The sequence below is a fragment of the Nocardioidaceae bacterium genome (assembly GCA_018672315.1).
In the GTDB taxonomy this organism is placed as follows: domain Bacteria; phylum Actinomycetota; class Actinomycetes; order Propionibacteriales; family Nocardioidaceae; genus TYQ2.
This window is the reverse complement of record CP076053.1, coordinates 1207282-1264636: the sequence shown is the minus strand read 5'-3', so window position 1 is coordinate 1264636 and position 57355 is coordinate 1207282. Positions and strand designations below refer to the sequence as shown.

Sequence of the window (57355 nt, the reverse complement as noted above, 5' to 3'; positions counted from 1 at the left end):
GGGCTCCCAGGCGAAGCGGTGCGCGGCGTCCTCGCGGCGGTCGGGGCCGAAGCGGTCGGGGTCGAAGCGCTCGGGGTCGGTCCACAGCTCGGGCATGAGGTGGGTGAAGAGCGTCGAGACCGTGACGTTCGCGCCGGCGGGGATCCGTACGCCCAGGATGCGCGTCTCCTTCATGGCCCGCCGCACCACGACGGGCACCGGTGGCCGCAGCCGCAGGGTCTCCTTCATCACCAGGTCGATCGCGCTGAGCGAGTCCAGGTCGTCAGCCCCGGGTCGCTCCGGCAGGGACAGCACCTCCTCGCGGCACCGCTCCTGCCACTCGGGGTGCTGACCGAGGAACTGCAGCATCGCCGACAGCGTGCTCGTGGAGGTGTCGTGGGCGGCCATCATGAGGAAGACCATGTGGTCGACGACCTGCTCGTCGGTGAACGCGAGCCCGTCCTCGTCGCGCGCCTGGCACAGGGCGGAGAACAGGTCGTCGCCCGGGGCGTCGCGGTGCTCGGCGAGGTAGCCGCGCAGGAAGGTCTCGAGCCGACGCCGGGCGCGTACGCCGCGTCCCCACCGCCCCACCGGCAGCGGACGACGCACCAGCGCGGTGGCGGCCTGCACGCAGGCGATGAAGTCGGCGTTGACCTGGTCCATCGCGTCGCCGCTGTGACGGTCGGCGCCGCCCATGAAGGTGCGGGCCGCGATGTCGAGGGTGAGCTCCTTGAGCGCCGGGTGGGCCAGGAACCCTTCGCCGGTCTGCCACCGGTCGAGCGCCGCGTCGACGATCGGGTGCATGGCGGCGGTGTAGCCCTCGAGCCGGTCACGGGTGAAGGCCGCCTGCATGAGGCGCCGCTGCGTCAGGTGCTCGGCGCCGTCGAGCAGCATCAGCCCGCCGGCGAAGAACGGTCCGACCAGGAACCCCCAGGCCGGTTCGTTGGCCAGGGCCTTGTCGCGGTTGGTGAGGGCGGCCTGCGAGGCGTCGGGACCGAGCAGGAAGACCCAGTCGCCGCCGATCATCGGTCGCACCGAGACGGGTCCGTGGCGGTCGTACTGGCGGCGCAGGAAGCCCTCGGGGTCGCGCAGGTAGGCCGGGAACGCCCCCACGACGGGCCACCCGCGCTCCTCGCGCCTCGACGGTGGCAGCTCACGGGGCGGGTGGTCTTGGAGCCTGTGAGCCGTGGACGCGGAGGCGCGTGAGCTGGGCGTCATGGGCCCCACCGTCGACGATGACAGTGACACTGTCAAGGTTGCGCGGGCCCCGGGTGCTGTCAGGATGACCGGATGGCCCGCCGACTGCCCGACCTGCGTGACCACCCGGTGCTCGCGATCATGGCCGGCTTCCTCGTGCTCGCCCTGATCGCCGTCCCGACGCTCCTGGTGTTGACGGAGTCCAGCCAGGGCCCCGCGGGCGCCGACCGTCCCGCCGGTTCCCCCGCGACCCGCAATCCGGACGGCCCCGAGGCCTCGGGTCCACCGCCCACCGACCTCGACGTCAGCACGGCACAACCGGTGACCGAGGCAGCGGCCGACGTGATCTCCCAGGACATGGCGTTCCCGGGCTGGCGTGCGCAGCTGTTGACGATGTCGCCGCAGGTCGACGAGTCCGCGCCCACGACCGACGGCGACCTGGAGGAGACGACCGAGGCCGAGGCCGCCGCCGCGGGCTGGGTCGAGGTGTACGCCCTCACCCCCGAGGACGCCCCCGAGCGAGGCCCGGGTGAAGCCTTGACGCAGCAGCAGATCGGCATCCTCGTCCGGTCCGGGGAGGGCGGCGTACGCACTCGGCGGGTCGTCGGAGAGGACGCCGAGCGCCCGGCACCGGCCCAGATCTACTCCGCCTCCTACGACGCCGGCACGGTGGTGTGGCAGGAGACCACCTCGACCGACGCGGCGTCGCGCCCCTTCCGGATCTACAGCTGGTCGACCAGCAGCGGCGAGACGACCGAGCTGGCCGCCTCGCCCGAGGTCGACGGCGCCGACGCGCCCCCGGTCGCGGGACTCTTCGGGCTCGTGCTGCGGGCCGACACCGTGCTGTGGTCACAGGCCGCGGCGGGCGAGGACGGCGGTCCGGTGCGTACGGACGTCCTCGGCTGCACCGTCTCCGAGTGCGAGCCCACGCTCGTACGCCGGGACGCGGCCTACCCCACTGCGGGCCCCCGCGGGTTCGCGCTGCTCGCCCGCGACGTCACGGAGGCCGGGGACGACCAGCAGGTCGTCTCGCTCGTCGAGGTCGGGGCGGACCTGACCCCCGACGGCGACCCCGTGCCGCTGCCGGCGTCGGTCGGCACCGTGACGGGCTTCGCGGGCGCCGACTCCGGCTACGTGCTGCTCGAGACCCCGCCGCAGGAGCCGACCCGCGCGATCCTCTTCGACGGCGCCGACGACGACCGGCCCCGTGTCGTGGTCGGGCCACCAGCCGGAGGGTTCGTGTACGCGGCGGCCGGGCGACGTCTCGTGGCCTGGGGCTTCGCCGGCGCGGCGCAGGAGCCGGTCGGCGGGTACGTCTACGACCGCGCCACCGACCAGCTGCTGAGCCTCGGGGACTCCTCGGCCCGCTACTCGGTGGCGGTGGCTCAGGGACGGGTCGCGTTCCAGGTGGCCGAGGAGGCTCCCGACGGTCTGCCCGGTCAGCGGGTCGCGCTGCTGCCGTGACCGGCGCGACCACGTGAGGTCGCGGGCAAGTAGCGTTCCGGCATGACCGCGCAGCCAGACGCCTCCGTCCTGCTCGAGGAGCTGGCGGGCTGCGAGGCCTGGGCTGTCGTACGCCTCCAGGACGCCCCGACCGTGACGCTGGTCGGCGGACCGCGGCACGAGGTCGCCTCCCTGATGGACGTCCCCCTGCTCGACGGCCCCCCGCCGGCCGGCAAACGGTTCGACCACCTGGTCGCGGTGCCGTTCCGGCAGGTGCGTGAGCGCGGGTTCGAGGCGCACGACGACGGCACCCCGCTCGTGGTGGTCGAGGCCGCGACCGAGCACGAGGTGCCCCTGGCCGACCTGCTCGCCGCCCTGCCCGACGTGCCCGTGACCTTCGCCGACGAGGGCGGGTTCGAGACCGACGACGACGCGTACGCCGAGGTCGTGCGCCAGATCATCGACGAGGAGATCGGCAACGGTGAGGGGGCCAACCTCGTCGTCGGCCGGCACTACCGCGCCCGGCTCGCCGACTGGGGCGCCCAGCAGGCTCTCACCGTGCTGCGCCGGCTGCTGCAGAGCGAGCGCGGGGCGTACTGGACCTACTGCTTCTTCACCGGCGACCGCTTCCTCGTCGGGGCGAGCCCCGAGCGTCACGTCAGCGTCACCGGCGGCGACGTGCGGATGAACCCGATCTCCGGCACCTTCCGGCTCAAGGGCCTGGCGGAGGCCGAGCGCAAGCAGGCGCTGCTGGACTTCCTGGCCGACGAGAAGGAGATCTACGAGCTCTTCATGGTCGTCGACGAGGAGCTGAAGATGATGTGCGACGTCTGCTCCGAGGGCGGCCAGGTGCTCGGGCCGTTCCTGAAGCCGATGACGCACCTGGTGCACACCGAGTACCTCCTCGCCGGCCGCACCACCCGCGACGTCCGCGCGGTGCTGCGCGACACCATGTACGCCGCCACCGTCACCGGGTCGCCGGTGGAGAACGCGTGCCGGCTGATCAAGCGGTACGAGTCGGAGGGCCGCGGCTACTACGCCTCCGCGCTGGCGCTGCTCGGTCGCGACGCCTCCGGGGCGCCGACCGCGGACAGTCCCATCGTCATCCGCACCGCCGACGTCGACCTCGACGGCAACCTCACAGTCACCGCCGGGGCGACGCTGGTGCGGGACTCCGACCCCGCCTACGAGGTCGCCGAGACCCACGCCAAGGCGGGCGGGATCCTGTCGGCGTTCGGTCTGGTGCCGAAGGCGGCGCCGGCGGCCGGCGTACGCGACCTCGTCGAGGACCCCGACGTCGTCGCCGCGCTCGCCCAGCGCAACGGCCGGCTGTCGGGGTTCTGGCTGACCGACCAGCAGGGGTCGCCGCCCGCGCCGGAGCTGAAGGGGATGAGCGCGGTCATCCTCGACGGCGAGGACGACTTCGTGAACATGCTGCGCCACGTGCTCGCCGTGATGGGCATGACCTCCACCGTCGTGCGGCACGAGGCGTACGAGCCGGGCTGCCTCGACGGCCACGACCTGGTGCTCGTCGGCCCCGGCCCCGGGGACCCGCGCGAGGGGGAGGTGCCGAAGATCGCCGCCTTCCGGGCCGCGGTCGACGAGCTGCTGGCGACGCAGCAGCCCTTCCTGGCCGTGTGCCTGGGCAACCAGGTGCTGTGCGACCGGCTGGGCATCGAGCTGGCGTACAAGGACATCGTCTTCCAGGGCACCCAGAGCGAGGTCGACCTCTTCGGCCGCGTCGAGCGGGTGGGGTTCTACAACACCTTCGTCGGCCGGGTCCGGGACGCCGGGGGGTCACTTCCCGCAGGCGTACGCGTGGCCACCGACCCGCTCACCGGCGACGTGCACCAGGTGAGCGGACCGCACTTCCGCGGCATCCAGTTCCACGCCGAGTCGATCCTCACCGAGCGTGGCTACGACCTGATCCACGACCTCGTCGTCGAGCTGCTCGTCGACCGCTGACCATGCCCGAGGTCTTCCTGGTCGACCACCACGACTCGTACACGTTCAACCTCGCCCACCTCATCGCCTCGGTCACCGGCACCCTGCCGACCGTGGTGCAGCACGACGAGGTCGCGCTCGAGGACCTCGGCCCGGCGTCCCACCTCGTGCTCTCACCCGGGCCCGGCGACCCGACTGTCGCGACCGACTTCGCGCTGGGTCCGGGTGTCTTCGCGCTCGGGGTCCCCGTGCTCGGGGTGTGCCTGGGGATGCAGGCGCTGGTGGTGGCCTTCGGTGGTGAGGTGGGGCGCGTACGCCCGGCGCACGGCGAGGTCGCCGCGCTGTGCCACGCCGGTGAGCCGGCGGGGGTGCTGCGTGAGGTGCCCGAGGGGTCCAGGGTGGTGCGCTACCACTCGCTGGCGGCCGTGCGCGTGCCCGAGGAGCTGGTCGTGACCGCGTACGCCGAGGACGGCCCCGACCGCACGGTGATGGCCGTCCGGCACCGGGAGCTGCCGCTCCACGGCGTGCAGTTCCACCCCGAGTCGATCCTCACCGAGCACGGCGCCACCCTCGTCGCATCGTTCCTGGCCGAGCCGTGACCGTCCCCGCCGACGTCCTCGCGGCTCTCCACGGTGACCACCCGCGCCTGTTCTGGCTCGACGGTGGCGGGTCGCGCGACTGGTCCCGACGTCGCTCGGTGCTGGGGGTGCTCGAGGACGACGACGTGTCGCTCACCTACGACGCCGCCCGCCGCGAGGTCGTACGCCACCGGGGTGACACGCACGAGGTCGTCGGCGACGACGTCTTCACGGTGCTCGGTGAGCACCTCGCCCACGATGCCGAGCACGCGCCGGAGGTGCAGTGGGTGGGCTATTTCGGCTACGCCTCGAACCCTGCGCAGCCGGCGGCCCCCGGCGCGGTCGTGCCCGACGCGGTCTGGATGCGCGCGCGAACCACACATGTCGTCGAGGAGCCGGGTCGCCTGCCCGACCCGAGGCCGGCGCCCCAGGTGCAGGGGGGAGAGGTCCCGGGGTGGTACGCCACCGCCTTCGCCGCCGTGCAGGAGGCGCTGCACCGTGGTGACTCTTACGAGGTGAACCTGACCTACCGCGAACGTCTGAAGAGCGACGTCGACCCGGTCGAGGCCTACCTGCGGCTCCGCGCGGCGAACCCGGCTCCGTACGCGTGCTTCCTGCGCCACCCCGGCGTCGCACTGCTGAGCTCGAGCCCGGAGCGCTTCGCGGTCGTCCGCGCCGATCGCACCGTCGAGACCAAGCCGATCAAGGGGACGACCCTGCGGGGGGCGACGCCGGAGGACGATGCCGCCGAGGCCCGTCGGCTCGTCACCGACCCGCGCTTCCGGGCGGAGAACCTCATGGTCACCGACCTACTGCGGCACGACATCGGCGGCATCAGCGAGGTCGGCAGCGTCGAGGTGCCGGGCCTGATGGAGGTCGAGACCTACCCGCACGTGCACCAGCTGGTCTCCACGGTCCGCGGGCGGATGCGTCGGGAGGTCTCGACGGTCCAGGCGCTGCGGGCACTGTTCCCGGCCGGGTCGATGACCGGCGCGCCGAAGCGGCGCACGATGGAGATCATCGACACCGTCGAGTCGAGCCCGCGGGGCGCCTACGCAGGCGCCGTCGGGTGGCTCGCCGCCGACGGACGCGCCGACCTCGGGGTGGTGATCCGGTCGCTGGTCACCGACGGAGCCGGCACCTGGGAGCTCGGCACCGGCGGGGGCGTCACCGTGCATTCCGACGTCGCCGAGGAGTGGGCCGAGACGCGCTGGAAGGTGGCTCGTCTGCGAGCGGTGCTGGAGGACTGACCGGTCCGGCACGGGTTGCGTGGGAGCGAGCACGCGCCCGAGCGCGTCGTGACACCCACGCAGCCTGCGGGCGAATGCGATGCTGGTGGTGTGCAGCCTCGTAACTCGCGGCTCCTGCCAGCCCTTCTCCTTGCCGGAGTCTCGCTCGCGACGTCGGGGTGCGGGTCGGGAGACGATGTCGAGCTTCTGGGAGGCGGGAACTCCTCGACCGTCGGCTACCCGACGCCAGAGCTCGACGAGCCCATCACGTCGAATCTCAACACATCCTTTTGCGTGCCCGGCGGCACCGGCCCGGTCACCGTGACGCCGTACCTCCCGACGGACGGCTTCGAGGTCTCCGACTTCAGGATCGCGGACTTCGAGCCCCCGAATGCCGTGCCCGACGCGCCCGGGCCGCTGGCAGATCGACCCGTCGCCGCTCAGGACCGTCGCATCAGGCCGTGCTCGGAGGGACGCTCGGAGGCTGTCCTCGAGGTGCGTCGCACCGACGACGGACCGCAGACGGCAGCCGGCTTCGAGCTGCGCTGGGAGGAGCCGGAGGCCGGCGGGTTCTTCATCCCTCTCGGGATGGTGCTCTGCGACGGCCCGGCGGCCTCCCCGCCTCGCTGCGACCGTCCGGGGGTGTCGGACCGCGTCGACGACCGGATCGACGAGCTGTCCTGAGCTCCACCCACGCAGTCAGCGGCAGAGCTGCTCGGCACGCTCGCGCCCCAGGTTCCAGTCGAGCCACCCGTCGATCAGGTCGACCTCGAACTCACCGGCCTGGACGCAGGTGTAGCGCAGTCCCGGGGGCAGCACCCCGTACGCGTCGTAGGACAGCTGCTGCAGGTAGAACTCGTCGAAGCGCACGGACTCGACCTCGAGGTTGCGCTCGGCGATCCGGGCGTCCGGGTTCACCACCGCCAGGCCGAGCAGCGCCACCGCGCCCGACAGCAGTGCTGCGCGGGCGAGCCACCGCCCCTTCCACAGCACGCCGGCGACGAGCACGGCCACCAGCATGGCGCCCAGCCAGCCCTCGAAGACGAACACCAGCAGCCGCAGACGGGTGAGTCCGTAGGCGTCCTCGTACGTCGCCATGCGTCCCAGCGCCGAGCCCACCACGAGCAGGGTGAGAGCCACCAGCACCCCGAGCGCGACCCGGGCGACGGTGCGGTCCGCCGGACCGGAGCGACGCGCCGCCCACGACACCAGCGCGAGCACCACGAGGGTCACCGCGACCATCTGACCGAAGCCGGAGCGGGCGTACTCGGCGTAGGTCAGCCCCGTCGTCCGCGCCACGAACGCCTGCCCGCCGAAGAGCGCCGCAGCCTGCCCGACGACGAAGACGGCGAGCACGAGATCGACCAGCGCGACCGGGGCGAGCCACTCCCACCGGGGGCGTGCGGCGACGTCGCGGTCCAGCAGGTGCAGCGGGGGACGGTTCAGCGCCGCGTACGCCGCCGCCAGCACGAGGCCCGTCACGAAGAGCCCCAGGAGCGTACGCGGCACGGTCTCGCCGAGGTCGAACGACGGTAGCACGGCGTCCACGACACCGGCGAACACGGCGTCTGCGGAGGCGAGGAGACCACCCACGACGAGCAGCAGCAGCACCGAGACGACCGCGGTCCGGGCCGCCGCCCACGAGGTGCGGCCCACGGCGGACTCGACGCTGCGCCCCACCCACGGCAGCCCGCGCAGTCCTGCCAGGGGCACCGCGACGCCGGAGGCGAAGATCCCGGCGAGGGTGCGGGCGCCCACCACGGTCGCCGTCACCAGGCCGCCGGCGGCCACGACGCTCAGGGCGCTGACCCACTCCGCGTCGCGGACGACCGGCACCGCGGCGAGCGCCACCGCGAGCCCGATCGCCGCACGATCGAGGGCATCGAGCCGGTGGCGTACGGGCCACGCCGCCACTGCCGTCATCAGCCACAGCAGCAGGGTCTGCGCGAGGGTGGTCTCGGCGAGGTGGTCGGCGGCGAGTGCCGCGAAGGTGCCGACCAGCGCGGCGGCGCCGAGCAGGCGGGGCGCGGGCTCCGGTCGTGACTCCGGCCACCAGCTGGTCGAGCCGGACGGTGGTGCGGGCGTGGTGGCCGGCGAGGCCGACGTAACCGCGGCGGGCTCCTGCGACGTCTGGGTGGGGGGCATCGGGTTCTCCTCGGCAGTCGGTCGATCGGTGGGGGGCGGCAGGGTCAGCTGCAGCTGGGCGCCGCGGCCGGAGTCGGGGTCGACGGCGTGCAGCGAGCCGCCGTGGAGCACGGCCACCCAGCGGGCGATGGCCAGACCGAGGCCGGTGCCGCCCCCGGTCGGGGCGCTGGTCTCGAAGCGGTCGAAGACCCGTTCGCGACGGTCGGCGCCGATGCCCGGCCCCTCGTCGCGCACGTCGAACACCAGCCGTGGGCCTGTCAGTCGACCGTCGGCCCCGAGCGGCTCCGACCGATCGATGCGGGCCGACACCTCGACGCGGCCGCCGCCGGGTGAGTGCTGCACGGCGTTGACGACGAGGTTGGTGAGCGCCTGGTGCAGCCGCGCGCGGTCGCCGGGCCAGACGAGGTCGGCTGACACGTCCGCCTCGAGCGCCACGTCGCTCCCGTCCGCGTCGCGGACCTCGGCGAGCACGGCCTCGATGAGCTCGTCGACCGCCACCTCGTCGCGGCGCAGGGGGACCAGCCCGGCGTCCAGCCTTCCCAGGTCGAGCAGGTCGTCGACCAGCCCGGAGAGCCGCTCGGCCTGGGACAGCGCAGCGTCGAGACGTCGCTGGTCCGCGGGCACGACCCCGTCGGCGAGGTTCTCCAGCACCGCGCGCAGGGCGGCCACGGGCGTACGCAGCTCGTGGGAGACGTTGGCGATCAGCTCGCGGCGCTGCGCGTCGACGTCGGCCAGCTCGGCGGCCATCGCGTCGAACGCGCGGGTGAGCTCGACGACCTCCGTCGACGTCGCCCCGGTCGTGGCGGGCGAGACGCGTACGCCGTGGTGCCCGGCCGCCAGCCGCCCCGCGGCGGCAGTGAGATGACGCAGCGGGGCGACGAGCCCCGTGGCCAGCAGCTGGGTGACCAGCAGTCCCAGGGCCAGGGCGACCGGCACCGCGACGAGTGGGGCGACACCCGCGGCGCCGGCGAGCGCGGCGAGCCCCGAGGACGCCAGCACGGCGGCGACCACGACGAGCCCCAGGCGCGTACGCAGGCTCAGGCTGCCCGGACTCCTCAGCGCGCTCACCGGCCGGTCGCCTCGGGGACCCAGGCGTACCCCACCCCGGTCACCGTGCGGATCCGCTCGGCCCCGACCTTCGCGCGCAGCGACCGCACGTGGGAGTCGACGGTGCGGGTGGCGGTGCGGTCGAGGCCGGCCGCGTCCCAGTCCCACACCTCGACCAGCAGACGCTCGCGGCGGTGGACCTGACCGGGGCGCGACATCAGTGCCAGGAGCAGGTCGAACTCGGTGCGCGTCAGGTGCACGGCCTCCCCACCCCGCGAGACCTCGCGGGCGTCCCGGTCGACGGCGAGGTCTCCGTCGCGCAGCAGGGCGCCGGTTGCCGCGGCGAGCTCGGCGGCGCGGTCGACGCGTCGCAGCAGCGCCTGGACCCGCGCGACGACCTCCCGCATCCGGAACGGCTTGGTCAGGTAGTCGTCGGCCCCGACACCGAGCCCGACCAGCAGGTCGGTCTCGTCGTCGCGTGCGGTCAGCATCAGCACCGGGACCGGTCGCTCGGCCTGGATCCTCCGACACACCTCGTGGCCGTCGAAGCCGGGCAGCATCACGTCGAGCAGCACGACCTCGGGATCGCTCCGGGCGGCGGCACTCACCGCACCGGGGCCGTCGTACGCCGGGGTGACGGCGAACCCCTCGGCCCGCAGCCGGTCGCAGAGCGCTTCGGAGATGGTGCGGTCGTCCTCCACGACGAGCACGCGACGGGCCTCCGGCGTGGTCGGGTCCGGGGCCGGTCCCTGGTCCGGGTCACAGGGCGGTGAGGTCATGCGCCGACGCTAAGCCTGTCGGCGTGCAGGAGCGGCTCACGCGGTGTGAAGGTCCTGTGCAGATCTCACGGCGTGTGTTCGGGTGGGGTCATGTCACCGCGCAGCAGACGACCGGGCACCAGACGTCGGCGCTTCCTCGGTCTCGGCGTCGCGCTCGCAGCACTCGCCTCAGCGGCGACCGCCTTCTGGTGGTGGGGACCGCTGCCGGGCGATGACCGGGTACTGCTCGCGTACGCCGGCCTGAGCGCGAGCGAGCGGCCCGCGGGGGCGGACCCGTGGACGGTCACGGCCGGGGGAGCGCTGTGCACCCGGGGCGACGGAGCGGTGATCGAGGACGTCCGCATCCGCACCGTCGGCGATGTCGACGCGCGACCGGTGCTGCTCACGGTGTCGCCCGCCGACTTCGGCGAGTCCGGGCTGGTCGGCATCGGCACCGCAGCCGGGTCACCTCCCGACTTCGCGGAGCCGTACGCGGACGCCGATCCCGTCCCGGGCACGTACACCGAGCCCGTCGACCGCGAGATCTCTGCCTGCGAGTCCTCGCGCGCGGGCTCGACGGGTCCGACACAGGACCTGCTGGTGGTCATGTCCGCCGGTCCCGGCGGTGGCGCCGTCACGCGCGTCGAGGTCGACTACAGCTCCTGGGGGCGTACGCGCACCGCCTCGGCGCGCACTGAGCTCGTGCTGTGCGGCTCGGAGTCGGCGGCGCCGGTGCTGCGGCGCGAGTGTCGCGGGTGACGGCCGGGTGAGCGCCGGCCGTCCGGGCGTCGGCACCGATCAGGCGGTCGTGATCCGCTCGCGCAGCTGCGTCACCAGAGCCCGGGGCTCGTCAGCCCACAGGCTCACCGCGGTGACGGTCATCGGCTCGCCGCGGACGTCGAGCTCGGTGGGGCGGCTCAGCTGCACGTGCACGTTGACGCGGCCGGACACACCGATGCGCAACCGGGTCCCGTCGTCGTCCTCGACCGGCTGCACCGCCCGCGACGACGAGGGGAGGGACTCCTCCCGGGTCGTGGCCCGTGCGATGGTGGAGCAGGGCACTGCCACGTCGATGACGGCGCCCTGGCGGACCCGGAGACGTTCGCTGTCGAGCGCGTGCGGGTGCTGGTGGTAGCTGGCGAGCAGACCGAACATCCACACCAGGCCCCACACCCCGATGACCAACGCCGTGACCTGCGCCCAGGTCCACGGCAGGATCAGGTGCAGCACCGGGATCTCGATGGCGGACACCGCGACGAAGACCCAGATGATCGGGGTCGGCATCCCGGCGTACGCGTGCGGCGCCTCGCCGGATCCGTGTCGGGGCCGGCGGGCGGCCCAGCGCCACAGGCTCACGTACATGCTCTGCTCCAGCTGGAGCAGACGGCGTACGTCGGCGCTGCTCATGGCGTGAGAGCCACCAGCAGCCGCCCGAACCGGTCCGTGAGCTGCTCGGGAGTCTGCTCGGGGTGGTCGAGCCACCACTGCACCTGGGCGGTGACGACCGCCTGCCACAGCGCGTTCATGCCGCTCACGTCGAGCTCGTCGTGGTTGCCGCGTGCGTGCAGCAGCGCGCGGACGCCGGTGGCGCCCAGCTCGGTGAGCCGCCTGCGCGCCTTGTCGACGGCGAGCCCGGCCTCGCTGTCGGCGGGGATGCGCGGGTCGTAGACGACCATCCAGCGTCCCGGCAGTCCCTCGAGGGTGCCGAAGACGGTGCGCATCGTCTCCAGGGCCATCGCCAGGCCCGGCTCCTCACGGTCGACGACCGGGGTCACCGCCTCGAGGATCTCCTCGGCGACGTCGTCCACGCACCGGATGTAGAGCGAGTCCTTCGTGCCGAAGTAGGCGTGGACCAGCGGCTTGGACACGCCGGCGCGCGCTGCCACCGAGGCCATCGTGACCTGGTGGTAGCCGCGCTCGGCGAACTCGGCCAGCGCAGCGGTGAGGATCTCGCTCTCGCGCTCGGCTCGCGGCATGCCCCGGGTCCCGAGATGAGGCTTGACGGTCATGCGGCTGATCCTAGGGGTACTCGACACACCCTCTTGCGATGTGACTAGACGGTCACTTACGCTGCTGCGCATGATCGCGGAGCTCTGGAACTCGCTGCCGGTCGCCCTGCGCGATCCCGTGGCCCTCGCGGTGCCCGTCTTCCTCGTCGTCATCGCGCTCGAGGCGCTGGCGGCGTGGAAGCTCGAGGAGTCCGCCGAGGGCGAGCAGCAGCTCGCGCCGGACGGACGCGTACGCCGCGACAAGGGCGCCTGGGAGCGGCGCGACGCCACCGCGTCGATCTCGATGGGAGTGGTGTCGGTCGCCACGAGCGCGGCCTGGAAGGCGCTCGCCCTGCTGCTCTACGCGGTCGTGTTCGCCTACGTCGCGCCGTGGCAGCTCTCCTCGACCTCGGTGTGGACGTGGGTCCTCGCGCTGCTCGGCATCGACTTCCTCTTCTACTGGGAGCACCGGGTCGCGCACCGCGTACGCCTCGTCTGGGCCACGCACCAGGCGCACCACTCCAGCGAGTACTTCAACTTCTCCACCGCCCTGCGCCAGAAGTGGAACAACTCCGCCCAGATCGTGGTCTGGCTGCCCCTGCCGCTGCTGGGCGTGCCGCCGTGGATCGTCTTCACCTCCTACGCGGCCAACCTCGTCTACCAGTTCTTCGTGCACACCGAGAAGGTCGACAAGCTGCCCGCCCCGATCGAGGCGGTCTTCAACACCCCCTCGCACCACCGCGTGCACCACGGTCGTGACCCGGAGTACCTCGACAGGAACTACGCCGGCGTCCTCATCATCTGGGACCGCATGTTCGGCACCTTCCAGCCCGAGCTGCAGCGGCCCAACTACGGCCTCACGAAGCCTGTCGACACCTACAACATCGTGACGCTGCAGCTGCACGAGTACGCCGCCATCGTCCGCGACGTCCGTGCGTCCGACCGGCTTCGCGACAAGCTCGGCTACGTCTTCGGGCCCCCGGGGTGGCAGCAGCGGCGCGGCCTCGAGGCGGACGACCAGGCGCGTACGCCCACCCCGGCCTAGGACTCCGGCGTAGGCGTCGCCGCCCGGGGAACACCACAGTCATGTCCCATCGCGCTGCCACGGCAGGCTCACCCGAGGCCCCGGCGACGACGGCGTCGGGTGTCGACGACGACCGCCTGTCCAACCTCCGCGTCTGGAATCTCGGACTCACGGTCCTCCACGCCGTCCAGGCCGTGGCGATCGTGGTGCTCGCGAGCGACTTCGCGATCACGGTCACCAGCTCGTTCCCGACCGGCCCTCCCGGCACGGCACCGCCGGCGCCGGAGGCGCTGTTCGACGTACGCGTCGGCTGGGCCATCGCCGTCTTCCTCGGTCTCGCGGCGCTGGACCACCTGCTGACCGGCACGGTGCTGCGCGGTCGCTACGAGGCGGACCTGCGTCGCGGCATCAACCGGTTCCGGTGGCTGGAGTACTCGATCAGCGCCACGATCATGGTGCTGCTCATCGGCTTCTACAACGGCATCACCACGATCACCACCGTCATCGCGATCGCCGGGGTCAACATCTCGATGATCCTCTTCGGCTGGCTGCAGGAGGCCGCGAACCCGCCGGGGCGTACGCACACCACGATGAAGCCGTTCTGGTTCGGCTGCGTCGCCGGCGCCACGCCCTGGGTCGCGATCGTGGTCAACACGGTGGGTGCGGGCAGCGACGTGCCGGGCTTCGTCTACGGCATCATCATCTCGCTGTTCGTCTTCTTCAACAGCTTCGCGATCAACCAGTGGCTGCAGTACAAGAAGGTCGGCCCGTGGCGCTCGTACGCGTTCGGTGAGAAGACCTACCTGGTGCTGAGCCTGGTGGCGAAGTCGGCGCTGGCGTGGCAGATCTTCGGAGGCTCGCTCGCCGGGTGACAGAGTGGGTCGGTGAGCAGCACCCGTCACCGGCCCCCTCCGACCGCCGGCTCCACCCCGGTGCGCGCCCGCGTCGGGGTGTCGCTGATGTTCCTGACCAACGGCGCGATCTTCACGGCGCTGTGGCCGCGGTACCCGGAGGTCAAGGACGCGTTCGGGCTCTCCGACACGGCCTTCGGCCTGCTGGTGGTCGCACCCGCCCTCGGCGCCATCGCGGCCTCGCTGTCCGCCGGCCCGCTCGTACGCCGTCTCGGCGCCCCGCGACTGACGGTCCTCGCCACGGCACTGATCGCCCTCGGCACCACCGCCGTCGGGCTCGCGGCGGGACTCGGCGCGCTCATCGGAGCGGTCGTCGCGCTCGCGCTGGTCGGTGCGGCCGACGGCATCACCGACTCGGCGCAGAACGTGCAGGGAGCCCTGGTCGAGCGCTGGCACGGCCGGTCGATCATGAACTCCTTCCACGCCGCCTGGAGCCTGGGTGCTGCGCTGGGCGCGGGCGTCGGCGCGCTGGGGGCCGCGCTGCAGATCCCGTTGACCCTGCAGCTCGCCGTCAACGCGTCGGTGTGGGCGCTGGTCGCCGTGGTCGCCGCGAGGCTCTCGACGGTGCCCGAGGGGGAGGGGACGAAGACCGCCGCGCCCCCACCGGACCATTCTGCTGCACGGCCACCGCGGATCCGGGCCCGGTGGCTCGTGGCACTCGCGCCCATCGCCGGCATCGCCATCGCGAGCTCGGTCGTGGAGGACGTCGCCTCCAACTGGTCCGTGCTCTTCGTCGTCCGCGAGACCGACGCGGGTGCCGGCATCGCGGCCTGGGCCGTCGCCGTCGCCCTCGTCAGCCAGCTCCTCGGACGCCTGGCCGGTGACCCGCTGACCGACCGCCACGGCCGGGGAGCCGTCGCCCGCGCCGGCGGGGTGGTCATCGCGCTGGGGGCCGTGCTCGTCGTGGTGGCCCCGGTCTGGCCGCTGGCCATGCTCGGCTTCGCGCTCGGCGGCCTCGGCTGCGCCACGCTCATCCCCGCGGCGTACGCAGCCGCCGACACCGTCGAGGGGCTGCGCGACGGCACCGGGGTCGCGGTGCTCGGCTGGTTGCTGCGCGTCGGGTCCCTCGTCACCTCGCCGCTCATCGGCGTGGTCTCGGACCTGGTCGGCCTGCGCGTGGCTTTGCTGCTCCCGCTCGTCGCGGGCGTGGCGGCCGCCGTGCTGGCGCACCGACTGGCCGGACGTGACCGATCTGCCGCGGAGCTTCCTGGGTAGTGGCCCCCCGTGGCCACCCGACACGTCCGTCTCGTCTTCCCGCACCAGCTCTTCGTCGAGCAGCTCGACGCCGACGAGGGCACCTACTTCGTGCTGGTCGAGGACGACCTGTTCTTCCGCCAGTACCGCTTCCACGCCCAGAAGCTCGTGCTCCACCGTGCCTCCATGCGCCGTTTCGCGGCGCGCCTGGAGGAGGAGGGCTTCCGCGTCGGCACGGTCGAGACCGACGGCCGGCGCAACTCCTCCACGGGCCTGAGCCAGGTGCTCGCGGAGCTCGAGCCGATGCGGGTCAGCTGCTACGACGTCGTCGACGACTGGCTGCACCAGAACACCGTCGCGACGCTGGCCGACCTCGACCTCGAGATCGCCGAGGAGGACTGGTTGGAGTCGCCCAACTTCGTCACCAGCCGTGCGCAGGTCGAGGACTGGTTCGGCGGCGACCGGACGCACCGGATGGCCGCGTTCTACGAATGGCAGCGCAAGCGCCTCGACATCCTGGTGGAGGGCTCGGGCGAGGACGCCTCCCCGGTCGGCGGCCAGTGGTCCTTCGACGAGGACAACCGCAAGAAGCTGCCGAAGGGCTACGACGTGCCACGTGTCGACCGGCCCGGTGACGCCGAGGTCTCCGACGAGGGCGACTCGGAGCGACACGAGGCCGTGGTCGAGGCCATCTCCTGGGTCAAGGACGCGTTCGGCGACAACCCCGGCGACCCCGATCTCTTCGCGTGGCCCACCAGCCACGACGAGGCCGAGGCAGGGCTCGAGCAGTTCCTCGCCGAGCGGTTCACCGACTTCGGACCGTACGAGGACGCCCTCCACTCCTCTCACCGCTTCATGTTCCACTCGCTGCTGACCCCCGGGCTGAACATCGGCCTCCTGGACCCGGAGCAGGTCGTACGCCGAGCCGTGGAGGTCGGCTCCGACGACAGCGGCGACGGTCCCGGGGTGCCGCTGAACTCCCTGGAGGGCTTCATCCGCCAGGTGATCGGGTGGCGGGAGTACATGCGCGCCACGTATGTCACCCGCGGCCGGGCGATGCGGACGAGCAACCACCTCGGCCACACGGCCGAGCTCGGCGAGGGCTGGTGGACCGCGAGGACCGGTCTCGCGCCCGTCGACCACGTGATCGGCAACGTGCTGGAGTCCGGGTACGCCCACCACATCGAGCGGCTCATGGTGCTCGGCAACGCGACCTGCCTGCTGCGTGCGGACCCGGACGCGGTCTACGAGTGGTTCATGGAGATGTTCATCGACGCCTACGACTGGGTGATGGTGCCCAACGTGTACGCCATGAGCCAGTTCGCGGCCGGCACGATGATCACCACCAAGCCGTACGTGTCGGGCTCCAACTACCTGCGCAAGATGAGCGACTACGGCTCGGGTCTGGAGGAGTCGGACGTCGAGCGCAACGACGGTCGCGATGCCGACTGGCAGGCGGACTGGGACGGTCTCTACTGGACCTTCGTGCGTGACCACCGCGAGGTGTTCGAGAAGAACGGCCGCTCGTACTTCGTGACCGCGAACTACGACAAGATGGACGCCTCGACGAAGTCCGAGCACACCAAGCGGGCCGGCGCCTACCTCCCCTGACGCCGAGAGGGCACAAAATCACGCCGAGAGGGCACAAAATCACGTGATTTCGTGCCCTCTCGCGGGGATTTACTGCCCTCTGGGCGTCAGAGGGACTCGAGGACGCGGGTGAGCTCCTGCACGACTTCCTTGGCGAGCTTGGCCTCGAAGTAGACCTTGAGCACCGGGTCGGCGAGCTTGGCGGCGCCCTTGAGCGTCAGGTCCGCCTCGTAACGGATCTTCGATCCCTCGGGAGCGGGGGTGACGTCGATGATGTCGTAGGACACGGCTTGCTCGTTCGTGCCCTTGAACTTGACTCCGTCGCCGCGCAGCTCGACCAGCTCGTAGACCAGCGAGGTCTCGTTGCCCAGCATCTTCGAGGTGTTGTCCCACTGCGACCCGACGGCGATCTCGCCGGAGTCCTTGCGGGTGCACGAGACGGTGCCGGGGTCCCACTGCTCGGCGTGCGAGAAGTCCTTGAGGTAGTCGATCACGGCGGCGGGGTCGGCCTGGACGGTGAATTCGCGTACGACGTTGACCATGCCTGTCCTCTACCCACGCACGACAGCGGCCACCGCCACCCTGAGGTGACGATGGCCGCTGTCGCTGTGGCCGTCGCTGTCGCCGGGGTCGAGCCTCAGGCGCCGTCGGCGTCGGACCCGAGCGTGGCCTGCACGTCGAACTCCTCACCGTCGCGCAGCACCCCGAGGGTGACCTCCTCGCCCGGTCGGAGGCTGCGGATCTGTGCGACCAGGGAGTCCGAGCCCTCGACGAGCTTCTCGTCCAGACGGGTGATGACGTCGCCCTCCTGCAGCCCGGCAGCGGCGCCGGCGGAGCCCTCGGTCACGTCCTGCACCTCGGCGCCACGGGGGAGACCGGCGTCGCTGACGGCGTCGCTGACCTCGATGCCGATGAGGGCGTGCGTGGGCTCCTCGCCGTTGCGGATCTGGCTGATGATCGGGGCGACCTCGTCGAGCGGGATCGCGAAGCCGAGACCGATGGAACCGCTCGTGCCACCCAGTGCCGCCCCACCCGTGCGGATGGAGGAGTTGATGCCGATGACCTCGCCGTTGAGGTTCACCAGCGGTCCACCGGAGTTGCCGGGGTTGATCGCGGCGTCGGTCTGGATCGCGGGGTAGATCGTGTTCTGCTGCGTGTCGCCGATCTGACCGACGGCCACGGGACGGTCCAGCGCGCTGACGATGCCGGTGGTCACGGTCGCGGAGAGCCCGAAGGGCGAGCCGATGGCCACGACGTTCTGACCGACCTGGAGGTTGCTCGACCTGCCCAGGGTCGCCGGCTGCAGACCGGAGACGCCCTCGGCCTGGATCACCGCGATGTCGGTGACCGGGTCCTCGCCGATCACCTCGGCCGGCGCCGTCGTGCCGTCGCTGAAGGAGACGACCAGGTCGGAGCTCGCCGAGTCGCCGGCCCCCTCCACGACGTGCGCGTTGGTCAGGATGGTTCCGTCCTCGGTCAGGATGATGCCGGAACCCGAGCCCTGGGCGTCGCCTGAGCTCACGAGCACCTGCACCACCGAGGGCAGCACCTGGTCCGCGACGGCCTGCACCGAGCCCGGCGTCGCCGCGACCGCGCCGGAGTCGACCACCGTGGTGGTCACCCCCTGGTTGCTGGTGGAGACGGCGGAGTCGGCCGGACCGAGCTCGGAGTACGCCGCGGCGCCGCCGAAGCCGGCGGCCGCACCGGCGAGCACGCTGGCCGCCACCAGGGCGGTGACGCGGCGTCGCCCGCGGCGCTTCTCGCGCTTCTCCCGCAGACGGGCCTCACGGTCGGGGTCGTGCGGGGGTGCCGCGGCTGCGGCACCGAAGAGGTAGTCGTCGTCGCCCCACGCGCCGGAGGAACCCGTGGTCGCTCCCGGGGCCGGAGCGGCGTACGCCGGCTGCTCGGTCGTCGGCTCGTCACCGCCGACGTCGGGACGCGCGAACGCGCGGGTGTCCTCGGCGTCCGTCGGATCGTGCTGCTCGCGGTCGCGGCGTTCATCGCTCATGCCACTCATGTTCCCCCGCGTGCCTGAGCGCTCACTTAGATCGTCGTGTGGAGCGGGACAGAACCGCCCCGGCCTCCTCGGAGGGGGCCGGCACGGGAAGCCGCACCGTGAAGCGCGCGCCACCGCCCTCGTTGCGGGAGGCCTCGACCGTGCCGCGGTGACGGTGCACCGCCTGGTGGACGATCGAGAGACCCAGACCCGACCCCGGCATGGTGCGCGACTCCGAGGCGCGCCAGAAGCGCTCGAAGACGTGGGGGAGGTCGGCGTCGCTGATGCCCGGTCCTTCGTCGTCGATGACGAGGACGCCGTCGGCGCCGCGGACGGTGACGGTCCCCCGCTCCGGGCTCCACTTCGCGGCGTTGTCGAGCAGGTTCGTCACGGCCCGTTCGAGGGCGTTCGGCTCGCCCTCCAACGGCCAGGCCTCGACGTCGACGTCGAAGGTCACCCCGGGGGCGCGGCGGCGTACCCGGGCCACGGCCCGGTCGACGACCTCTGCGAGGTCGAGCTCCTCCAGCGTCGGGGTGAGCGGCTCCTCCCGCGCGAGCTCGACCAGGTCGCCGACGAGCGTCGTGAGCTCGGCCATCTGGGCGCGCACGTCCTCGAGCAGCTCCGAGCGCATCGCCGCCTCGCGCGGCGCCGCGGCCCCGGACTGGACGGCGTCGTCGAGCTGCTGAAGCAGGTCGAGGTTGGTGCGCAGCGAGGTCAGGGGCGTCCGCAGCTCGTGCCCGGCGTCGGCGATGAGCCGCCGCTGACGCTCCCGGGAGGCGTCGAGCGCGGCGAGCATCTGGTTGAAGGAGATCGCCAGACGCGCGATCTCGTCCTCGCCCTCGACGTGGATCGGGTCCAACCGGTCGGTGCGGGCGACCTGCTCGGCGGCCCGGGTGAGGCGTCGCACGGGCATCATCGAGTTCTTCGCGACACCCCAGCCTGCGACGCCGCCGATGACCATGCCGATGATCCCGACGACGAACAGGACGACCCCGAGGTCCTCCAGGGCCGCCAGCGACGGGCTCAGGCCCTGGGCCAGCACGAACGCGACGCCCGGCTCCGCCGGCACGGCCACCACCCGGTACAGCGACCCGTCGGAGGCGGTCACCGTACGCACGGACAGCGCCGCCACCCCCATGGCGACGTCGTTCTCGGCGTCACCGAAGGCGGGCAGGGGCCCGCTGCCCGCGGCGGGCACGAAGATCCCCTCGGGGCCGACGTAGTGGCCGACCCGGATGTCGCCTGCGCCGAGGACCCAGGACGGGACTTCGCGCCCCAGCTCGAGCTGATTGAGCGCGTCGGAGCGTACGGCCGCCTCCGCGCGCTGGATCAGGGACTCGTCGATGCTGGTCGACAGCTGGACGCGCACCGTGGCGTACACGGCCAGGGCCGCCGCGGCGACCGCGATGCCGACCGAGGCGGCGACCAGCAGCAGGATCCGGCTCGCGAGCGACTGGCGGTACGTCGGCATCGTGGTGGGACGTCCGGCGGCTCCGGGGCTCTTGAGGCTCACTGCTCCTCGCGCAGCACGTACCCGATGCCTCGCACGGTGTGGATCAGCCGGGGCTCGCCCTCGGCCTCGGTCTTGCGGCGCAGGTAGCCGACGTAGACCTCCAGGGAGTTCGCGGTGGTGGGGAAGTCGTAGCCCCAGACCTCCTCGAGGATGAAGGCCCGCTCCAGCACGCGGCGGGGCCGGTGCATGAACATCTCCAGCAGCGAGAACTCCGTCCGCGTCAGCTCGATGCGTCGGCCGGCCCGCAGCACCTCGCGAGTGGCCAGGTCCATCGAGAGGTCCGCGAAGGTCAGCAGCTCCTCGCCGTCGGCGGGCACGGCCGGGCGACGCCGCAGCAGGGCACGGAGCCGGGCGAGCAGCTCCTCCAGCGCGAACGGCTTGGTCAGGTAGTCGTCGGCGCCGGCGTCGAGCCCGGCGACCCGCTCACCGACCGCGTCGCGTGCGGTGAGCACGAGCAGGGGTACGTCGTTGCCGGCGGCGCGGAGGGCGCGGGTGGCATCCAGGCCGTCGAGCCGCGGCATCATCACGTCCATCACGACGGCGTCGGGACGCGCGGAGCCGATGACGGCGAGGGCCTGGGCCCCGTCCTCGGCGAGGCTGACCTCGTAGCCGTTGAACTCCAGGCTGCGACGCAGCGACTCACGGACGGCGCGGTCGTCGTCGACGACGAGGATGCGGGAGGGATCGGTGCCTGCGGCGTCGCCCTGGGCCGCCTCGCTCGGTCTGCTCACGAGACCAGGGTGCCACCGATCGCTGAGCGACGGCTGAGACGACTCACAGGAGCTTGCGCGCCGCGTCCGCGGCGCGGGCTCCGTACCCGCCCCCGAACATCACCGCGTGCGCGAGCAGCGGGAAGACCTGGTGCAACGGCACGCGCTGCTCCCAGCCCTCGGCGAGCGGGCTCTCCTGCTGGTAGGCCTCCAGCACCGTCGGCAGGTGCGGGGTGCCGAACAGCGCCATCAGCGCCAGGTCGGTCTCGCGGTGTCCGGCGTGGCAGGCCGGGTCGACGAGCACGGGGTGGCGGTCGTGGCGCCAGACGATGTTGCCGGACCACAGGTCGCCGTGCAGGAGGGCAGGGGGCTCGGCGGGGCCGGCGAGGTCGTCCCCTTCCTCCAGACGCTCCACCAGCCGGGTCAGCACCGCGTGGTCCTCGCCGTCGAGCCGGCCGCGGTCGCGGGCGAGGTCGGCGTACGGCAGCACCCGGCGGCGGGCGTAGAACTGCGCCCACGTCTCGTCCTCACGCCCGGCGACGTTGGTGAGCCGCAGGGTGCCGATCCACCCGTCGCGGGGGCCCCCGAACGCCTCGGCGCCGTGGGCGTGCATCCGCGCCAGGTCCGCGCCCAGGGCTGTGGCGGCGTCGGCGTCGGGGCGCCCGGGCTCGATCCACGGCAGGATCAGGCAGTCGGGCGCGACGGCCAGCACCTCGGGCACCAGGCCGGGGTGCGCACGAGCCAGGGCGGCCAACCCCTCGGCCTCGCTGGTGAAGAAGTCAGCCGGTGCCCCGGAGCGGGTCTTGACGAAGACCGAGGTGCCGTCGGAGAGCCGTGCCCGCGTGGCGGTGCAGATGTCGCCGCCGGTCACGGGGGTCGTCGCCACGACCGAGCCGCCGAGCAGACGCTCGACGCGACCGGCGATGACGGTGGACCGGGCCATGGGGTGCCTTCCTGGACGGGGTCAGCTCGGGAGCAGGCTGGCTGCCTGGGTGGAGAGTTCTGCGCTGGTGCGCTCGACCATCTCGAGCACGCGCGTGAAGCCCTCGTCGCCACCGTAGTAGGGGTCCGGCACGACCCGCTCCCGAGCCGGGGGCGAGAAGACCGTGCCCGGCTGCTCCTCGACGACCTCGAGGGCGGGGTCGAAGTCCCTGAACAGCCGGAGGCGCTCGGGTCCGACCTCGACGCCCGTACGCCCCGCCTCGTGGGCGAGGCCGCGCAGGTCGGCGAGGTTGTCGGTGTCCATGGCCAGCACGAGGTCGTGGCGTGAGAACCAGGAGGCGTCGACCTGCTCGGCGCGCGGCCCGGACGGGTCGTAGCCGGCCCCGTCGAGCGTGGCGGCGGCGCGCCGGTCTATCGGGTCCCCCACGTGCCAGCCGCCGGTGCCGCCCGAGCTGACCGCGACACGGTCGCCGAGCCCGGCGTCGCGCAGCGCCGCCTCGAGCACGACGTGTGCCGTCGGCGACCGGCAGATGTTGCCGAGGCACACCAGGGCGATGGCGTACGCGGGTGCGTCCGCGTCACGGTCCGCCCGCGGGGGCGGCAGCTGCGGGTGTCGGCCGGCGCGGGTGCTCATCGGAGCCGCTCCTCGTCGTACTCGGGCAGGAGCAGCCGCAGCACCATCGCCGTCACGCTCACGACGAGCGCCCCGATGATCGCCGCACCCCACGAACCGACGCGGAAGCCGAGGTCGAGCTCGCCCGCGACGAACCCGGCGAGCTTCAGCATGGCGCCGTTGATGAGCAGCCACACCAGCCCGAGCGAGAGGATGATGAACGGCAGGCCGAGCAGCTTCAGGGCCCGACCGATCGTGGCGTTGATGGCACCGAGGATGGCGCCGACGACGAGCACGGTGAGCGCCGCACCGGTCGAGGAGGTCTGGTCGGTCACGCGGATGCCGCCGACGAGGTACACGGCCGCGCCGAGGGCGAGACCGTGGACGGCGAGCCAGATCAGGATCCTCATGCGGGGATCCTGCCGCGCACGGACGAGTTCATGCGAGTCCGGGCATCTCCGGGGCCCACTAGGGTCGCGGGCGTGAGCGCGCCCGCCGACCTGCCCCAGCCCCTGCCGCATGTGGCGGACATCCCGGCGTACGTCCCGGGCCGTCCGCCGGCCCCGCGGGAGGGGCTGCCGACGTACAAGCTGTCGAGCAACGAGAATCCCTACCCCCCGCTGCCGGGTGTGCTCGAGGCGGCGGTCTCAGCGGTGGAGTCGATGAACCGCTACCCCGACATGGGCATGACCGCGCTCTACGGGGCGCTCGCCGCGCGGTGGGGCGTGGAGCCCGCGAACCTGGCCGCGGGCACGGGGTCCGTCGCGGTGCTCTACCACCTGCTGCAGGCCTTCGCCGGGCCCGGCGACGAGGTCGTGTACGCCTGGCGCTCCTTCGAGGCCTACCCCATCGCCGTGACCGCGGCCGGTGCGCGGTCCGTCCGTGTGCCCGTCACGGACGAGGGTCGCCACGACCTGGACGCGATGGCGGCCGCGGTCACCGACGCGACGCGCGTGCTCGTGGTGTGCAGCCCCAACAACCCGACCGGTCCCGCAGCCCGGCACACCGAGGTCGCCTCGCTCCTCGAGCGCGTGCCGAGCCGGGTTCTGGTCGTGCTCGACGAGGCGTACGCGGAGTTCGTCCGCGACGAGGACCCGCTCGACGCGCTGGCCCTGGCACGCCGCCACCCCAACGTCGTGGTGATGCGCACCTTCGCCAAGGCGTACGGGCTGGCCGGTCTGCGGGTGGGGTACGCGATCGCCGCGCCGCCGGTGGCGGCGGCGGTCCGCGCGGTGGCGCTGCCGTTCGGCGTCTCCCAGGTCGCGCAGGCCGCGGCCGTCGCCAGCCTGGAGCGTGAGGACGCGCTGCTCGAGCGCGTGGAGGCCGTCGTCGAGGAGCGGGCGCGGGTGGTCGCCGGGCTGCGCGGGGCCGGGTGGACGGTGCCGGACCCGCAGGGGAACTTCGTGTGGCTCGCGGCAGGCGACGGCAGCGCTGCGCTGGCGCACGCCTGCGAGGACGCGGGGGTCGTCGTACGCCCGTTCGTCGGTGAGGGGGTGCGCGTCAGCATCGGTGAGCCGGCCGCGAACGACGTGCTGCTGGAGGTGGCTGCGCGCTCGGTCGTCGTTGAAGGGTGAACGACCCCGCTCCGTGGGGTAGGGGAGGCTCATGAGCGACGACACCGCACAGCGCGACGAGCACAAGCAGGGCGGCAAGTACATGGTCGAGGGCAAGTCCTTCGAACGCGACATGAACTACATCCCCGACCGCATCACCCGCGACGCCCGCGACGGGTGGCCGGTCGAGCCGGGCAAGTACCGCCTCATGGCGGCCAAGGCGTGCCCGTGGGCGAACCGCTCGATCATCGTGCGGGACATCCTGGGCCTGCAGGACGTGATCAGCATGGGTCTGGCGGGTCCGACGCACGACGAGCGGTCGTGGACCTTCGACCTCGACGAGGGCGGCAAGGACCCCGTGCTGGGCATCGAGCGGCTGCAGGAGGCGTACTTCGCCCGCTACCCCGACTACGAGCGCGGCATCACCGTCCCCGCGGTCGTCGACATCGAGTCCGGCAAGGTCGTCACCAACGACTTCCCGCAGATCACAAAGGACTTCTTCTTCGAGTGGCGTGAGCACCACAAGCCCGACGCCCCCGACCTGTGGCCGGAGGACAAGCGGGAGGAGATGGAGGACGTCATCGAGCGCGTCTTCCACGAGGTCAACAACGGCGTCTACCGCTGCGGCTTCGCCGGGTCCCAGGACGCCTACGACGAGGCGTACGACCGGCTCTGGACGACCATGGACTGGCTGGAGGAGCGCCTGACCACCCGCCGCTACCTCATGGGCGACGCCGTCACCGAGGCCGACGTGCGCCTGTTCACCACCCTGGCGCGCTTCGACGCGGTCTACCACGGCCACTTCAAGTGCAACCGGCAGAAGCTGACGGAGATGCCGGCGCTGTGGGGGTACGCGCGGGACCTGTTCCAGCTGCCCGGTTGGGGCGAGAACATCGACTTCGCGCAGATCCAGGCTCACTACTACGTGGTGCAGAGCGACATCAACCCCTCGCAGATCGTGCCCAAGGGGCCTGACCCGGAGGTGTGGTTCACCCCGCACGGTCGCGAGGACCTCTGACCCGACCAGGTCAGCAGATCATGGTCACCCCGGGGGGTCTCCGGGGGACCTTCGTCATCACTCTTCGGACGAATGCGGGCAAACGTGCCTGTGTCTGACATGTCCAGGGTCTAAAGACCCTGGTCGCGTGTGGCCAGTCCTCGCCACGATGTGTGCGGGCCTCTGATCAGGGGGCCGTGTACACCGTGGAGGGGACCACCCGTGTTGCGAACTGCTGTCCGCGTCTGGACGACGCTGTTGCTCGCGTTGAGCGTCATGGCCGGCTTCGGATCGACAGGTCTGCTGTCGTCCGCCGGAGCGACGGGCAACATCTGCTCGCCCCAGGGCTACGGGGACACCAGCGGCAAGATCGACACGACCGGCGACCCCGAGTCGGTGACGGTCCACGCCCCCACGGGCAAGTTGATCATCGGCTACTGCGTCAAGGCGGGCTCCGAGGCCAGCGGCGGCGGCCCTGAGTACGTCCGCGTCGCTGCGACGACGTCGCTGACGATCAAGCACTCGACCAAGAAGGCCGTCAGCCACTACATCGTCTTCTACAAGAAGAAGGACGAGCCGCCGACGGACAAGCCGTCGAGCTCGGGCATGCAGACCGGCCCGTACGAGAACTTCGACTGCGAGGCGGGCACCGCCACGCAGACCACCACCACGTGGGACGACGAGTACGTCGTGAGAGACGGCCAGTGGGTCAAGAGCGGACAGAAGCTCAACATCAAGGAGACCACGAAGAGCGTTCCCGTCGATCAGGACAAGATCCCCGCTGACGCGCACTGCGGTCAGCCGAAGGACGAGGTGGAGACTGTCGTCTCCGCGCCCGAGATCACCTGTGACGGCGTCAAGAAGACCACCACGACCACGACGACCACGTCGTACGAGTGGATCCCCGGCCAGGGCTGGGAGAAGAAGGCCCCCGTCGTGACGACCGACGTGAAGACCGAGAACCTCGACGTCCCCCCGGACAGCTGCGCCAAGCCCACCGGCGAGATCGTCGTGACCGGCGACCCGGTGCTGAAGTGCGAGGCCGGCACGTACGACGTCACCACGACGCGCTACGCGAAGATCTACGACTGGAAGCCCGGCAAGGGCTGGACGCTGCGCGTCGACGACCAGGGCAAGCCCGTACGCGGCGACAAGCTCGGTGAGACCACCGAGACCAAGAACCTCGCCAGCGGCGAGGACTGCACCAACAAGCCTGACGACAAGGTCGAGCAGAAGACCACCTCGAAAGACGTCTGCGTCGACGGCGTCACCGAGACCACGACGACCACGACCACGACACCCTCTGTGTGGCAGCCCGGCACGGGCTGGGTCGCCGGCGAGCCCGTCGTGACCGAGAAGACCTCCACCAGCCCGCTGGTCACGCCCGGCGCCTGCGAGGAGCCGGCCACGACCGGCTCGGACGAGAGCGGCCCCGTCTTCAATTGTGAGGCCGGCACGCTCACCACCACGACGACGAGCTGGGACGAGCGCTACGAGTGGATCCCGGGCCAGGGCTGGGAGAAGGTCCTCGACGACACGGGCACGCCGGTGCGCGACAACATCCGCGTCGTCACGGACACGAAGGACGCCGAGAGCCCGGGCGAGGGCTGCGAGCCCGACGAGACCACCGGCCAGGACGTCGCCGTGGACACCGCGAATCAGTGTGACGGCTCGGTCACCCGCACCACGACCACCTGGGACGAGGCGTACGAGTGGATCCCGGGCCAGGGCTGGGAGAAGGAGATCGACCCGCTCACCGGCCAGGTGAAGCGCGAGAACGTGAAGACCACGACCGATCAGGTCGCCCTCGACCAGCCGCCGGCCGCCTGTGAGGACCCCTCCTACGAGGACGAGCAGTCCAGCTCGCAGGTCAAGTGCGTCGAGGGCATCGTCACGACCACCACGACCACGACGAAGGTTTCCTACCGCTGGGTGCCCGGCCAGGGCTTCGAGCAGGTCTCCTCCGACGTCGTCTCCGTCGACTCGGTCGACCGTCCGGCCACCGCCGAGGAGTGCCCCGGCACCGACGAGGGCCCGACCGACGAGTGCCCTCAGCTCGAGGGTGAGCAGCCCGCGGGCTTCGACTGCGAGAAGGCGCCCGACACCCGCACGGTGGTGCAGACGCTGACCAGCTGCGAGCTGGGCAACGGGGTGCGCGAGGGCGTCATCACGACGACCTACGCCTGGGACGGCACGCAGTGGGTCGGCACCGACTCCGGTCCGGTGTACGGCGAGTGGCGCTACACCCCGCTCACCGTCGCCCAGGAGGCCGAGCTCGGCTGCGACAGCGTCGTGCAGCCGCCCGAGGAGATCTGCGCCGACATCCCCGGCGGTGAGGTCGTCGACGGCGAGTGCACGCGTCCCGACGAGACGGTCGACCTCTTCGAGGAGCTCAGCCGCACCTGCGACGGCGTCACCAGCCGCCGCGGGACGGTGACCACCTCGTTCGACTACGACGCCACCATCGGCGGGTTCGTGGCCACCACGACCACGTCGTACGAGCCGCCCACGACCCGGCAGCTGACGGCCGAGGAGTCGGCAGCACTCGGCTGCGACACGGTCGAGCCGCCGGAGCCGATCGACCCGAACGAGCCGGTCGACCCGAACGAGCCGACGGACCCGGGTGACGAGCCGTCGCGCGGACCGGAGCCCGGTCCGCGTGAGGTCCCGACGACGGGCCCGGCGCCGCAGGCGCTCCCCGCCACGGGCACCTCGCCCGGCATCCTCGGCGCCGGTCTGCTCGGCACCGTGATGCTGCTGGTCGGCGGCGGCCTGCTGATCCGCCGCAGGTCGGTCGACGGCTGAGCCGACGCCACGACACCACGACGACCCGTCGCCCCGCAGGGGGTGGCGGGTCGTCGTGCGTCAGGCGTAGCGGTGCAGGCGGGCGGCGCGTCGGGCGGCGTCGTCGGTGCCTCCGAGGTCGCTCAACGCCGCGGCGACCCCGCCTGCGAGGCGTACGACCAGCTCGCGACCCTCACCCTCGAGGACCTGGTCGACGAGTCCGTGGGTGGCCATGGCCGCCGCCGTGACGCCGTGCGCGTGGGCCATCTCGGCCGCGTGCGACGTGTCGCGATGGACGATCGCCGAGGCTCCCTCGGGCGGCAGCGGCGAGAGCCAGCCCGTGCCGCTCGCGATGACGTGGTCGGCCGGCAGCAGGGCCAGGGCACCGCCACCGTTGCCCTGCCCGAGCAGCACGCTGACGGTCGGCACCGGCAGCGAGGTCAGCTCGGCCAGGCAGCGGGCGATCTCGCCGGCCATCGCCCCCTGCTCCGCGGCGACGGACAGCTCGGCGCCGCCGGTGTCGACGACCGTGACCAGCGGCAGGCCGAGCTCGGCGGCCAGGCGCATGCCGCGGCGTGCCGTACGCAACCCCGCGGGACCGAACGGTCCGTGCGCGGCGACCGAGGCGCGGTCGTGCCCGACGAGCACGCAGCTGTGCCCACCGAGGCGGGTCAGGGCGAGCAGCACGCCGGGGTCGCGCTCACCCTCCCCGGTGCCGCTGAGCACCACGGTGCCCTCGGCGCCGACGGCGAGCAGGTCGCGGACGCCCGGGTGGTCCTCTGCGCGTGACCGGCGCACCACCGACCACGTGCCCGACGCGTCTGCCGGCGGCGTCGGCGGTGCCGGTGGCGACGACTGCTCCGCCCGCGCGTCGCCCGCGGCACCGACGTGCACCACCCGGTCGGTGAGCAGCCGCACGACCGCGGCGGCCCTCTCACGCAGCCGGGCGACGGGCAGCACGGCGTCCACGACGCCGTGGGCGGCGAGGTTCTCCCCGGTCTGCACGCCCTCGGGGAACGGCTCGCCGTGCAGCGCCTCGAAGACCCGGGGCCCCAGGAAGCCGACGAGCGCGTCGGGTTCGACCGCCGTCATCTGGCCGAGGGACCCCCAGGAGGCCATGACGCCACCGGTGGTGGGGTGGCGGAGCCACACGAGGTACGCCAGCCCGGCGGCACGATGCGCCGCGATCGCGGCGGCGACCGGAGCCATCTGCACGAACGCGGGGACGCCCTCCTGCATGCGCGTCCCCCCGGAGACCGGCGCCGCGAGCACGGGAAGTCCCTCGGCGGTCGCCCGCTCGACGGCGGCGCGGATGCGTCGCGCCGTGGCACGCCCGACCGAACCGGCGAGGAAGTCGAACTCCCCGACCACGACCGCCACGGGCAGGCCGTCGAGGAGCGCCCTGCCGGTCACGACGGACTCGTCCGTGCCCGCCTTCTGCGCGGCTCGGGCGAGCTGGGCGGCGTACGCGTCGTCAGGGGTCTCGGAGCCCTCGCGGACGACGGGAGCGTCCCACGACTCGAAGGTGCCGGGGTCCAGGACCCGCCTGATCAGCTCGGCGGAGGAGAGGCGTTCAGGCACCCGTGGATCGTACGGCGCCCAACTCGAGCCCGACCCCGGGCCGATCGGCGAGGGGCGTCGGTGCGGTGACCTGGGCACGGCGCTCCGCGAGCTCGGTGAGCCGGCTCAGCTCCGCCGGGAGAGAGGTGGCGAGCCGCTCGGTGAGCCGTCGACGGTAGAGGCGGGCCAGCCGGCCGCGCAGGGTCACCGAGACCGTCACGTCGCTGCCGCCGCCGGCCGAGCGCACCTGGTAGCGCGACTCCACCCGCGCACCGAGCAGCCGGGTCGCCTGCGCGTAGCTGTGGCCCGGCACGAACAGGGTGATGACGAAGTCCTCGCGGCCACCGTCGGTGCGCTCCTTGCGACCGGTGGCGTTGCACCGCATCGGCGAGCTCATCGAGACGTCACGGCACCGGGTCACCCACTGCGGCCAGGTCTCGTGGTCCTCCCAGCGCTGCCAGACCTCGTCCGGAGCCGCCGATGTGTGCCGTTGCGCCCTGCCCACCTCGCGCGTGCGTGCCTTCGCCACCTCGCACCACCCCTCCACTCGGCCGGTCAGGTCCGGGAGGACCTCACGCCAGCTGTTTGACCTGCAGGGACACCTCAGTCCCTGGCCCCCCGAGCCGCGCGACCTCGGTGAAGCCGCGGGAGGCGTGGAAGGCCAGCGACGCGGCGTTGGGAGGGTCGGTGTCGACCTCGAGGCACAGGCGCCCGTGGGAGACGGCGTCCCCCTCGACCTCGTCGTAGACGATGGTTCCCAGACCGCGGCGGTGCACGCGCGCGTCCAGCACGATCCTGTCGAGATACAGGAATTCGTCGTAGGCGGCGTCGAACCAGCGGTACTTCGCCGAGTCGTACGCCGAGCCCGGGCCGACCACGACCACGAAGCCGACGACCTGCTCGTCCTCGTCCGGCTCCTCGAGCACGACGACGTCGAAGCGCTGCGCCCAGCCCCGCAGCTGCGTCAGGCGGGCGCGGTCGAGCGGCGAGAGCACCGCGACGTGCTCCTCGTTGAGGGCGAGCACGCGGTCGACGTCGGCGTCGCGCAGCGGTCTGAGGCGCGCGCTCACGGGGTCGGGGGGTCCCGCGGTCAGGGGGTCACGGCGAGCGCAGGCAGGACGCGGTCGGCGAGGTCACGGTCGCCGGTGACGGCGATCTCGCGTACGCCGGGCTCCTGCCGTCCGCCGGCGAGCACGGTGAAGGTCTCGGTGCTCATGGCCAGACCGACCGTGGGCTCGTCGGGGAGGTCGTCGGTGAGTCCGACGCGGCCCTCGGGGCGCATCGCGTACGCCAGCGACATGTCGGCGTCGGTGAGGGTCAGCAGCACCGACTGGTCGGACCCCAGCCCGACGCGCTTGCCCAGCACGAAGGGAAGGGCGCCGAGGAAGCTGCGTACGACGTGCGCCGACGCGGCGCCCTCGAAGCCGCCGGGGCGACCGACGGCGCGGCGTACGTCCTGCTCGTGCATCCACACGTCGACGACGCGGTTGGACAGCAGGGTGTTCCAGTCCCAGTCGCCGAGCCCGCCGTCGGCACGGGCCGAGCCGTCGGTGGGCGGGTGGGCGCGCAGGTGCTCGGCGCGGGCGGTGACGGCGGCCTGCAGCTCCTCGAGCACCTCCAGCGCCGCGCGACCGCGGCGGGCGTGCACGCCCTGCTCGATCCAGGCGTTGACGGGGCCTCTGACGTGCGGGGAGTCGGGCAGGTCGACCTCGTCGTGCGCCGTGCCGGTCATGACGGCCTCGAGATGGGCGGTGTGGCCGAAGACGTCGGCGACCGTCCAGCCGGGGAGGTCTGTCGGGACGGACCAGTCGTCCTCGGACAGCGCGCGGCCGAGCGCGAGGAAGCTCGCGCACGCCTCGGCCCAGGCGTCGATGGCGGCCTGCAGCCGCTGCTCGTCGTTCATGGATCGCACCCTACGGTCAGCCTGCGATGAGCGCGGTCGGGTGACAGCCCGGCGCGTCAGTACTGGTTGTCGGTGCGACGGTCCTGCTGCACGTAGGTGGTGCGGGTGTTGGAGCGCTGGTAGCTGAGGTAGAGCGCGAGACCGATGGCGAGCAGGCCGGCCAGCATCAGGATCACGCCGGTCGCGTCCTCGTTGATGCCGGGGATGTCGACGTCGATCGCCCAGTAGAGGATCGCGCCGATGACCAGCAGGACGACGCCGATGCCGGTGCCCATGGTGTTGCCTCTCGTCGAAGTGCAGAGTCGGCTGCTGAGCAGCAGGTCACACGTACCCGGCGTACGCCACGCCGACACAACCGCCACGCCGCGCCGACGCGTCGTCGTTGCCGAGACGAGACGCGGCAGGGCCGGACCGTGCGTACGGTCCGGCCCTGCGGCGGGTGATCAGCAGCTGGTGGCGCGTGTCAGAACGCAGCCTCGTCGAGCTCCATGATCGAGCCGTCGACGGCCTCGGCCATGGCCCGCTCCGCGGCGATCTTCGGCAGCACGTTGCGGGCGAAGAACTGCGCGGCGGCGACCTTGCCCTCGTAGAAGGCCTGGTCGGAGCCGGTGTCACCGGCCAGCTTCTCCAGTGCCAGCTCGGCGTGACGCAGCAGCAGCCAGGAGCAGGTGATGTCGCCGAGCACCATCAGCAGGCGGGTCGTGTTCAGGCCGACCTTGTAGATGTTGGTGATGTCGCCGCCCTCCTGGCGGACGTCGGCCGCCATGAGGGTGTTGATCATCTCGCCGACGATCGCCTGGGCGTCGGTCAGCGCGCTCGCGAGCAGCTCGCGCTCCACCTTGAGACGGCCGTTGCCGCCCTCGTTGTCGATGAACGCCTGGATCTCGTTGTTGAGGTGGCCCAGCGCGGCGGCCTGGTTCTTCACGATCTTGCGGAAGAAGAAGTCCTGGCCCTGGATCGCGGTGGTGCCCTCGTAGAGCGTGTCGATCTTGGCGTCGCGCACGTACTGCTCGATCGGGTACTCCTGCAGGAAGCCCGACCCGCCGAAGGTCTGCAGCGACTCGGTGCCGAGCAGCGTCCAGGACTTCTCCGAGCCGTAGCCCTTGACGATGGGCAGCAGCAGGTCGTTGACCTGCTCGGCCATCTCGTCGCGCTCGCCGGCGTGCTCGGCGAGCATGACCTTGTCCTGCCAGGAGGCCGTGTAGAGCACGAGGGCGCGCATCGCCTCGGCGTAGGACTTCTGGGTCATCAGCGACCGGCGTACGTCGGGGTGGTGCGTGATGGTCACGCGCGGTGCGGTCTTGTCGGCGGCCTGGGCGAGGTCGGCGCCCTGCACGCGGGACTTGGCGAACTCCAGCGCGTTGAGGTAGCCGGTCGACAGCGTCGCGATGGCCTTGGAGCCGACCATCATGCGGGCGTTCTCGATGACCTGGAACATCTGGGCGATGCCGTCGTGGACCTCGCCGAGCAGCCAGCCCTTGGCGGGCTCGTTCGCGCCGAAGGTCAGCTCGCAGGTGTTGGAGACCTTCAGACCCATCTTGTGCTCGACGTTGGTGACGTAGACGCCGTTGCGCTCGCCGGTGAGCTCGCCGGTCTCGTGGTCGAAGTGGTACTTCGGCACCAGGAAGAGGGAGAGGCCCTTGGTGCCGGGGCCGCCGGCGCCCTCGACGCCCACGGGGCGGGCGAGGGTGAGGTGCATGATGTTCTCGCTCATGTCGTGCTCGGCGGAGGTGATGAACCGCTTCACACCCTCGATGTTCCACGAGCCGTCCTCGTTGGCGGTGGCCTTCGCTCGGCCGGCGCCGACGTCGGAGCCTGCGTCGGGCTCGGTGAGGACCATCGTGGCGCCCCACTGCCGCTCGATCATGATCTCGGCGATCTTCTTGTCGCGCTCGTTGCCGTTGCGGCTGACGATGCCGGCGAAGGACGGCCCGGCGGCGTACATCCAGATGGGGGCGTTGGAGCCGAGCACGAGCTCGCCGATCGCCCAGTTCAGCGTCGAGGGGGCGGGGGTGCCGCCGTCCTCCGCGCTCAACTGGAGGCGCCAGTACTCCGCGTCCATCCAGGCCTGGTAGCTCTTCTTGAACGACTCGGGGATCGGTGCCGTGTGCGTCTCGGGGTCGAAGACCGGGGGGTTGCGGTCGGAGTCGACGAAGGAGTCGGCCAGCTCCTCGCGGGCCATGCGGTCGACCTCGCCGAGGATCGCCTTCGCGGTGTCGACGTCGACGTCCTCGAAGGGGCCGGATCCGAGCACCTCGTCGCGCTTCAGGAACTCGAACAGGTTGAACTCGATGTCGCGGATGTTGCTCTTGTAGTGACCCACTGCGATCCACCTCGTGTCGGTGTGGCCCCCGCTGGGCGGGGCGGCCGGCTTGCGTACGTCTCTTGTTACTCCTGAGTAACCGATTCTGGGACGTCCTAGGACCCCTCGCAAGCGAAACGCCGTGCGGCGTGGGTCACGCCTTCGCAGTCTTTGCCGTCACGCCAGGCATGCCGCGGCGCGTCGCGGCCGGATGGTGTTGCAGCGACGTCCGATCTGTGTTTCTCTATCGACGTACTAACCATAGTGAGTTAGTCGACAATCACGATCGGAGCTTCCCCCGTGCGCAACCTCATCGTCCTCGCCGTCGTCGGCCTCTTCGCCCAGCTGGTCGACGGCAGCCTCGGCATGGCCTTCGGCGTCACCTCCACGACCCTCCTCCTCGCCGCGGGCATCGCCCCGGCCGCCGCCTCCGCGGCCGTGCACTTCTCCGAGCTCGGCACCACGCTCGTCTCGGGCTTCGCGCACCACAAGCTCGGCAACGTCGACTGGCGCACCGTCTCGATCATGGCCGTGCCGGGCGCGATCGGCGCCTTCGTCGGCGCGACCTTCCTCGTCAGCCTGGACGCCGAGACCGCCAAGCCGTGGGTGGCGGGCATCCTGCTGGCGCTCGGTGTGTACGTCGTGTGGCGCTTTCTCGTGCTCGGCGGGCGCCGGCCGCAGTTCAAGGGCCGGCTGTCGGTGCGTTTCCTGGTGCCGCTCGGCCTCTTCGGCGGCACCCTCGACGCATTGGGTGGCGGCGGCTGGGGCCCCGTCGGCACGACCACGCTGCTGTCCTCGGGTCGCCTCGAGCCCCGCAAGGTCGTGGGCTCGATCGACACCTCGGAGTTCCTCGTCGCCGTCGGCGGTTCGGTCGGCTTCCTCCTGGCGCTCGGCACGCAGGGCATCAACTTCGCCTGGGCGCTCGCCCTCATGGCGGGCGGCGTGGTGGCTGCGCCGATCGCGGCGTACCTCGTGAAGATCCTCGCGCCCCGCGTGCTCGGTGTCGCCGCCGGCGGCCTGATCATCCTGACGAACTCCAACACCATCCTCTCCGCCGTCGGGGTGCCCGGGGCCGCCCAGGCGTACGTCGCGCTCGGCGTGGCCGCCCTGTGGATCAGCGGCATCGTGTGGGCGGTCAAGCAGGAGCGCCTGGCCCGTCGCAACGAGGCTGCCGGAGAGATCGAGACGGTCACGATGGCCGGCATCTGATCTCTGCTGCGCCGACGGGCGTCGTACGCGGCGCCAGTGCCCCCTCGGATGGGACACTGGCGCCGTGCGCGTCTCCGCCAAGTCCGACTACGCCCTGCGCGCGCTGATCGAGATCGTCACCGAGGAGTCCGGTCGACCGGTCAGCGCCGAGTCGCTGTCGACCCGGCAGGACATCCCGCACGGCTTCCTCCAGGCGATCCTCGGCGATCTCCGACGGGCCGGCATCTGTGCCTCGCAGCGCGGTCAGTCCGGGGGGTGGCGCATGGCGAGGGCTGCGGCGGAGGTGCGCGTCGCCGACGTGATCAGGGCGGTCGACGGACCGCTGGTCAGCGTGTACGGCCTCCGCCCCGAGGCGGTGGAGTACAACGAGCGCGCCGCCGTGCTGCAGCCGGTGTGGATCGCGGCGAGGTCCAGCCTGCGTGAGGTGCTCGAGTCGGTCACCATCGCCGACCTCGCCGCGGGTGAGCTGCCCGACGCCGTGCAGGAGCGCACCGGCGACGAGGACGCCTGGCAGCCCCACTGACCGCCGAGAGGGCACAAAATCGCGCCGAGAGGGCACATAGTCACGCCCAGAGGGCACAAAATCGCGCCGATGGAGGTCTCAGCCCTCGCGCAGCACCACGTCGTCGGCCTCGACCCGGGTGTGCTCGGTGACCCACGTGACGAGCGGCATCGCCTCACGCCAGTCCGCCGCGACCTGGTCCGCGAGCGCCGGCGTGTGGATCCAGTCCTCGAAGCCGTAGTGCTTGGCCAGCGTCAGCGTCTTGTGACGCAGCAGGTCGATACGCGGGTGGTCCGCGTCCCAGCCGCGCGGTGAGGTCTTCAGCCGGTCACCGCCGCGTTCCCAGCCGGCGCCCTCGAGAGCGGCGAGCGTACGCTCCAGCGACTCACCCGCAGGGGAGTCGACCGCCGTGCGGAACGCCGCCAGCCGGGCCGGCTCGGCGTGGTAGAAACCGACGCCCACACGGAAGCCGGGCGCGGCCACCTCGGCGTACAGGCCTGTCGCCGGGGCCTTCTGGACGAACAGCCCCTGGTGCGTCTTGTACGGCGTCTTGTCCTTGCTGAAGCGCACGTCGCGGTAGGGCCGGAACAGCTTGGCCTTGCCGAACTCCGGCTCGAGCGTCGCGGCGAGGGCCTGCATCGGGCCGCGGACGGCCTCGGCGTACGTCTGCTTGCGCGCCTCCCAGAACGACTTCGTGTTGTCGAGCTCGAGGTCGTCGTAGAAGTCGAGGGCGGCCACTGGGATGCCGGCGAAGCTCATCGCTCGCCCCGCGCGTCCCCGCCCGAGTCCGGGTAGGTGAACGGGTCGTTGTCGGCGTCGGTCAGCCCACGGTTCGCCACGATCGCGGCGATGGGCGGGATGACCGCGGCGACCAGGCTCATCACCACAGCCGCGGTGGTGGAGAAGAAGCGCACGACGCCCCAGGCGAGAACGATGAGGGTCAGGCAGGTGCCCATCATCACGAAGTAGGCGCGGCGGCGCTTGGCACGGCGTACGGAGCGTTGTTCCACGACCACCCCCTACCCGCTGCCCGCGGGTGGCACGATCCGCTCATGACCGCCTCCCGTTCGGGCCCTCCCGTGGTCGCTGCCGTCTGGGTGCTAACCGTGCTGCAGCTGGCCGCGGCGGTCTTCGTGGACCTGCCTCAGTTCGAGGGCAAGGCGTTCGGGTCGCGGCTGGTGCTCTACCCGCTGATGATGCTCGTCGCCCCGGTGCTGTGGTGGGTGTTCCGCGGACGGCGCGGCGCCGGCGGGGCGCGCCCCGTGCCCTGGCTCGCGTTCGGGCTGGTCATGGCGCCGTTCCTCGTCGACGTCACGGGCAACACGCTCGACCTCTACGACGCGGTCTCGTGGTGGGACGACGCCAACCACCTCGTCAACTGGGCGCTGCTGCTCGCGGGCATCGGGCTGCTGGTCGCTCGCGACGTGCGACCCCGATGGGTGCAGGTCGCCCTCGTCACGGGTCTCGGGGCGCTGCTCGCGATCGGGTGGGAGATCGGGGAGTACTACGCCTTCATCCGCGGCGGCACCGAGCTCGACGGGGCGTACGAGGACACGCTCGGCGACGAGGTGCTCGGCTCCCTCGGGGCGCTGGTCGCGGGGTCGTGGCTGGCGTGGCGTACGAAGACGACCGATGCCGGGAACAACCACCCCGCCCGGACTGTTGACCCCCGGTGACGTCAGACGCGAAGCGGGTCAGCCTGCTCATGGGGCTGCTCTTCGGGCTGGCCGGCATGGGATCCTCCTCGGCAGCGGTCGTGCTGCCCGTCATGGCCGAGGACCTCGGCACCTCCGTCGGCGTCGCGACCTGGACGATCAGCCTCTACACCCTGATGCTGGCGATCACCACGGCCGTGTACGGACGCATCTCCGACCTCGTCGGGGTGCGTTGGCCCCTGGCCGTCGGTCTCGCCCTGATGGTCCTGGGCGCCCTGGGCGCGGCGCTCGCGCCGAACCTCGCCGTGCTCATCGCCGCGCGCGGCATGCAGGGATTCGGCGCGGCCGCCATCCCGACCCTGGGTGTCGCGGCGCTCTCGGCGCGCTACGACGGCGACGTACGCGGCAACGCGCTCGCCCGCCTCGCCGGCGCGGCGGCTGCGGTGAGCTGCCTCGGACCGCTCGTCGGCGGCACCGTCGAGTCCGCCTTCGGGTGGCGCGCCGTGATGGCGCTGCCGGTGCTCGGCCTGCTGGTGCTGCCGTTCATCTGGCACGCGCTGACCGACGAAGGCACCGGGGCCCACCTCGACATCCCCGGCGCGCTGCTCGTGATGGCGGCCACCGGTGGTGTCGTGCTGCTGCTCCAGTCGCCCGCGTCGGGCCTGTTGCTGGCCGGCGTGGGCGTCGCGCTCCTGGCGCTCGGTGTGCCGGCCGTGGTCGCGTGGGTGAAGCGGCACCCGATGGGGTTCCTGCCGGAGGAGGTCGCGACCAACAGGACCGTCGTACGCAGCGCCCTCGCCGCGTCGGCGATCCCTGCCTCGTGGTTCGCGCTGCTCGTCGGCGTGCCGGCCGTGCTGGTCGGCGAGGGGTGGGAGACCTGGCACGTCGGGCTCCTGCTGCTGCCCTCGGCGGCGCTGGCGCTGCTCATCCCGCAGTACGTCGGCCGCGTGCTCGCCCGCGTCGGCGCGACGAAGGTGCTGGTGGGCGCGGCCGTGGTCTCCGCGGGGGCGATGGCACTCGCCGCGCTCGGCACGGCCATCGAGAGCCCGTGGCTGCGGCTGCCGCTCCTGGTCGGCACGGTTCTCTTCACCACCGTCGCCTTCGGCGTCGGGCAGCCGAGCCTCTCGGCGGCGGTCTCCGATGCCGTCCGAGCCCCGGTCCGCGGGGTCGCGCTCGGTGTGGCCACGCTGTGCTTCCTGTTGGGCGGCTCGATCGGTGCCGCCGTGGTCGGTGGCGTCGGCGACGCCCTGGGCGTGCCGGTGGCCCTCGGGCTCCTCGCCCTGCTGCCTGTGCTCGGCGTCATCGTGCTGCTGCCGGAGATCGGTGACGAGCGCCGGCGTTCGGCTGCCGAGGAACCACGAGATACCTCGGGCGGGGCGTACGACGCGGCGCCCGTCACGTTGGACTGAGGTCACCGTGTGGTGGAGCGGATGACGAGAATCGAACTCGCATTCTCAGCTTGGGAAGCTGATGTTCTGCCATTGAACTACATCCGCGGGACTGCGCCCCGACTCTAACCGACGGCGTACGCCGGGCTGAGCGAGGGCGCGGGGTAGCCTCACGCCGTGCTGCTCTCCGACCGTGACATCCACGCCGAGATCGACGCCGGGCGTGTGGCCCTGGACCCCTGGGACCCCGAGATGGTGCAGCCGTCGAGCATCGACGTGCGGCTGGACCGCTTCTTCCGCACGTTCGAGAACCATCGCTACCCCCACATCGACCCGTCCATCGCGCAGCCGGAGCTGACGCGCGAGGTGGAGCCCGAGGGCGACGAGCCGTTCATCCTGCACCCGGGCGAGTTCGTGCTCGGGTCGACGTACGAGGTCGTCACGCTGCCCGACGACGTGGCCGCGCGTCTGGAGGGCAAGAGCTCCCTGGGACGGCTCGGGCTGCTGACGCACTCGACCGCAGGCTTCATCGACCCCGGCTTCTCGGGTCACGTGACGCTCGAACTCGCGAACGTCGCGAACCTGCCGATCACGCTCTACCCCGGCATGAAGATCGGGCAGATGTGCTTCTTCCGGCTCTCCAGCCCGGCGACGCACCCGTACGGCTCGGAGAAGTACGGGTCCCGCTACCAGGGTCAGCGCGGCCCGACGGCGAGCCGGTCGTACGCGAACTTCCACCGCACCCGCATCGACTGAGCACCGCGCGCCGCGGTGCGTGAACCCCAGGACGCGCTGTGGCGCGTCGAGAGGTTCACGCACGCGACCCGAGGCCGCTCAGCGGAAGGCGGCGTGCCCGGTGAGGGCCTGCCCGAGCACGAGCGTGTGCATCTCGACGGTGCCCTCGTAGGTCAGCACCGACTCGAGATTGTTGGCGTGCCGGATGACCGGGTACTCCAGCGAGATGCCGTTCGCGCCCAGGATCGTGCGGGAGGTGCGGCAGATCTCGATGGCCTCGCGGATGTTGTTGAGCTTGCCGATGCTGACGTGCTCGGGACGGATGAGCCCCTTGTCCTTCGAGCGGCCCAGGTGCAGCGCGAGCAGCTGCCCCTTCACGAGCTCGAGCGTCATGTCCGCGAACTTCTGCTGGGTCAGCTGGTAGGCCGCGATCGGCTTGTCGAACTGCACCCGCTGGCCCGCGTAGTCCAGCGCGGCGTACAGCGAGTCGCGCGCGGCGCCCAATGACCCCCAGATGATGCCGTAGCGCGCCTCGGTCAGGCACGACAGCGGCCCCTTCAGCCCGGTGACCTCGGGCAGCACCGCCGAGGCGGGGAGGCGTACGCCGTCCATCACCAGTTCCGAGGTGATCGAGGCGCGCAGCGACATCTTGTGCTTAATCTCCGGCGCGCTGAAGCCCTCGGACTCGGTGGGCACGACGAACCCGCGGATGCCCTCCTCGGTCTGCGCCCAGACCACGGCCACGTCGGCGATCGAGCCGTTGGAGATCCACATCTTGCGACCGTCGAGGATCCAGTCGGCGTCCTCACCGGCACCGTCGCGCTTGGCGCGCGTACGCATGTTGCTCGGGTCCGACCCGTGGTCGGGCTCGGTGAGACCGAAGCAGCCGATCGCGTCGCCGGCGGCCATGCGCGGGAGCCACTCCTGCTTCTGCTCCTCCGTGCCGAACGCCCAGATGGCGTACATCGACAGCGACCCCTGCACCGAGACCATCGACCGCACCGCGGAGTCGCACGCCTCGAGTTCGAGGCAGGCCAGGCCGTAGTCGACGGCGCTCATGCCGGCGCAGCCGTACCCCTCCAGGTGCATGCCGAGGAGACCGAGCTCGCCGCACTGCTTCATCATGCCGCGCGGGTCCGGCACCTCGCCGTCCTCGAACCACTGGCCGACCTCCTCGCGCCACGGGGCGACGAGCTGGCGTACGGAGTCGCGCACGGCGATCTCCTCGACGCTCAGCTGCTCGTCGATGCCGGCCGGGTCGTCGCGGTCGAACGCGGGGCGCTTGGTGGAGGTGCTCATGGCAGCCGAGCGTACGCCGAGCCGTGGCGGCGGTCACCTCACCGCGGCGGCTCAGACGACGGCGCCGACGCCCTGCGGGGTGAACCCCGGGAAGGCGGCGGCCGAGGAGACTCCCAGCCGTCGCGTGACCACCTCGGCCAGCACCGAGCGGTAGTCCGTGGTCACGGCGAGGTCGCCCTCGCGCAGGGACGCGGCGTCCAGGCCGGGCCACCGGCCCAGGTAGCGACCCCCGCGTACGCCGGCTCCGAGCAGCAGCATCGCCGACCCCCACCCGTGGTCCAGCCCGCCGGACCCGTTCTCCACGACACGGCGGCCGAACTCCGAGACCGTCACGACCGTGACGTGCGAGCCGAGCAGCGATCCGAGGTCGGTGCAGAAGGCCGCCAGCCCCTGCGCCAGACCGGTGGCCATGGTGCGCATGGAGCGGTCGCGCGGGTCGTCGACGTCGCCGAGGTAGGCGTGCATGTCCCACGAGCCGTGGTCGACGGTGATCGCGCGGACGCCGCTGCCCGATCGGATCAGCCGTGCGGCGTCCTTCAGGGCGTCACCGAGGTCGGTGGCGGGGTAGCGGGCGCCGTTGGACGGCGCGTACGGCGAGCCCACCACCGGCCTGAGGTCCGCGGCGACGGTCAGGGCCTTGCGGGCCGAGTCGCCCAGCGGTCCCTGCGTGCCGCCCCACATGCGACGCAGTGCCGCGGCCCGGTCCCGCCGGTGCGAGCCCATGGGCCCGTTCAGCTCGGTGGCGTCGAGCTCGGCCACCGCGAGCGTCGGGGTCGGCCCGGCGAGCGCGGTCGGCAGCATCCCGGACCCCACGTGCACGCCCTGCTGCGGGTCCTCCCCGGCGACGGCACCGAGTGCCCGGTTCAGCCAGCCGGCGCGCAGCGCGTCGCCGGGGCCGGCGTCCTCGAGCTCCTCCAGCGCCGCGAAGTGCGAGCGGTTCGGCACGGGGAGTCCGGTGCCGGTGACCACCGCGAGCCGGCGGGTCTCCCACCACGGCTGCAGCGGTCGCAGCGCCGGGTGGAGGCCGAAGAAGCCGTCCTGGGCCCACAGGGCGCCGCGCGGCACCGCGATCGAGGACCGCGCCCGGTAGTAGCCGGGGTCGCCGTGCGGCACGACGAGGCTCAGCATGTCCGCGCCGCCGGACAGCGACAGCACGACGACGACGTTCTGCGGGGTCCCCGCCGCGGCGGGCAGGGCCCCGGGCAGGGTCGGGGCGGCGTACGCGGGGCCGCCGAGCACCCCGAGCGCGGTGGAGCCGAACATCGTGGTCGCGGCGAGCCCGCCGCCGATGCCCTGGAGCAGCCCGCGGCGGGTGAGTGCGGCGCCCTCGGTGCAGCAGGGTGCCTCGACTCCGTGGTCCGTGTCAGGTGCGGTCATCGCGTCATGTGCTCCGGTGAGTCCAGCAGCAGGGCCAGCAGCCACGGCATCCGCCAGCGCACCACGGGGTGCGAGCGGGTGATCACCGTGCCGGGCGAGACCTCGAGGTAGCGGCAGGCCGCGGCGAGCGTACGCGCGTCCACGGGGCGTCCCCGGAGCGTGCGGCTGAGGTGGTCGGTCAGGGTGTCGAAGCGCATCCGTCGTCGGGGCAGCCGGGAGCCGGCGGGCCGGTAGGTGACGCGCTCGCGGGGGTAGTAGCCGCCGGCCAGGTTGTGGTGCACGCGGAACGACGCGAGCATCCGTGACGCCGACGCCCAGGCCTCGGAGCGGTCGGGGAACCCGTCGGGGGTCACCCAGTGCCACGGCCTCTGGCCGACAGACGTGGTGAGCCACAGCACGGCGTTCGCCGCGGCCGCGCCGTCACCGGGGTCCCCGGGGCGACCGACCGTCACCTCGAGCGCGCGGAGGGTGGCCACGACGTCCTCCATGGGCGTACGCACCTTCGGTTGCGCCGCCGCACGGAACAGCGGGTCGTCGACCAGCGCGCGCAGCGTCGCGGGGATCGAGGTGCCGGAGGACAGGAACGCCTCGGCCACCCGGTCCACCAGTGCGGCCGGCGGGTCGTCGGCGACGAACCGCACCGCGAGCTTGGTCGCGATGCGCCGTGCGGTCGCCGGGTGCACGGCCAGTCGGGCGAGGAGGTCGGCGATGGCGTCACGGCCGCTGCCGAGCAGGTTGGGCACGGAGATGCCCAGCACCGACAGCAGGCCGCGCTCGTGGTCGCGCTCGTTCCAGACCGGCTGGAGGGTGATGCGGTCGACGCCGAGGCCGGTGAGCACCTTCGCCGCGTTGCGTACGTCGACCTCGCTGTAGCCGGACTCCCGCCCCAGCGTGTGCAGCTCGAGCAGCTCCCGGCCGAGGTTCTCGTTGATCTCGCCGGCGACCGAGGAGTCGGCGTCGAGGTACCGCAGCATCGCGGGGTGCGTGACGGCCGCGGCGAGCAGGTCGGTGAAGCGCCCGAGCGCGTGGTGGCGTACGACCTCGTCGTAGCCGGGCCGGAACGGCCAGGCCGGGGAGGCCTGGGCGTACACGTGGAGATGGTTGAGCCAGAACTCCGTCATCACCTCGTGCACCTGGCGCGAGGAGTACGTCTGCCGCAGCAGGGCGCGACGGGCGATCGACCAGGTGTAGTGGTTGCGGTGCACGCGGCCGGACTTCTGGTTCTCGAACGCCGTGCGCGGGCTGTGCGCCAGCAGGGGGAACCAGCCGTCGACGGCCTGCCCGCGGGGGTCGGAGATCCGGGAGGGGGCGAGCTGCTGCTCGAACCAGGACCGGGCCCCGCCCGCGGCGGCGGCCTCGGCGCGCAGGGCAGGGGTGTAGCCGAAGCTGAACCGGCGCAGCAGGTGCAGGTCCGCCGGCGACGGCACGGGGGTCGCGCGGTAGCGGCGGATCGGTGGCACGCTCGGACGTTCTCACGCAGCCGCCCCTGGCGCGGGGCGAATGTCCGATTCTTCGCCTCGGGGGAGAAGCCTTTACCGAGCGTGGGTGCCGGGCAGCCTCAGGCGCGGCGTACGCCCGTGACCCGGCCCCGGCGGTCGAAGGTGACCGTGCGTTCGACGGTGCGGCCGGCGGCGTCGCGGGCGCAGTAGCCGAACGCCGACCCGAGACGCGTGTGCGGCTGCCCGGCGCGGCGCAGCACGGCCTCGACCCGGGTGCCGCGGCGGAGCCCGTCGAGCACGCGGACGGGCTTGCGCACCGAGTCGTCGCGGCAGGCGTCGGGGCTGACCCCGACCGCACGCTCCCAGGTCTGCAGGTACGCCTCGGCGCCCCGGGCCATGTCGGCGACGATGTCGCCGCCGGCCTGCCGGCGCAGGTCCTCGATCCAGTCCGGGTACAGGCCGTAGTGCGCGACCCCGTCGACGTTGATGTCGTAGACGCGCTTGCCGGAGCGCTGCTTGCGCACGGTGCTGCCGCCCAGGGCCGTGAAGGGGTACGTCACCGGGTTCGGTGCGTCCGCTCCGCGCGGGTCGCCCTGCGCGCCGAGACCGTTGATGTCGGCGCCGTACCCGAGCCCGAAGAGGTACCGCTCGTCCACCCAGTCCAGGTGGGCCCGCCACTTGTCGACGAACCCGGCGGAGTCGCCCGCGTACGGCGAGATGAAGCCGCCCATCTCCAGGATCCGGGGGTACGCGTCCGGCGTCGACCACGAGTGGCTGGACAGGATGCCCGGGTAGTCCAGGCGCTCGATGAGGTCCAGGGCCTCCTTGCGCGCCGCCACGCTCATGTGGTCGGGGTCGAAGAGCATCCTGCGGTCGGCGAGCTCGCGGATCAGGTGGTCGCCCAGGGGCGTCAGGCCGCGGGCGTTGCAGTGCGGTCCCGGCGGGTAGAGCGGCACCGGCTGCAGCGCCCCGGTGACGGCGGCGACGGCGCCGAAGAGGGCGTCCTGCTGCTGGGCGAGCTCCCCCTGGGGTGCCGCCGGCAGTGCGGCCTGCTCGCGGTCGGTGACCCCGGCCTCGGCAGCGGCCTCGTCCTCGCAGCGGCGCATCGCCCAGAAGGACCCGGTCTCCAGGAAGTTCGCCGCGTTGACGGCCACCCCGGTCTCGGCGGCGTCGCCCGCGACACCGGAGAGCGCGTTGTCGAACTTGTTGACCAGCTCCATCTGGCGTACGCCCATGCGGCGCACCTCGGCGAGGCCGTCGTCGATGTCGTCGCGGGAGCACTGGGGGACGCCGAGCTTGACGGTGCAGTCGAACGGGATCGAGGTCTCGATGCCCATGATCACCGCGAGCTTGCCGGCGTTGATGACGCGTCGGGCCTGGAACGGGTTCTTCACGATGCGGTACCAGCCCTTGCCCGGGCCGCCCCACTGCGCGTCGATGTAGCGCTCGAACTCGTACATCCGGCGCGCCTGCAGCCGCACGGAGTCCATGTCGTCGCAGGAGTTGCGCTTGAGCGGGTAGAGCATGCAGAGCTGGTTGTTCTCCACCAGCAGGTTCGTGAAGACCCGCAGACCGCCGCGCCAGGCGCGCTCCATCCACTTGTAGTAGGTGCCCTCGTGGGTCAGCGAGTTCGGGGCCGGCCAGTCCTCGAAGGTCGGCCAGCCGACGGGGTCGTGCGGTTCGCCGGAGAGCAGCAGCTCCAGGGCGGCGCCGTAGCCGCCGGTCAGCGTGTGGTCCTCGCAGTCGACCAGCGCGTACGTGACGCCGTAGGGGTGCCACGGGCGGCCGCAGTGCGCCTCGCCGCCGAGGAACTCGTACGCCATGCCGTGGGTGTGCGCGTCGGTGAGACCGGTGACCTGCTGGAACGACGTCTCGCCGGCGAACGGGCGCCCCGAGACGTTGACCTGCGCCTCGGGGAAGCGTGCGCAGCCGATGGCGCGGTGCAGGGTGAAACGGCCGGGGCGGGACCCGGCGACGACGCCGGTGCCCCGGGTGCCCAGCGACCGTCCACGCGCGCTGGTGAAGGTGAAGGCGCGGCCCTTCTTGCGCACGGTGAAGTCCGCCGTGGGCGCCGGACGGTCCTGCACGCGGACGCGTGCGCCGTCGGCGGCGAGGAAGTCGCGGTCGGCGGTGAAGAGCAGGTACTGCCCGAGATCGGTGGCCTGGAAGCGCAGCGGCGAGGCCTGACCGCGTCGGGGCCGGTCGGCGGCGTAGGCGTCTCCTCGTTGCCTGACCCAGCGCCCGTTCGCCACCGATCGCAGCACGTAGCAGCCTCCGGCCATCGCGTACCGCGTCTGCGGTCGCGCGGTCCGCTTCTCCCGCAGCGGCACGGTGCGCAGCTGCGGCGTCGGCTCCCGGCGCATCGCGGCTGCGGCGGCCCGGGCGCGGCGGGAGTCCTCCGGTGAGGTCGGGTCGTACGCCGTCTCGTCGAGCACCCCGGCGCGGGAGAGCGCGTTCTTCATCTCGTACGTCGCCTCGCTCCCCGCGGTGCCGCCCGAGGCGCCGTGCTCGTCGTGGGCCTGGACCGCCGACGGCGTCAGCGCCGTGCCGAGGAGGGTCACCGAGAGGGCTCCGAGCAGAGCACCGCGCAGTCGGGGTCGCGTCTGGGGGCTCCGTGTCACGTGGACCTCCGAGGTGACGGGTCGACCTCACCGACGGCGGTCGACGTTGGGAGGACGGTAGGCCAGACCGGTCTCGTTGTCGCCCCTTTCGGGTGGACGAGATGCACCCGGGACCCCGTGCGCACGCACCACGGCCCGGCCCCCACAGGTGGGGACCGGGCCGTGGTGTGTGTGACGCGAGTCAGAGGTCGAAGAGCGACCCGCCCTCGGAGATGCCGCCCTTCTTGGGCTCGTGCTCCTCGGCCGTCGGCTGGTCCGTCGACGCCTCCGGCTGCGGCTCGGGCTCGGGCTCGGGCTCGGGCTCGGGCTCGGGCTCGGGCTCCGGCTCCGGTTCGGCCGCGGGCTCCGGGCTCGCGATGTCGAACAGGGACCCGCCGCCGCTCGTGGCCGTGGAAGCACTCGGCTGCGGCTCGGGCTGCGGCTCGGGCTCGGGCTCCGGCGCGTGGTCGGCCGTCGCCTCCGGTGCAGCCGCGGGCTCCGGCTCCGGCTCCGAGGAACCGATGTCGAAGAGCGAACCGCCTCCGGTCGCAGGACGCTGCGCCGCCTCGTCCTCGGCCTTGCCGGCCTCGCCCTCCGCCTTCGGCTCCGTGGCAGGTGCTGCCTCGGGCTCGTCGCTGGCGGGGGTGTCGAACAGCGAACCCCCTCCGCTCGCCGGCTTCGCCGCCGCGGCGGGCTCCTCGGCCGGCTCCGAAGCCGGCTCCGAGGCAGGCTTCGAGGCAGGCGCGTCGAACAGCGAGCTGCCACTCTCCCCGGCCTTCGTCGTCGAGCCCTCGGTCTCACCGGCGGCGGAGTCCCCGAACAGCGAGGTGGACTCCGTCGGCTTCGACGGCGTGCCGGCGTCACCGGCGCCCGAGTCACCGAAGAGCGATCCCGCGGAGGCACCCGAGGTCGAGGCCGGCTTCTTCTCCTCGGCGTCGGAGAAGAGCGAGGACCCGGACCCGGACTGCGGGTTCTTGCCGTAGTCCTGCTGGTCGGTCACGGTGTGCTCGGTCTGGGTCGCGTCACCGGCCTCCGGGCTGCTCTTGGTCGCGTCGTCGCCCTCGGCGGGAGCGGCCTTCGCAGCAGCCTTGCCGGTCGTGCCGCCGGTGCCGGCGGGAACGGCCGGGGCGTACGCCTCACCCTTCACCGATGCCAGCAGCATCTGCGCGACGTCGAGCACCTCGACCGACTCGCGCGCCTCGCCCTTCGACTGCTTCATCGTCAGGCCGTCGGAGAGCATGACGCGACAGAACGGACACCCGACGGCGATCTGGTCCGCGCCGGTGCCGACGGCCTCGGTCGTGCGGTTCATGTTGATCCGCTCGCCGATGTTCTCCTCCATCCACATGCGCGCGCCGCCGGCGCCGCAGCAGAAGGAACGCTCCCGGGACCGGTCCATCTCCTTGAAGTCCGCGTCGGGGATGACGGTCAGCAGCTCGCGCGGCGGGTCGTAGACCTGGTTGTGACGGCCGACGTAGCAGGGGTCGTGGTACGTGATCGTGCGCTTCTGCCCGCCGCTCGCCTTGACCGGCGTCAGCTTGCCCTCACGCACCAGACGGTTCAGCAGCTGCGTGTGGTGCACGACCTCGAGCTCGATGCCCAGCTGGCCGTACTCGTTCTTCAGCGTGTTGAAGCAGTGCGCGCAGGTCGAGACGACCTTCTTGGCCTTGGCCTCGGTGAGCGTCGCGACGTTCTGTCCGGCGAGACCCTGGAAGACGAACTCGTTGCCGGCTCGACGAGCCGGGTCGCCCGTGCAGGTCTCGCCGTTGCCCAGCACCGCGAACTCGACGCCGGCGGTGTGCAGCAGCTCGGCCACCGCGCGGGTGGTCTTCTTCGCGCGGTCCTCGTACGCGCCGGCGCAGCCGACCCAGAAGAGCCACTCGACCTCGTCGAGGTCGGTGACGTCCTCGCCGACGACCTTGACCGGGAACTCCAGACCCTGCGCCCACTCCAGGCGTGCGTTGGGCGACATGTTCCACGGGTTGCCCTTGTTCTCCAGGCCCTTGAACAGTCCGTTGAGCTCGGCGGGGAAGTTCGACTCGACCAGGACCTGGTAGCGGCGCATGTCCATGATGTGGTCGACGTGCTCGATGTCGACCGGGCACTGCTGGACGCAGGCACCGCAGGTCGTGCAGTTCCACAGCACGTCGTCGTCGATGACCGCGCCGCCAGTGGGCTCCCAGGCCCAGCCCTCGGTCTCACCGACGAGCGGGCGGTCGGCCTCGAGCAGGGCGACGCCGGTGTTGTCCTCGCGCTGGTCCGCACCCTGCTGGGCCTTGGCGTAGGCGTGGTCGCGCAGGCGCGTGATCAGCAGCTTGGGGGACAGCGGCTTCTCGGTGTTCCACGCCGGGCACTGGTCCTGGCAGCGGCCGCACGAGGTGCAGGTGGTGAAGTCGAGGATGTCCTTCCAGGTGAAGTCCTCGACCTTGCCGACCCCGAGCGCCGTGTCCTCGTCGATGGAGTCCATGTCCTCGAAGTCGATGGGCTTGCCGTTCGCCATCATGGGCTGCAGGCCGCCGAGCGCGGTGGAGCCGTCGGACTCGCGCTTGAACCAGATGTTCGGCCAGGCGGTGAAGCGGTGCCAGGCGACGCCCATGGTCAGCCAGGTGGAGATCACGATCAGCCAGACCATCGCGAGGCCGACCTTGAGCGCGGCGATGAGCACGATCGTCGTCTCGAGAGTGCCGACCGCGTCCGGTCCCGAGGCGAACAGCACGTCGCCGAAGAACGAGGAGACGGGGAAGTGCAGGCGGCTGTAGAGCTCGGTCTCGCCCTCGGCCTGGCCGAGGTTGTACTCCGCGCCGCGGATGAACAGGATCAGCGAGCTCTCGACGAGCACGAACGCCTCGACGAAGTACGCCTGCCACTGCACCGAGCCGAAGAAGCGGCTGTCCCGCCCCTGGTCCCGCGGGTGGTGGCGCTGCCGCACGACCGCGAGGTAGACGATGCCGACCGTGCCGAGCACCCCGAGGGCCTCCTGCAGCCACTCGAAGGGCAGGAAGTGGCCGATCACCGGCCACAGGAAGTCCGGCTTGAACAGCTGCACGAAGCCCTGGGCGACGGCCGCGGACAGCACGATGAACGCCAGGTAGACGAACCAGTGCATGACACCGATCCAGGTCCACTTGCCTTGCGCCATCCGGGTGTGGAGGAAGGTCTCCTTGAGCATGGTGACCGAACGCGCGCCGGGGTTGTCCGTACGCCCGACGACGGGCTGCCCCTGCTTGATGGTGGCGACCATGCGGGACACGGCCCGGGTCGTGTAGGCGATCGCGAACGCGGCGAAGAGAAGCGTCGCAACGGCCACGATGGTCTGGAAGGTGGTCATGGGTCTCCTTGCGCCGCGCTCAGGTGCGAGTGCGGGTCGACGAGGGGCCGGACGGGTCGGTTCAGACTAGGTCCGGCCCGACGCCGGGTCAGCCGAGTGGGGCTGTGAGTCTGATCCTACTGATCGGTAACTTCCGGTGTTCGGCTACGGCACCGGCGCTGCGAAGAAGAGTGTCCTGTGCGACCACTGTCCCGGGCCGGTCCGGGTGCCGGAGCAGACGACGATCGCCATGCGGGGAGCCCCGTCGCGCCGGTAGTACTGCGCGCCGCTCACGGTCGCCGGCACCTGCACCCGGCGGGTGAGTCGGTAGCAGAGCACGCGACCCTGCGTACCGCGCACCTCGAACCGGTCGCCGACACGGAGGCCCTCGAGCAGCCGGTTGCCGAGCGCGGAGCCGTCGGGCCAGGTGTGCGCGTTGAAGAGAGCGTTGCCCGCGGCCGCTCCCGGCGCGATGCCGTTCTCCACGTCGAAGGCCATCTGAGCCTTGCCGTCCGCGGTGAGCGGGGGCGTGCCCGGGACGCCGGAGCCGTCGCGGGCCGGGTGGACGACCTCGGCGTCCGCTGCGATGCCGGGGATCGACACGGACGTCGGACGGAAGCCCTGCGTCGCGGTGCTGCAGCGGTCGGCTGAGAGGCGCTCGCCGTCGACCGGGCGTACGCCGGTGTCGGCGGGAGCCGGTGACGTCGCGGGCGCCGAGGACGCTGACGGAGCTGTCGCGGCGGACCCCGCCGGGCCCCGGACGACGAGCATCCCGACGACAAGGGCGGCCACGGCGACGAGGACGACCGTGGCCACGGCACCCACGGTGTACGCCCGGGCCGCACCGTCCTCATCGCGCCCGCCCGCCCGGCGGCGGGCGAAGATGCCGAGCCGCCGTCGTCGCGCGGGAGGCGGCGGCTCCGTCGCGCGAGCGCGGCGCTGGGCCTCACGACGGTGCTCGGCACGCTCGCGCCAGCGACGTACCTCGACCTCGACGTCGCGCAACGGTGTGATGACGGGTGGCCCCCCGGTCAGCTGCCGCCGCGCCTCGCGGATGCGGGCGTTGAACTCCTCGACGCGGTGGCGCACCTCTCGTGCGGACCCCTCGGCGTCCAGGGCGTCGTCGAGCCGGGCGTCGTCCAGGCGCAGGGCGAGCGCGGGGTGGGTGGGTCCCTCGATGCGCTCTCGCTCGACGAGTCGCCGCAGCCACCAGTCGCGGTCGCGGCCCTGCCCGAGGTCCAGGGGCCGTCCCGCGCCGCGGAGACCGTCGAAGTCCCCGCGGCGCATGGCCTCGTCCACCTGCAGGTCGGCCCAGCGCCGGTGCTGGGCGGTGCGGGCACTGCGGACACGCTCGGCCCGCTCGCTGCCGCCCTCGCCGCGCAGGCGGCGGGGTCCGTCCGCACCCTCCGCCCCGTCCGATGTGTCCTGTGGCACGTCCACCTCCCCGCCGAGCCCGTCTCCCCCAGTGTGCCGCCCGTCCCCACGGGCTGGACCGTTCGGACTACAGCCCATGACCCGAAAGGGTGAGTGGCACGTTGCGGTAACTAGACATGTGCTGTCGAATGGGCCGTCGCAACCGCAGGACGTTCAGGATCAGGAGCGAGGTGACCGTGTCGACCGGCAGCCGGCTGCCTCCCTCGCCGGGGGACCACGTGCTCGGCTGTCGCATCGATGCGCGCCTGTCGTGGCGTCCGGGCGCCGCGGTGTGGCGCGCCTGGCAGCTCGACGCAGGACGCGACGTCGTGGTCAAGGTCCTTCCGCGCTCGGCTGTCGACGTGCGCGCCGTCCGCGACCTCGCCGCCCGCACACGGCTCCTGCAGCGGCTGGACCCCCCGTACGCCGTGCCCGTGCTCGACGCCGCGGAGGTCGGCGACCACCTCGTGGCGGTCAGCGCGCTGGTCCGCGGCGAGGAGCTGGCGCGTCGGGTCAACCGTGCCGGTCGCTGGACCCCTCGGCAGGCGGTCACGCTCATCGCGCAGCTGGCCTCCTGCCTCGAGGTCGTCCATCGCGCCGGCCTCGCACACGGTGCCCTGACGCCCCACAACGTGCGCATCGAGGGCACGGGCGGCGCCGAGAGGCTGATGGTGCTCGATCTCGCACTCCCGCGAGCCGTGCGGGCCATGGGCGAGGATGCGTCTCAGGTCGAGGACGCGACCGGGTCGTCCGCCGTGCACGGTCGCTGGCCCGTCGCCGAGGGCCACGTCGCCCCCGAGCTGCTGGCCGGCGACGCGGCCACGACCGCTGCGGACGTGTACGCCGTGGCTGCCCTCCTCCACCTCATGGTCACCGGCGTCGCGCCGAGCCACGACCTCCGCGGACCCTCCCGGGTCACCGACGAGAGATCGCGTCTGCTGGCCGTGGCGGCCCTCGGGCTCTCGGCGTCCCCCGCAGACCGACCGCGTGACGTGAGCGCCCTCGCGGACGCCGCTGCCATGGCGCTGGACCCTGTGCGGCGTCCCGAGGCGCACCTGATGACGCGATCGGGCAGGCCCACCGAGGAGCCCCGGGTCATCGTGATGCCGCTGACCCCGGTCGGTGCCGCCCATGGGGGCTCCGGAGCGTCCAATTTCTCCGCTGCGGCCGGGGGGCCCGTGCCCGGCGTCACCGTGGCCGGACGCGCGGCCGGCGGCATCGGCGGTGAGGGCGGCGTCGGGGCTGCAGGCGACGACGACAACGACCGGGGTCCTGTCCGCCCGGCCCGTGGCGAGCGCTCCCGTCGGCTCCCCAGCGTGCTCGTGGCACTGCTCGCGCTCCTCGCCCCGGTGGTGGCCGCGACCTGGTGGGCGAGCGCCCGGAGCGGTGAGGGCGAGGGGGTCGTGGCGCCGCGCGAGCAGGCCGTCCAGGTCGTCCCTTCCGCGCCGAGCCCGCAGGCACCGTCGGGCACCCCGACGCCGCAGACCCCCGAGGCTCCGCAGGCGTCGACGACGCCGGAGGCGCCGCCGACCTGGGGCCGAGTGGCCGTCGGGGACGCGGGGCCCCAGGTGACGGCGGTCCAGTGGCTGCTCTTCGCCAACGACGCGGGGCCGCGCCCCAGCGGTGTGTACGACGAGCTGACCTCCCGTTCCGTCGCGGAGTTCCAGGCCGCGCAGGGGCTCGAGGTCTCCGGCGCCGTGGACGGGACCACGTGGCTCGCGCTCGCCGCTCCTGCGGCGCCGGGCGACCAGGGCCCGCGGGTCCGGGCGCTGCAGCAGCTCCTCCAGGTGCAGCGCACGCTCACGGTCGACGGCACGTACGACACCCCCACGGCTCTCACCGTCGTCGGGTTCCAGCGACGCGACGGCCTGGCCCCGACGGGGCGTGCCGGGGTGGAGACGTGGGCGGCGCTGACGCGGGCCTGGGCGGCTCCGGCGGCCGGGTAGTGACCTCGCACGGGGTCGGTGCGAGCCCCCACGGACGCCAGGGTGTCCTCGCGCACGTTGCGATACCGGGATCTTCCCGGGCAAACTGGGCGTGTCCAGACCAGGGGTGCGGCCACCGCTCCAGGGACAGAGGGGTATGACGTGGGTCCTGGTGGTCATCTGACGCCGCGAGCCGGTGACTGGGTGCTGGGGTGTCGGCTCGACGGACGTCTGTCCCCGCGTCCCGGGGCGTCGGTGTGGCGTGCGTGGCAGCCCTCGGCAGCGCGCGACGTCGCTGTGAAGATCCTGCCTCGGAGCGAGGTCGACCCGGTGCTCGCACGGCACCTGCGGCGACGCGGCCAGCTGCTCACCGCTCTGGCGCCCCCGCACGCCGCGGAGGTGCTGGACGCCGGCGAGCTGGGCGACCTGCTGGTCCTGGTCAGCCGTCTGGTGCCGGGCGTCGACCTCGAGCGACGCGTACGCCGTGACGGCTGGTGGAGTCCTGCACAGAGCGCGCAGGTCCTCGCCCAGGTCGCCGCCGCCCTCGACGTGACGCACCGCGCGGGTGTGGTGCACGGAGCGGTGACGCCGCGCAACGTCCGCGTGACCGGGACGGGCGAGTCGATCGACGCGACCCTGGTGGACGTCGGGCTGACGCGGCTGGTGCGTCCGCGCGAGTCGGAAGTCGACCAGATGGCTCTGCCCGGTCTGTCCGTCGACGGCGCCTCGCAGCCCTCGGGGCGGTCCGACCGGTTCCTCGCGCCGGAGGTCCTGGCGGGGGAGCCGCCGACGGTCGCCGCCGATGTCCACGGCCTCGCCGCGCTGCTCCATCTCATGGCCAGCGGCAGCGCGCCCGGTGACAGGCCCGTGATCGCGAGCCGCCTCCACGACGAGCGCAGTCGCCTGCTGGCCGTGGCGAGGATCGGGTTGTCCGAGGACCCGGCTGCTCGCCCGAGCAGCGTGCTGGCGCTCGCCGACGCGGCGACGCTGGCGCTCGACGAGCGGCCTCGTGTCGTGGGTCCGCAGCGCACCGAGTCCGGCCGCCCGACCGAACAGCCCGTCATCACCCGCATCCCCCTCGACGCCGGTGACGGGGAAGCACTCCCGGTGGCATCGACGGTGCCGCCCCGGGCCGGTGCGGCGTCGCGCACCGTCCGCAGCGTCGTCCCGCTCCTCCGAGGTCGTGCGGACCGTCGGCCGGACGACCGCGGCCCCGTGGACCAGGCGGACCCGGCCGACCATGCGCTGGACCGCGAACGACGTGGTCTGCGGCCGGACCGTACGCCTGATGCTCCTCGCCTCGTGGTCGTCCCGTCCCTCTCGGGTCCCCCACCCACGACCGACGTCGCGGACGACGACGAGGACCACGAGCAGGGTCCCCGGCGGGCGTCCCGACTGACCGCCGTCGCCGCCCTGGTCGTCGTCGCTCTCCTCGCCCAGGTCGGCGCCGTGCTGTGGGCGGCGCGCGACGACGGTGGGGGCGCCGAGGTTGCTGGTCCGACCCCGAGCGCCGTCTCGCCGGAGGCCGGGACCTCGGACGGGCCCGGTGACCCCCCGCTCGTCGGCGAGGCCCAGGTCGTCCCTCCGCCCCCCGGGACAGGGCCGGCGTGGGGCACCGTGCGGCCGGGCGTGATCGGTCCCCAGGTCACCGCGGTGCAGTGGCTGCTCTTCGCCAACGGGGCCGGACCTCGCCCCGACGGTGTCTACGACGCCGGCACGGCGCAGCGCGTGGCCGACTTCCAGGTCGCACAGGACCTCCCCGTCACGGGGATCGTCGACCCCCGCACCTGGGCGGCCCTGGCGGCACCGGTGGCACCCGGCGACCAGGGCCCCCGCGTCCGAGCCCTGCAGCAGCTCCTGCGCGCGGCGGGTCCCGTGCCCGTCGACGGCACCTACGACGACCGCACCGTCTCCGCCGTGGACGCGTTCCAGCGCTCCAACGACCTCGGGTCCTCCGAGGACGCCGACGTCGAGACCTGGGCGGCACTCTCCCGCGCCTGGGACACGACCGCCGGCATGTCGTCGTCGCTGGACGGGTAGGCACCCGGTACCCCACCAGAACCGCCCAGGAGGCACCGTGTCGGACGCGCGCGACGACGAACTCGAGACGACCGGCATCCCGGGGGACGCGGTCCCGCAGCGGCTCCTCAAGGAGATGCAGGACGACGAGTCCGACGCCTCCCAGGAGGACGCGGACGGCGAGCCCTCGGAGGAGGACGAGACCTCGGGCGACTCAGAGGACTCAGAGGACTCAGAGGACTCAGGGGACTCAGAGGACGAGGAGGAGTGAGCTGACCGCCGCTCCCGACGTCACGACCCGGCGGTGCGCAGAGGTCAGCGCCGCTGCCGGAGAGCAGCTCGGCGGGTCCGCGAGCGCCTGGAACGCGTGCCTGCTGATCGAGCAGGACGGGCCCTGGGGCCCCAAGGTGCTGCGCGACACCAGGCTGCCCGCTGCCGTCCGTGACCATCTCGACCTCGAGGGACTGCGGGTGCTGCTCATTCGTCGCCACGGGCGGACGGGCCGCGACCAGGGCGCCCAGGGCGTACGCGTGATGGCGTCGTGGTCGGGCCCCGAGATGTCGTGGCTCGAGCGACGCACCCTGGCCGACCTCGACGAGCTCCTGACCGTCGATCTCGCGGGGCTCGTCCGAGGCGAGCGGCCGGGGTGGCAGCCGGTCGAGGAGCCCGTGGTGCTGGTGTGCACGCACGGCCGACGCGACGTCTGCTGCGCAGAACGTGGTCGGCCGGTCGCCGCCGCTCTCGCCACGCACGACCCCGAGGGCACGTGGGAGTGCTCGCACGTCGGGGGGCACCGTTTCGCCCCGAACGTGGTCCTTCTCCCGGCGGGACTCGCGTACGGGCGGGTCGAGGCCGGCGAGGCCGTGGCCCTGCGTGAGGCGTACGCGTCCGGGCAGCTGCTGACCGAGCGTCTGCGGGGCCGCGTGTGGCAGCAGCCCGCGGCACAGGCGGCCGAGGTGGCGATCCGCCAGCGGCTCGGGCTGACCGGGGTCGACGACGTGGACGCCGCGGTCCGCGAGGTCGCGCCCGGGGCCACCACCGTCACGCTCGAGATCAGGGCCGGACAGTCCGCCGGACGATGGGCCGTGGAGGTCCAGCAGCACACCCTGGAGGACGAGGCCGGCCCGGTCGGGGTGCTGTCCTCGTGCGGCGACGCGGACACCTCACGGGCGTCCTCGTGGCAGGTGGGGCCCCTGCGTCAGGCCTGAGGGCCGGCGTCAGGCGCGCCGCGCCTCGAGTCGCTGCAGCAGGTTGTCGGCGAAGCGGTCCCCCATGCGTGAGATGACCCTGTTCATCACCCGCGTCACCGCGCCCTTGGAGAGCTTCGGCAACGGCAGGTCGACCGTGATGGTCAGCGAGATGGACAGCTCGGTGCCGCCGTCGGTCTCCTGCAGGTCGTAGACGCCCTCCGCCCCGGCGCGCTCGGTGGAGCCCTCGGGCGGCGTGTGGGTGAACTCGATGCGGGAGGGCTCGTCGAAGCTCATCGTCTCGGTGAACGAGGGTGCCAGCGAGGTGCCGAGGATCGGCATGCGGCTCATGTGCCACACCCAGGTGTCGCCGTCGGCGTCGATGCGCTCGAGGTTCGGCGTCAGCCGGGGCAGCTCCTCGGGGTCGGTGAGGATCGCCCAGATCTCCTCGCGGCTCGCGTCGACGACAGCGGTCGAGTCGTTGGTCGCGCTGAAGGTGGTCATGAGTCCTTCCGGTCGGGTCCGTCCGTGTCGCAGGTGCGCATCAGTCCGTCCCGGTTTCCTTCCCCCTGCGCGTTGGGTACGACACACTGCGCCCACGCCCCAGCACTGCCCGGGTCCCCGGGCGCCGACGACACGGAGCGACGATGGCTGAGAACCACAGCACCGACGACGACACCTCGGCGGCCGACGAGACCTCGACCGAGGGGTCCGACGGGTCCGAGGGGGGCTTCCTCAGCCGATTCGGCGGGGGTTTCGCGACGATCGCGGGCGGCCTCGCCGCGTTCGTGCTCATGATCGGCATCGGCGGGTACGTCGCCTTCCAGCTGCTCGGCGGTCCGGGTGAGGGCTCCGCACCCGGCCCCCTCAGCGCGACCGCCCCCTCGACCTCGGGCAACGGCGGCAACGGCGGGAACGGGGGCAGCGGCGGTGGTGGCAGTGGCAGCAGTGGCGGCAACGGCGGCGTGATCGACGTGCAGAACCCGAACACCGTCCGCGAGCCCGACGACCAGACCGAGTTCGGCGTCGGCGGCAACGGCCTCCCCACCGGGACCCGTCAGGGCGACTTCGTGCTGCGCCTGAACAAGGAGGCGGCCGAGCCGTACGAGACCGTCGTGTGGCGCGGTACCTTCCGCGGCCAGACAGGCCGCACCCTGACGTTGCAGAACAAGGTGGGACCGAACTGGATCGACTACCGCGAGAAGGCGACGGTCCAGGGCAACGGCCGCTACCGGGGGACGCTCGTGGCCGGGCTCTCCGGCGTCGACGAGTTCCGCGTGGTGGACCCCCGCAGCGGTCAGGTCTCCAACGTCGCGAAGGTCGAGATCTACTAGGCCTCGCGAGCGACGACGCTCGATTCCGCGCCGTGGACGGCCCGCTCCCGCGTGGGGTCGGGCCGT

49 protein-coding genes and 1 tRNA gene (1 of these 50 cut by a window edge) are annotated in these 57355 nt (G+C 72.4%); 22 read left to right on the top strand and 28 right to left on the bottom strand.

Features of this window, described 5'->3' with window-relative positions; translation table 11 throughout:
- Nucleotides 1–1197, bottom strand: partial view of a cytochrome P450 gene (locus KLP28_05900; GenBank protein ID QWC86233.1) — the 5' portion only. 213 nt of this gene lie to the left of the window's left edge; the window shows 1197 of its 1410 coding nt (coding positions 1–1197); the start codon lies at nucleotides 1195–1197; its stop codon lies beyond the left edge, outside the window.
- Nucleotides 1198–1269: 72 nt separating this feature from the next.
- On the opposite strand from KLP28_05900, the gene KLP28_05895 reads away from it, so the two are divergent.
- From KLP28_05895 to KLP28_05875, 5 genes are all read left to right on the top strand, one after another.
- Nucleotides 1270–2640, top strand: coding sequence for a hypothetical protein (locus KLP28_05895; protein ID QWC86232.1), 1371 nt, complete (start codon nucleotides 1270–1272; stop codon nucleotides 2638–2640).
- Between the two features lie 42 nt (nucleotides 2641–2682).
- Nucleotides 2683–4584 (top strand): anthranilate synthase family protein, encoded by a 1902-nt coding sequence (locus tag KLP28_05890; GenBank protein QWC86231.1) that lies wholly within the window; start codon nucleotides 2683–2685, stop codon nucleotides 4582–4584.
- Nucleotides 4585–4586: 2 nt separating this feature from the next.
- Nucleotides 4587–5162 carry an aminodeoxychorismate/anthranilate synthase component II gene (locus tag KLP28_05885; protein QWC86230.1) on the top strand — a complete coding sequence of 192 codons (576 nt, stop codon included), beginning with the start codon at nucleotides 4587–4589 and terminating at the stop codon, nucleotides 5160–5162.
- Nucleotides 5159–6391 (top strand): anthranilate synthase component I family protein, encoded by a 1233-nt coding sequence (locus KLP28_05880; GenBank protein ID QWC86229.1) that lies wholly within the window; start codon nucleotides 5159–5161, stop codon nucleotides 6389–6391. Before KLP28_05885 ends, KLP28_05880 begins: the two co-directional genes overlap by 4 nt.
- 273 nt (nucleotides 6392–6664) lie before the next feature.
- On the top strand, nucleotides 6665–7054 hold the full coding sequence (locus KLP28_05875) for a hypothetical protein (GenBank protein ID QWC86228.1): 390 nt from the start codon (nucleotides 6665–6667) through the stop codon (nucleotides 7052–7054).
- Between the two features lie 15 nt (nucleotides 7055–7069).
- Here the strand turns inward: KLP28_05875 and KLP28_05870 are convergent, their stop codons facing one another.
- Nucleotides 7070–9583, bottom strand: a complete 2514-nt coding sequence (locus tag KLP28_05870; protein QWC86227.1) for a DUF4173 domain-containing protein — start codon at nucleotides 9581–9583, stop codon at nucleotides 7070–7072.
- A complete protein-coding gene (locus KLP28_05865; protein QWC86226.1) occupies nucleotides 9580–10341 on the bottom strand; it encodes a response regulator transcription factor in 762 nt (253 codons plus the stop codon). The genes KLP28_05870 and KLP28_05865 overlap by 4 nt, the downstream gene beginning before the upstream one ends.
- A 90-nt stretch (nucleotides 10342–10431) precedes the next feature.
- Between KLP28_05865 and KLP28_05860 the strand changes: the two genes are divergently transcribed.
- A complete protein-coding gene (locus KLP28_05860) occupies nucleotides 10432–11079 on the top strand; it encodes a hypothetical protein (protein QWC86225.1) in 648 nt (215 codons plus the stop codon).
- A gap of 39 nt (nucleotides 11080–11118) precedes the next feature.
- On the opposite strand, the gene KLP28_05855 is transcribed toward KLP28_05860, so the two are convergent.
- Both KLP28_05855 and KLP28_05850 read right to left on the bottom strand, forming a co-directional pair.
- Nucleotides 11119–11727, bottom strand: a complete 609-nt coding sequence (locus KLP28_05855) for a hypothetical protein (protein ID QWC86224.1) — start codon at nucleotides 11725–11727, stop codon at nucleotides 11119–11121.
- Complete coding sequence (locus KLP28_05850; GenBank protein ID QWC86223.1) at nucleotides 11724–12329, bottom strand: TetR/AcrR family transcriptional regulator; 606 nt, start codon at nucleotides 12327–12329, stop codon at nucleotides 11724–11726. Before KLP28_05850 ends, KLP28_05855 begins: the two co-directional genes overlap by 4 nt.
- A 70-nt stretch (nucleotides 12330–12399) precedes the next feature.
- Here KLP28_05850 and KLP28_05845 point away from each other — a divergent pair, with 70 nt between their 5' ends.
- From KLP28_05845 to KLP28_05830, 4 genes are read left to right on the top strand one after another with little or no spacing between them, the layout of a single operon-like run.
- Nucleotides 12400–13353 (top strand): sterol desaturase family protein, encoded by a 954-nt coding sequence (locus KLP28_05845; GenBank protein QWC86222.1) that lies wholly within the window; start codon nucleotides 12400–12402, stop codon nucleotides 13351–13353.
- Between the two features lie 41 nt (nucleotides 13354–13394).
- Nucleotides 13395–14204, top strand: coding sequence for a heliorhodopsin HeR (gene heR, locus KLP28_05840; protein ID QWC86221.1), 810 nt, complete (start codon nucleotides 13395–13397; stop codon nucleotides 14202–14204).
- Between the two features lie 12 nt (nucleotides 14205–14216).
- On the top strand, nucleotides 14217–15458 hold the full coding sequence (locus KLP28_05835) for an MFS transporter (protein ID QWC86220.1): 1242 nt from the start codon (nucleotides 14217–14219) through the stop codon (nucleotides 15456–15458).
- Nucleotides 15459–15467: 9 nt separating this feature from the next.
- A complete protein-coding gene (locus KLP28_05830) occupies nucleotides 15468–17048 on the top strand; it encodes a cryptochrome/photolyase family protein (protein ID QWC86219.1) in 1581 nt (526 codons plus the stop codon).
- Nucleotides 17049–17134: 86 nt separating this feature from the next.
- Here the strand turns inward: KLP28_05830 and KLP28_05825 are convergent, their stop codons facing one another.
- The 7 genes from KLP28_05825 to KLP28_05795 form a co-directional block, all read right to left on the bottom strand.
- Nucleotides 17135–17569 (bottom strand): SRPBCC family protein, encoded by a 435-nt coding sequence (locus KLP28_05825; protein QWC86218.1) that lies wholly within the window; start codon nucleotides 17567–17569, stop codon nucleotides 17135–17137.
- A gap of 95 nt (nucleotides 17570–17664) precedes the next feature.
- The gene (locus KLP28_05820; protein QWC86217.1) at nucleotides 17665–19035 is read right to left on the bottom strand and encodes a trypsin-like peptidase domain-containing protein; all 1371 of its coding nucleotides are present in this window, start codon (nucleotides 19033–19035) and stop codon (nucleotides 17665–17667) included.
- A gap of 31 nt (nucleotides 19036–19066) precedes the next feature.
- The gene (locus KLP28_05815) at nucleotides 19067–20494 is read right to left on the bottom strand and encodes a HAMP domain-containing histidine kinase (protein QWC86834.1); all 1428 of its coding nucleotides are present in this window, start codon (nucleotides 20492–20494) and stop codon (nucleotides 19067–19069) included.
- A 38-nt stretch (nucleotides 20495–20532) separates the two neighbouring features.
- Entirely contained in the window at nucleotides 20533–21267 is a 735-nt protein-coding gene (locus KLP28_05810) for a response regulator transcription factor (protein ID QWC86216.1), read from the bottom strand.
- 43 nt (nucleotides 21268–21310) lie between these two features.
- Nucleotides 21311–22189 (bottom strand): fructosamine kinase family protein, encoded by an 879-nt coding sequence (locus KLP28_05805; GenBank protein QWC86215.1) that lies wholly within the window; start codon nucleotides 22187–22189, stop codon nucleotides 21311–21313.
- Nucleotides 22190–22210: 21 nt separating this feature from the next.
- Nucleotides 22211–22822 carry a low molecular weight phosphotyrosine protein phosphatase gene (locus KLP28_05800; GenBank protein QWC86214.1) on the bottom strand — a complete coding sequence of 204 codons (612 nt, stop codon included), beginning with the start codon at nucleotides 22820–22822 and terminating at the stop codon, nucleotides 22211–22213.
- Nucleotides 22819–23211, bottom strand: coding sequence for a phage holin family protein (locus tag KLP28_05795; protein ID QWC86213.1), 393 nt, complete (start codon nucleotides 23209–23211; stop codon nucleotides 22819–22821). Before KLP28_05795 ends, KLP28_05800 begins: the two co-directional genes overlap by 4 nt.
- Before the next feature lie 30 nt (nucleotides 23212–23241).
- On the opposite strand from KLP28_05795, the gene hisC reads away from it, so the two are divergent.
- From hisC to KLP28_05780, 3 genes are all read left to right on the top strand, one after another.
- Complete coding sequence (gene hisC, locus KLP28_05790; GenBank protein ID QWC86833.1) at nucleotides 23242–24375, top strand: histidinol-phosphate transaminase; 1134 nt, start codon at nucleotides 23242–23244, stop codon at nucleotides 24373–24375.
- 31 nt (nucleotides 24376–24406) lie between these two features.
- The gene (locus KLP28_05785; GenBank protein QWC86212.1) at nucleotides 24407–25372 is read left to right on the top strand and encodes a glutathione S-transferase C-terminal domain-containing protein; all 966 of its coding nucleotides are present in this window, start codon (nucleotides 24407–24409) and stop codon (nucleotides 25370–25372) included.
- A gap of 201 nt (nucleotides 25373–25573) precedes the next feature.
- Entirely contained in the window at nucleotides 25574–28156 is a 2583-nt protein-coding gene (locus KLP28_05780) for a hypothetical protein (GenBank protein ID QWC86211.1), read from the top strand.
- A 60-nt stretch (nucleotides 28157–28216) separates the two neighbouring features.
- Here KLP28_05780 and KLP28_05775 read toward each other — a convergent pair whose 3' ends face one another.
- From KLP28_05775 to KLP28_05750, 6 genes are all read right to left on the bottom strand, one after another.
- A complete protein-coding gene (locus KLP28_05775; GenBank protein QWC86210.1) occupies nucleotides 28217–29716 on the bottom strand; it encodes an acetyl-CoA carboxyl transferase in 1500 nt (499 codons plus the stop codon).
- A complete protein-coding gene (locus KLP28_05770; GenBank protein ID QWC86209.1) occupies nucleotides 29709–30224 on the bottom strand; it encodes an SRPBCC family protein in 516 nt (171 codons plus the stop codon). The genes KLP28_05775 and KLP28_05770 overlap by 8 nt, the downstream gene beginning before the upstream one ends.
- 43 nt (nucleotides 30225–30267) lie before the next feature.
- On the bottom strand, nucleotides 30268–30765 hold the full coding sequence (locus KLP28_05765; GenBank protein ID QWC86208.1) for a GNAT family N-acetyltransferase: 498 nt from the start codon (nucleotides 30763–30765) through the stop codon (nucleotides 30268–30270).
- Between the two features lie 20 nt (nucleotides 30766–30785).
- On the bottom strand, nucleotides 30786–31598 hold the full coding sequence (locus KLP28_05760) for a maleylpyruvate isomerase N-terminal domain-containing protein (protein ID QWC86207.1): 813 nt from the start codon (nucleotides 31596–31598) through the stop codon (nucleotides 30786–30788).
- Between the two features lie 56 nt (nucleotides 31599–31654).
- On the bottom strand, nucleotides 31655–31873 hold the full coding sequence (locus KLP28_05755) for a hypothetical protein (protein ID QWC86206.1): 219 nt from the start codon (nucleotides 31871–31873) through the stop codon (nucleotides 31655–31657).
- 188 nt (nucleotides 31874–32061) lie between these two features.
- A complete protein-coding gene (locus KLP28_05750; GenBank protein ID QWC86205.1) occupies nucleotides 32062–33921 on the bottom strand; it encodes an acyl-CoA dehydrogenase in 1860 nt (619 codons plus the stop codon).
- 279 nt (nucleotides 33922–34200) lie between these two features.
- On the opposite strand from KLP28_05750, the gene KLP28_05745 reads away from it, so the two are divergent.
- Together KLP28_05745 and KLP28_05740 are read left to right on the top strand one after the other, a co-directional pair.
- Entirely contained in the window at nucleotides 34201–35109 is a 909-nt protein-coding gene (locus KLP28_05745; protein QWC86204.1) for a sulfite exporter TauE/SafE family protein, read from the top strand.
- 64 nt (nucleotides 35110–35173) lie between these two features.
- Nucleotides 35174–35632, top strand: a complete 459-nt coding sequence (locus tag KLP28_05740) for an Rrf2 family transcriptional regulator (GenBank protein QWC86203.1) — start codon at nucleotides 35174–35176, stop codon at nucleotides 35630–35632.
- Between the two features lie 78 nt (nucleotides 35633–35710).
- Here the strand turns inward: KLP28_05740 and KLP28_05735 are convergent, their stop codons facing one another.
- Both KLP28_05735 and KLP28_05730 read right to left on the bottom strand, forming a co-directional pair.
- Nucleotides 35711–36370 (bottom strand): DUF2461 domain-containing protein, encoded by a 660-nt coding sequence (locus KLP28_05735; GenBank protein ID QWC86202.1) that lies wholly within the window; start codon nucleotides 36368–36370, stop codon nucleotides 35711–35713.
- Nucleotides 36367–36570, bottom strand: coding sequence for a hypothetical protein (locus KLP28_05730; protein ID QWC86832.1), 204 nt, complete (start codon nucleotides 36568–36570; stop codon nucleotides 36367–36369). Before KLP28_05730 ends, KLP28_05735 begins: the two co-directional genes overlap by 4 nt.
- A gap of 93 nt (nucleotides 36571–36663) precedes the next feature.
- On the opposite strand from KLP28_05730, the gene KLP28_05725 reads away from it, so the two are divergent.
- Both KLP28_05725 and KLP28_05720 read left to right on the top strand, forming a co-directional pair.
- Nucleotides 36664–37287 carry a hypothetical protein gene (locus tag KLP28_05725; protein ID QWC86201.1) on the top strand — a complete coding sequence of 208 codons (624 nt, stop codon included), beginning with the start codon at nucleotides 36664–36666 and terminating at the stop codon, nucleotides 37285–37287.
- On the top strand, nucleotides 37284–38675 hold the full coding sequence (locus tag KLP28_05720) for an MFS transporter (protein QWC86200.1): 1392 nt from the start codon (nucleotides 37284–37286) through the stop codon (nucleotides 38673–38675). The genes KLP28_05725 and KLP28_05720 overlap by 4 nt, the downstream gene beginning before the upstream one ends.
- Nucleotides 38676–38688: 13 nt before the next feature.
- Here the strand turns inward: KLP28_05720 and KLP28_05715 are convergent.
- Nucleotides 38689–38762 (bottom strand) — tRNA-Gly (locus KLP28_05715).
- 69 nt (nucleotides 38763–38831) lie between these two features.
- On the opposite strand from KLP28_05715, the gene KLP28_05710 reads away from it, so the two are divergent.
- On the top strand, nucleotides 38832–39410 hold the full coding sequence (locus KLP28_05710; protein ID QWC86199.1) for a dCTP deaminase: 579 nt from the start codon (nucleotides 38832–38834) through the stop codon (nucleotides 39408–39410).
- Nucleotides 39411–39488: 78 nt separating this feature from the next.
- Here KLP28_05710 and KLP28_05705 read toward each other — a convergent pair whose 3' ends face one another.
- The 6 genes from KLP28_05705 to KLP28_05680 form a co-directional block, all read right to left on the bottom strand.
- A complete protein-coding gene (locus tag KLP28_05705) occupies nucleotides 39489–40688 on the bottom strand; it encodes an acyl-CoA dehydrogenase family protein (protein QWC86198.1) in 1200 nt (399 codons plus the stop codon).
- Between the two features lie 51 nt (nucleotides 40689–40739).
- Nucleotides 40740–42065, bottom strand: a complete 1326-nt coding sequence (locus KLP28_05700; GenBank protein ID QWC86197.1) for a DUF1501 domain-containing protein — start codon at nucleotides 42063–42065, stop codon at nucleotides 40740–40742.
- On the bottom strand, nucleotides 42062–43525 hold the full coding sequence (locus KLP28_05695; protein ID QWC86196.1) for a DUF1800 domain-containing protein: 1464 nt from the start codon (nucleotides 43523–43525) through the stop codon (nucleotides 42062–42064). The genes KLP28_05700 and KLP28_05695 overlap by 4 nt, the downstream gene beginning before the upstream one ends.
- A 98-nt stretch (nucleotides 43526–43623) precedes the next feature.
- Nucleotides 43624–46125: a hypothetical protein gene (locus tag KLP28_05690; protein QWC86195.1), complete on the bottom strand. Its 2502-nt coding sequence runs from the start codon at nucleotides 46123–46125 to the stop codon at nucleotides 43624–43626.
- A 181-nt stretch (nucleotides 46126–46306) separates the two neighbouring features.
- Nucleotides 46307–49432, bottom strand: coding sequence for a 4Fe-4S dicluster domain-containing protein (locus tag KLP28_05685; protein QWC86194.1), 3126 nt, complete (start codon nucleotides 49430–49432; stop codon nucleotides 46307–46309).
- Between the two features lie 144 nt (nucleotides 49433–49576).
- Entirely contained in the window at nucleotides 49577–50923 is a 1347-nt protein-coding gene (locus KLP28_05680) for a DUF1992 domain-containing protein (GenBank protein ID QWC86193.1), read from the bottom strand.
- A gap of 92 nt (nucleotides 50924–51015) precedes the next feature.
- On the opposite strand from KLP28_05680, the gene KLP28_05675 reads away from it, so the two are divergent.
- The 3 genes from KLP28_05675 (at nucleotide 51016) to KLP28_05665 (ending at nucleotide 55976) form a co-directional block, all read left to right on the top strand.
- Entirely contained in the window at nucleotides 51016–52770 is a 1755-nt protein-coding gene (locus tag KLP28_05675) for a peptidoglycan-binding protein (GenBank protein ID QWC86192.1), read from the top strand.
- Between the two features lie 141 nt (nucleotides 52771–52911).
- Nucleotides 52912–54789 carry a peptidoglycan-binding protein gene (locus KLP28_05670; protein QWC86191.1) on the top strand — a complete coding sequence of 626 codons (1878 nt, stop codon included), beginning with the start codon at nucleotides 52912–52914 and terminating at the stop codon, nucleotides 54787–54789.
- Nucleotides 54726–55976 (top strand): hypothetical protein, encoded by a 1251-nt coding sequence (locus KLP28_05665; GenBank protein QWC86831.1) that lies wholly within the window; start codon nucleotides 54726–54728, stop codon nucleotides 55974–55976. Before KLP28_05670 ends, KLP28_05665 begins: the two co-directional genes overlap by 64 nt.
- A 9-nt stretch (nucleotides 55977–55985) precedes the next feature.
- On the opposite strand, the gene KLP28_05660 is transcribed toward KLP28_05665, so the two are convergent.
- Nucleotides 55986–56459 carry an SRPBCC family protein gene (locus tag KLP28_05660; GenBank protein ID QWC86190.1) on the bottom strand — a complete coding sequence of 158 codons (474 nt, stop codon included), beginning with the start codon at nucleotides 56457–56459 and terminating at the stop codon, nucleotides 55986–55988.
- A gap of 143 nt (nucleotides 56460–56602) precedes the next feature.
- On the opposite strand from KLP28_05660, the gene KLP28_05655 reads away from it, so the two are divergent.
- Nucleotides 56603–57289, top strand: a complete 687-nt coding sequence (locus KLP28_05655) for a hypothetical protein (protein ID QWC86189.1) — start codon at nucleotides 56603–56605, stop codon at nucleotides 57287–57289.
- The last annotated feature ends 66 nt before the right edge of the window (nucleotides 57290–57355 follow it).

What these genes read in the sequence shown, in the direction of transcription:
- KLP28_05895 (QWC86232.1), top strand. Translation starts at nt 1,270, where the DNA reads ATGGCCCGCCGACTGCCCGACCTGCGTGACCACCCGGTGCTCGCGATC.
- KLP28_05890 (QWC86231.1), top strand. Translation starts at nt 2,683, where the DNA reads ATGACCGCGCAGCCAGACGCCTCCGTCCTGCTCGAGGAGCTGGCGGGC.
- KLP28_05885 (QWC86230.1), top strand. Translation starts at nt 4,587, where the DNA reads ATGCCCGAGGTCTTCCTGGTCGACCACCACGACTCGTACACGTTCAAC.
- KLP28_05865 (QWC86226.1), bottom strand. Translation starts at nt 10,341, where the DNA reads ATGACCTCACCGCCCTGTGACCCGGACCAGGGACCGGCCCCGGACCCG.
- KLP28_05860 (QWC86225.1), top strand. Translation starts at nt 10,432, where the DNA reads ATGTCACCGCGCAGCAGACGACCGGGCACCAGACGTCGGCGCTTCCTC.
- KLP28_05855 (QWC86224.1), bottom strand. Translation starts at nt 11,727, where the DNA reads ATGAGCAGCGCCGACGTACGCCGTCTGCTCCAGCTGGAGCAGAGCATG.
- KLP28_05850 (QWC86223.1), bottom strand. Translation starts at nt 12,329, where the DNA reads ATGACCGTCAAGCCTCATCTCGGGACCCGGGGCATGCCGCGAGCCGAG.
- KLP28_05845 (QWC86222.1), top strand. Translation starts at nt 12,400, where the DNA reads ATGATCGCGGAGCTCTGGAACTCGCTGCCGGTCGCCCTGCGCGATCCC.
- heR (QWC86221.1), top strand. Translation starts at nt 13,395, where the DNA reads ATGTCCCATCGCGCTGCCACGGCAGGCTCACCCGAGGCCCCGGCGACG.
- KLP28_05825 (QWC86218.1), bottom strand. Translation starts at nt 17,569, where the DNA reads ATGGTCAACGTCGTACGCGAATTCACCGTCCAGGCCGACCCCGCCGCC.
- KLP28_05820 (QWC86217.1), bottom strand. Translation starts at nt 19,035, where the DNA reads ATGAGCGATGAACGCCGCGACCGCGAGCAGCACGATCCGACGGACGCC.
- KLP28_05815 (QWC86834.1), bottom strand. Translation starts at nt 20,494, where the DNA reads ATGCCGACGTACCGCCAGTCGCTCGCGAGCCGGATCCTGCTGCTGGTC.
- KLP28_05805 (QWC86215.1), bottom strand. Translation starts at nt 22,189, where the DNA reads ATGGCCCGGTCCACCGTCATCGCCGGTCGCGTCGAGCGTCTGCTCGGC.
- KLP28_05800 (QWC86214.1), bottom strand. Translation starts at nt 22,822, where the DNA reads ATGAGCACCCGCGCCGGCCGACACCCGCAGCTGCCGCCCCCGCGGGCG.
- KLP28_05795 (QWC86213.1), bottom strand. Translation starts at nt 23,211, where the DNA reads ATGAGGATCCTGATCTGGCTCGCCGTCCACGGTCTCGCCCTCGGCGCG.
- hisC (QWC86833.1), top strand. Translation starts at nt 23,242, where the DNA reads ATGCGAGTCCGGGCATCTCCGGGGCCCACTAGGGTCGCGGGCGTGAGC.
- KLP28_05785 (QWC86212.1), top strand. Translation starts at nt 24,407, where the DNA reads ATGAGCGACGACACCGCACAGCGCGACGAGCACAAGCAGGGCGGCAAG.
- KLP28_05760 (QWC86207.1), bottom strand. Translation starts at nt 31,598, where the DNA reads ATGAACGACGAGCAGCGGCTGCAGGCCGCCATCGACGCCTGGGCCGAG.
- KLP28_05755 (QWC86206.1), bottom strand. Translation starts at nt 31,873, where the DNA reads ATGGGCACCGGCATCGGCGTCGTCCTGCTGGTCATCGGCGCGATCCTC.
- KLP28_05735 (QWC86202.1), bottom strand. Translation starts at nt 36,370, where the DNA reads ATGAGCTTCGCCGGCATCCCAGTGGCCGCCCTCGACTTCTACGACGAC.
- KLP28_05730 (QWC86832.1), bottom strand. Translation starts at nt 36,570, where the DNA reads ATGATGGGCACCTGCCTGACCCTCATCGTTCTCGCCTGGGGCGTCGTG.
- KLP28_05725 (QWC86201.1), top strand. Translation starts at nt 36,664, where the DNA reads ATGACCGCCTCCCGTTCGGGCCCTCCCGTGGTCGCTGCCGTCTGGGTG.
- KLP28_05705 (QWC86198.1), bottom strand. Translation starts at nt 40,688, where the DNA reads ATGAGCACCTCCACCAAGCGCCCCGCGTTCGACCGCGACGACCCGGCC.
- KLP28_05700 (QWC86197.1), bottom strand. Translation starts at nt 42,065, where the DNA reads ATGACCGCACCTGACACGGACCACGGAGTCGAGGCACCCTGCTGCACC.
- KLP28_05685 (QWC86194.1), bottom strand. Translation starts at nt 49,432, where the DNA reads ATGACCACCTTCCAGACCATCGTGGCCGTTGCGACGCTTCTCTTCGCC.
- KLP28_05680 (QWC86193.1), bottom strand. Translation starts at nt 50,923, where the DNA reads ATGGGCTGTAGTCCGAACGGTCCAGCCCGTGGGGACGGGCGGCACACT.
- KLP28_05660 (QWC86190.1), bottom strand. Translation starts at nt 56,459, where the DNA reads ATGACCACCTTCAGCGCGACCAACGACTCGACCGCTGTCGTCGACGCG.
- KLP28_05655 (QWC86189.1), top strand. Translation starts at nt 56,603, where the DNA reads ATGGCTGAGAACCACAGCACCGACGACGACACCTCGGCGGCCGACGAG.